The organism is Arthrobacter gandavensis (assembly GCF_015355785.1).
GTDB lineage: Bacteria > Actinomycetota > Actinomycetes > Actinomycetales > Micrococcaceae > Arthrobacter_B > Arthrobacter_B gandavensis_A.
This window is the reverse complement of sequence record NZ_JADKYW010000005.1, coordinates 813,986-870,436: the sequence shown is the minus strand read 5'-3', so window position 1 is coordinate 870,436 and position 56,451 is coordinate 813,986. Positions and strand designations below refer to the sequence as shown.

Genomic DNA, 56,451 nt, shown 5'->3' with positions numbered 1-56,451 from the left:
GCAGGTTCGTCCTCATTCAGGTACGCCGACTCCGAGTGGGCGGCCATGTCGATGCCGCGGACCTCGTGCTCTTCCGGGACCCGCAGCCCCATCGCCAGGTCCAGGACCTTCGCGATCGCCCAGGTGAGCACAAAGGAGTAAGCCAGGACCGCAACCGTGGCGACCGACTGGATGCCCAGCAGGGACCAGCCGCCGCGGTAGAACACACCGCTGACACCGTTCGGTGCAGCGGTGGTGGCGAAGAACCCGATCAGCAGGGTTCCGATCACGCCGCCCACGAGGTGCACGCCTACGACGTCGAGCGAATCGTCATAGCCGAGCCGAAACTTCAGCTCGATTGCCAGTGAGCAGACCAGGCCGGCGATTGCACCGATCGCCACGGCTCCCAGCGGGCTGACAGCTCCGCAGGCCGGGGTTATGGCGACCAGCCCGGAAATCAGCCCAGACGCTGCGCCCAGGGTGGAGGAACGGCCCAGCCGCAGCCGTTCCATCAGCGCCCAGCCCAGCAGCCCTGCCGCGGCGGCTACCGCGGTGTTCAGGAACACCACTGCGGCGGTGTGCCCGGCGCTCAGCGCGGAGCCGGCATTGAATCCGTACCATCCCACCCAGAGCAGGCTCGCGCCCAGGATCACCAGCGGCCGGTTGTGCGGCTGGGTGATGGCGTGCGGCCAGCCGCGGCTGCGGCCCAGGACCAGGGCCAGCGCCAGCGCCGCGACACCGGCATTCATGTGGACTGCCGTTCCGCCGGCAAAGTCGATCGCTCCCAGGCTGTTGGCAATCCACCCGCCGGTAACGCTGCCGTCCTCGCTGCTGAACGCAAACACCCAGTGCGCCACCGGGAAATAGACCAGAGAGGCCCACAGCCCGGCGAAGACCATCCAGGCCCCGAACTTCATCCGGCCCGCGGCCGCTCCGGCAACCAGCGCCGTCGTTACACAGGCAAACATCAACTGGAACGCGGCGAACAAGGCGGCCGGAAGCGCGGCGGCAGGATCTTCGGCCAGCAGGCTCTCAAGGCCAAAAAACTCCAGAGGGTTGCCGAGGAGGCCGAGCGGGGTCAGCGAGTTGCCGAAGGCTGCTGAATAGCCGTACAACACCCACAGCACGGCAACGAGGCTGGCGCTGCCGAAACACATCATCATCATGTTGAGGATCCTGCGGGACCCAACCATGCCGCCGTAGAAGAAGGCGATGCCGGGGATCATCATGCAGACCAGTGCGGCGCTGGCAAGCAGCCAGGCGGTGTTTCCAGAGTCCATGGGGCGGCTCCAATCCGGGTGCGTACCGGCCCGTGGCGGCCGGTGCGGGATCTGTACGTTAAGGAGGCCGAGACTGGGATGCGGCCGGGGCCGCACCGCTGTCCTTAGCGTAGGAGCCGGTGTGTTACAGCTGACAGCGCACCAAGGTTAGGGCCGTGTTAACAGCTGCTGGGAAGCCACTGGGTGCTGCCTGAAAGCGGCAGGCTGGAGCTGGAAATGCCGGTTAGGCGGTCCGGACACCGCCGCGTCCGAATGTGATCGCCCGGACCAGCTGCACTACGCCCAGGACCACCAGGAAGATCCCGCCAAAGATCACCAGGGCCGCCAGGGACTCAACCGGCAGGAACAGCACAACGACTCCGGCCACGATGCTGAGGATGCCAAAGACAATCGCGTACCAGCGGGACCCGCCCGATTCTGTTTCCGCCAGGGCCATGATGCCTTCGATGATCCAGGCGATACCCACCAGCATGCCAAGGACGGCCAGTGATGAAAGCGGGTTGCGGATCGCGACGATCCCGACGATGAAGAGCAGCAGCCCCACGATGATGCTGAGCACCCGGAGCCCCGGTGTCAGGGGTGCAGCGATTCCGCTGACCACCCGCAGCGCGCCGGAGATGAGGAAGTACAGGCCAAAGAAGAAGGCGATCACAGACAGCGTGGCTTCCGGCCAGAAGAGGACCAGCAGGCCAAGGACCAGGGACACCGCGCCGACAATGCCGAAACCAGTCCGCACGGCAGAGATGGTCCGGGAAGAAAGTTCGCTGGTATCCAGGCTGAGTCCTTCCCAGCCGAAGAAAGCACCATGGGTCATGGACATGTCGAGCCTCCCGAGCTCTTGAAAATGGTGTCCCCAAACCCTTCCGATTATCCTCCCGGCGCCCTCTACAGGCCAGCATGCCGGGGCGGTTCCGGCCCGGAGGCAGGCGAATGGTCAGGCGATGCCCAGCAGGGCCCGCACCTCATCCTCGCTGGTCTGGCCAAAGCGGAGGTAAGCGGCTCCAACGGCCGGCAGCCCACTGTCCGGCCACGGCAGGACGACGTCGTCAGCCACGGCCGTGAGCGCATCCGCACGGTCGCAGGACATCGGGGCCGCAGCCACCAGCCAGCCGGGATCCAGGCTGCGAACCGCTTCCAGGGCAGCGCGCATGGTGGCGCCGGTGGCAATGCCGTCATCGACCACAATCACCGTTCGCCCGCGGATGTCCTGCACGCTCCGGCCACCGCGGAACCGTTCGGCGCGGCGTTGAAGCTCCTTGCGCTCAGCGGCCAGCACCGTGTCCAGCTCAGCCTGCCCGCGGGCCCCCGCGAAGGACAGCCAAGCGTCCACGATCGTTTCATTCCAGGTTTCCGCCGACGTCCCGCCCGCTTCAGCCACCGCCCCGGCGGCGAGCTCCGGCTGGCGCGGATGGCCGATCTTGCGCACCAGCACCACATCCAGGTCTCCGCCCAGGGCGCCGGCTACTTCCGCGGCCACCGGAACGCCGCCGCGGGGCAGGCCCAGCACCAGCAGTCCGGGACGTCCGCGGTACTCCTCCAGCGCGCCTGCGAGCACCCGGCCGGCATCGGCGCGGTCTGCATAGGGGAACGGGTGGGTGGCCGGGACGGCCATGGCACTCCTGGCAGGGATCGGGGCCTGGTCCTCCCACGGTAAGTGTGTCCCGGCGCGGGAAGCAACGCCCAGCGCAAAGCGTGCGTTGCCAAACCCCCTGCGGACATAGCAGGCTGTCCCAATGACTGAAACGGCAGTAATCACAGGAGCCACCGCAGGGTTGGGGGCAGAGTTCGCCCGCGCCCTGGCGGAACGCGGCTACAACGTAGTTTTGACCGCACGGGACGAGGAGCGCCTCAAGGCCAAGGCCGAAGAGCTCTCCTCCCGCTACCACGTTGAGGCAACGGTGCTGCCCGCAGATCTGTCGACGAAGGACGGCGTGGAGAAGGTTGCCGCACGGGTGGGACGGCCGGACGTCGCCGTCCTCGTCAATAATGCCGGCTACGGGCTGAAGAACGATTTCCATGCCAACCCGGCGCAGGCGGAGGCCGACCACCTGGCCGTGCTGGTCCAGGCCCCGCTGCTGCTCAGCCATGCAGCGATCAACTCGATGCTGGAACGCGGCGGAGGCCGGATCATCAACGTTGCCTCCGTCGCAGGGTTCATTCCGCGCGGAACCTACAGCGCGGCGAAGTCCTGGGTCATCAACTTCAGCCGCTGGGCCAACATCCACTACGCCGGCCGCGGCATCTCCGTAACCGCCGTCTGCCCGGGATTCGTGCACACCGAGTTCCACCAGCGGATGCAGATGGATAAAACGCTCTACCCCAAATGGATGTGGCTGGATGCGGACCGCGTGGTCCGCGAAGGCCTCGCCGATGCCTTCGCGGGCAAGGGAGTTTCCATCCCGTCCAAGCGGTACAAGCTGCTCGCAGCGGTGGGAAGCCGGGGACCGCAGGGCCTCGTGGCCCGGATCGGCGGACGCGGGCGGTAAGGCTGTTTACCGGCGCGGAACCGAATCGCCGGACCGAATAATAGAGCGGACGCGGCGGTAACGGAACCCCCGTACCGCTCCCTTGCTGCAAAGACGATCGTCCGCATTGGATCAGCCGTAGGGTTGCCCCCATGACTGATCCAACGCGGCCAAGCACTGACTACCTGGACTACCTGGACAAGGAAACGCAGTTCCGTGCCCGGCACATCCAGCACGAGGAATCTCCGTTCTCCGGAGCTCCGGGAGCGCTCGCCGACGCAGTCCTGGCCCGGGTGGATGCGCTCGCCCCGGAACTGGCGGACCTGGCTGCGCAGCTGCACCAGGACCCGGAAACCGCCTACCAGGAACACCGCAGCGCCCGCCGCGTGGCGGACCTGCTGGAACGCCACGGGATCGCCGCCGAAGTGGGGGTCCACGGCCTGGACACCGCAGTCCGGGCGCGGGCCGGTTCCGGATCCCCGGTGCTTGCCGTCATGGGTGAATATGATGCGCTTCCGGGGATCGGCCATGCCTGCGGCCATAACGTCATCGCCGCCGCCGGTGCCGGCGCGTTCCTGGCCCTGGCGGAGACCCTCCGGGATGATCCGGACGCATTTCCAGGCACGGTGGTCTTTCTCGGAACTCCGGCAGAGGAAGGCTATTCCGGTAAGGAAGCGATGATCCAGCACGGTGCCGTGGACGGCGTGGACGCTGCGATGATGGTCCACCCGCTGGGGGCCGACGTCGTGGACCAGGTCTGGCTGGGCCGGCGGGTGCTCACGGTGAAGTTCACCGGCGTGGCCGCCCACGCATCCGCCCAGCCCTTCATGGGACGCAACGCGCTCGACGCCGCCACCCTCGCCTACCAGGGGGTGGGCCTGCTGCGGCAGCAGATGCCGCCGTCGGACCGGATCCACGCCATCATCACCGAAGGCGGCGAGCGGCCGAGCATCATCCCGGAATTCGCCGAAATGAAGTTCTACGCCCGGTCCAAGTACCCCGAGACGCTGCGGGAACTCAGCGGCCGCATCGAGGACATTGTCCGCGGAGCAGCGCTCATGACCGGCACCGGGGTGGAGATTGAGTGGGACGGGGAACCGCCGTCGCTCCCCGTGCGCTCCAGCCGCGCCCTAACCGGCCGCTGGCTCTCCGCCCAGCGCCGCCTCGGGCGCAACCCGCTGCCGGCCGGAGTGGTTTCGGAGACGCTGGCGGCATCAACGGACTTCGGCAACGTGAGCTACCGGGTGCCCGGGATCCATCCGCTGATCGCCATCTCCGCTCCGGACGTTGCCCTGCACACCCGCGAATTCGCTTCGGCGGCCGGATCCCCCGCGGCAGCCAAGGGAGCGGCAGACGGCGCCGCCGGCCTGGCGCTGACGGCCCTGGACTACTTCTGCGATCCGGAGCTGCAGCGGGCAGCCGCACAGGAATTCACCGACGCCGGCGGTCCCGTGGACGTCGCCGGTTACTTCGACTGACCGCGCCCTGACCGGCCCGGTGCCCACCGGCCGCCGGACGGGGAACCCCGCCTCAAGGAACCGCACTACCTAAAGGACGCTCCATGACCGCAGCACCCTCCGCTGTCCGTTCCTCCCGAACCGACCGGCTGCTGGCCGGTGTGGAACGGGCGGGAAACAAGCTGCCGGACCCGTTCATCCTTTTCCTGCTGCTCTTCGGCATAGTGGCTGTAGCCTCCACAGCCATGGCCTGGGGAAATGTCAGCGTCACCGTTCCCGGTAGTGATGAGGCCACCCGTATCCGCGGACTGTTCACCGCGGAGGGAATGACCTGGCTCACCACCACGCTGGGGGAGAACTACCTTGGTTTCCCGCCGCTGGCCACGGTGCTGCCGATCCTGCTCGCCGTGGGCGTAGCGGAAAAGTCCGGGCTGCTGGCCGCCATGATCCGCCGCGCCTTCGGCGCCGCCCCGCGCTGGGCCCTGCCCTACGCCGTCGGGCTGGTTGGCGTGGCCGGGTCCATCATGGCGGACGCGGCATTCGTGGTGATTCCGCCGCTGGCCGCGCTGGTCTTCAAGGCTGCGGGGAGGCACCCGGTGGCCGGGCTGCTGGGCGGTTTCGCGGCGGCCGGAGCTGGCTACTCCACGTCCATGCTCGTCACCTCGCTGGATGCCCTGTTCGCCGGAATTACGACGGCGGTGACCGGTTCACTGCCCAACCCCGGTTCGCCGGTCAACCCGGTCTCCAACTACTTCTTCAACGTGGCGTCCTCTGCGGTGCTGATCCTCGCCGCCGGCTTCCTGATTGACAAGGTCCTGGAACCGCGGCTGGTCAAGCAGTCAGTGCCCCGCAGCCGGGATGCCGATGAAGAGGGAACCGCGGCCGGGGAAGTGCTGGACCCGAACCTGACAAAGGTGGAACGGCGGGGCCTGCGCTGGTCCCTGGTGATCGGGGCGCTGGTTGCCGGGATTATTGCCGCTGCGGCGCTGGTGCCGGACTCGCCGTGGCGCAACGAGGACGGCGGGTTCCTGCCCGCGTCCCCGCTGCTCTCTTCGATCGTCTTCATTGTCTTTGTCATGTTCGTGATCCCGGGCATGGTGTACGGCCGAATCACCGGGAGCATGCCCCACGCCCGGGACATTCCCCGCGTGATGGGCCAGTCCATCAAGGAGATGAGCGGGTTCCTGGTCCTGGCTTTCGTGCTGGGCCAGTTCATTGCGCTCTTCAACTGGTCCGGGATCGGCAACTGGATCGCCGTCGCTGGAGCGTCCGGGCTGGAATCAATCGGGCTGACCGGCTATCCGGCCATCCTCGCCTTCATAGTCCTGGCTTCTCTGCTGAACCTGTTCATCATTTCCGGCTCGGCCATGTGGACCCTGATGGCCGCGGTCTTCGTGCCAATGTTTGCGCTCCTGGGCTATGAGCCGGCCTTCGTGCAGGCTGCGTTCCGGGTGGGCGACTCCGCCACCCAGGTGCTCACGCCGCTGAACCCGTACATGATTGTGCTGCTGACGATGCTGCGGCGCTATGAGCCTTCTGCCGGGCTGGGCACGGTCATCTCCCGGATGCTGCCGTTCACCGTGGTGTTCTGGCTGGCCTGGGTGGCCGTGCTGACGGTCTTTTATATCTTTGAGCTGCCCCTCGGTCCGGGTAACGGCATCTTCATCCAGTAGGCTTCCCATTCCGCTCCAACGCTGTTGAAAGGTCTTCCCCCATGGCACTGCCCGTCTACGCCCTGCACGAGAATCCCGAATGGTTCCCTCCCTTCGCCAAGGCCTTCGAAGCCGAGGGGGTCGAAGTGCATGAATGGCTGCTGACGGACGGGGTCCTGGACCTGGATGCAGCGCCGCCGGAAGGAATCTTCTGGTCCCGTATCAGTGCCTCATCCCACACCCGCGGTCACAACCTCTCAAAGGACTATGCCCGGGCAGTGCTGGCCTGGCTGGAGGCGCATGGCCGGCGCACGGTCAACGGCCGGCGGGTGCTGGAACTCGAAATGAGCAAGGTGGACCAGCTCACCGCGCTGCGCGCGGCAGGCATCGAGACGCCCCGCACGGTGGCTGCGGTTGGCCGGAACCAGATCCTGGCCGCTGCCAAGGAATTCCCGGTGCCGTTCATCCTGAAGCACAACCAGGGCGGCAAGGGCCTGGGAGTGCGCAAGTTCGAATCCCACGGCGAGCTGGCCGACTACGCTGCCTCCGAAGAATTCGAGGAACCCCAGGACGGCATTACCCTGGTCCAGGAATTCATCCAGGCGGCTGAACCGTCCATTAGCAGGGTGGAACTGGTAGGCGGGAAGTTCGTCTACGCCATCCAGGCGGACACCGCCCGCGGCGGCTTCCAGCTTTGCCCCGCGGATGCCTGTGCCATCGATCCGGCCACTGGTACGCCCATCATGCCCCCCGGAGCATCCATTGCGCCGGATCCCGATACCCAGCTGTTCAGCCTGCGGGAAGGGTTCGACCACCCGGTCATTAGCCGGTACGAGGAGTTTGCCCGGCGAATGAACCTTGAAGTCTGCGGCATTGAGTTCATCGAGGCGGCGGACGGCCGGGTGCTGACCTATGACGTGAATACCAACACCAATTACAACGCAGTGGTCGACGCCGCAGCCCCGGTGTCCGCCCCGCGTCAGCTGGCGCGGTACCTGGGAGGGCTCGCGGCCGAATAGTCCGGAGTCCCCGGTGCTTTCACCGCCCATGCGGTGACTGGAATATAGTCGGAAAGTACCGAACCTAAGGAGCTCCGTCCATGACCGCTGCCCAGGAACCGCTGTGGGTAAAGCACTACCAGCCCGGCGTGCCGGCAGAAATCGAACTGCCCACCGAATCCCTGACCTCCATGGTCGAAGATGCGGTGGCTCGATTCGGGCCCAAGGTCGCACTGGAGTTCTTCGGTGCCGAAACCACCTACACGCAGCTGGGCGACCAAATCAGCCGTGCCGCTGAGGGGCTGCGCAGGCTGGGCGTGAAGAAGGGGCATCGGGTTGCCATCATCCTGCCCAACTGCCCGCAGTACCTCATCGCGTTCTACGCGGTGCTGCGCCTGGGCGGCGTCGTAGTGGGCCACAACCCCCTGTACACCGAGCGCGAGCTGCGCCACCAGTTCGAGAACCATGGCGCGCAGGTTGCCATTGTCTGGGACAAGGCAGTGGAGAAGGTCCAGGACTTCCCGGATGACCTGGCAGTGCCCAGCATTATCTCCGTGGACATCACCAAGGCCATGCCGCGGCTGAAGCGGATTGGCCTTCGCCTGCCGATCCCGTCGATCCGGCGCACCCGCGCCGGGCTCACCGTGAAGACCGAGAACACCATTCCCTGGGAAAAGCTGCTGGCCAACGATCCGGTCGACCCGCTGCACCCCAAGCCGTCGGTAAAGGACCTCGCCGCGCTCCAGTACACCTCCGGCACCACCGGAGTCCCCAAGGGCGTCATGCTCACGCATTACAACCTTCGCTCGAACGCGCTGCAGGGACAGGCCTGGATGCACGGCGCGAAGGAAGGCGAAGAAGTCATCTACGGCGTCCTGCCGATGTTCCATGCGTTCGGCCTGACCCTCTACCTGACGTTCGCCATGCTTACCGGCTCCCGCCTGGTGCTGTTCCCGAAGTTCGACGTTGACCTGGTCCTGGATGCTGCCAGGAAATCCAAGCCCACCGTCTTCTGCGCCGTGCCGCCGATCTACGAGAAGGTGGCAATCGAATCCAAGAAGCGCGGAATCGACATCTCCACCATCCGGTTCGCCATTTCCGGTGCCATGACCCTGTCCGCAAGGACCGTTGAGATCTGGGAAGAGGTCTCCGGCGGCCTGCTGGTTGAAGGCTACGGACTCACCGAATCCTCCCCGGTGGCCCTGGGCAACCCCTTCGCCCAGACCCGCCGCAACGGAACCATTGGCCTGCCCTTCCCCAGCACCCTCATGCGGGTTGCGGATCCGGAAGACCTGGGCCGTGACGTTCCGCAGGGCGAGCCCGGCGAGCTGCTGATCAGCGGCCCGCAGGTGTTCTCCGGTTACTGGAACAACCAGGCGGAAACCGCGGAGATCCTGACGGAAGACGGCTGGCTTCGCACCGGGGACATTGTCACGGTGGACGAGGACGGGTTTGTAAAGGTGGTGGACCGGCGCAAGGAACTCATCATCACGGGCGGTTTCAACGTCTCCCCGTCCGAGGTGGAAGAGGTGCTCCGCAGCAACCAGGGCGTCGCCGACGCTGCTGTGGTGGGTCTGCCCGGCGGTGCCGGCGGCGAAAAGGTAGTTGCCGCCGTCGTGATGCAGCCGGACACCGAGCTTGACGAGCAGGCGCTGCGCGCCTTCTGCCGGGAACGGCTCACCCCCTACAAGGTTCCGCGCCGCATCGTGGCAATCGAGGAACTGCCCAAGTCGATGCTGGGCAAAGTCCTGCGCAAGCAGGTCCGCGAGTCCCTGCAGGATTCGCTCTAGCCTCCACTTTGCACGCGTTCACCGTTTTCCATGCCGGAGGCCTGTCTAGCTTCCGTGCGGCTCCTCCGCACAGCTTTCCGGCTCAGGCCGGTTTCCTATTGACGCGCCTGAAAGCAGGCAGTGGAATAATAAGCAGGCTTGGCAATTCAGGCCCGGTCGAAGAATGGCCAGAGGAACCGGAACCGGTGCGGCCGCAGGCGGGTATCCGTCCGGCACGGTGATCGGGGAGCTGCAGGCGGAAGCTGCCTCGATGGAAAGCCGGCTCGGGAATCGTGATCGCTGTGCCGGACCCGGTGCAGATTCGCTGCCGAAGGAGAAAACGATGATCAGCAACGAGCAAGTCGAAGGACTCATGGCCGCTTCGGGAAACGTTCTTGGTCCCAACGGCGACAAGATCGGATCAGTAGGAACGTTCTACCTCGATGACCAGACCAACGAACCGGCCTGGGTCACGGTAAACACCGGCCTGTTCGGGACGAGCGAGACCTTCATTCCGCTCAGTGAGGCCAGCGTCGAAGGCATTGATGTGCTCGTGCCCTACTCCAAGGATGAGGTGAAGAACGCCCCGCAGATCCACAGTGACGGCTCCATCAGCGCCGAGGAGGAAGTCACGCTCTACCGCTATTACGGCTTCACCTACGACGACGGCACCTCCGACGGGGACATGCGCAACGCGGAGTCCGGCACTGACACCCTCACCGAGACCGCGACCGAGACTGAGGCTGTTGCCGGCACGGACCGGGAACGGAGCGGCCTGGGTGGCGACTCCCGGTCCGGTTCCGGCATGGACTCCGGAACCGATACCGGGCACTCGGGTACCGCCGGACTTTCGGATTCCTCCAGCTCCGGGATCGACGACGCCATGACACGTTCGGAAGAGCAGCTGGACGTGGGGACCGAACGCCGTGAAACCGGCAAGGCCCGGCTGCGCAAATACACCGTGACGGAAACCGTAAGCACCGAGGTGCCGGTCAGTCATGAGGAAGTGGTGATCGAGCGGGAGCCAATTACGGATGCCAACCGTGATGCCGCCATGCGTGGCCCCGAAATGCGTGAGGACGAATACGAAGTCACGCTGCATGCCGAGGAGCCGGTGGTCCACAAGCACACCGAACCGGTAGAGCGCGTACGGCTGGACACCGAAACGGTCACCGGAGAAGAAAACGTGTCCGAGGAAGTCCGCAGGGAGAGGATCGAGAGCGAGGTGGAGGATGCCTCCGGCCGCTCCAGGTCCGCGGGAACCGAAGGCCATACCGGTCCCGGCCACCATTCCTCAGGTTCCGGCCACGAATCCGGCCACGACGATTCGGGCTCCGGCGCCGGCGGCCCGGGGAGCTCGCGCTGACCCTCCCGGGAACAGCTCAAGGCATGACCAGCACGACCAGCACGATCAGAACTTCCAACGGAACCCCGCCGCCCGCCCGGGCCGGCGGGGTTCCGTTATGTGGTCGGGGGAGCCGCTTGCCGCCTCTTTGCCGCAGGTGGGCTATTATCCCTTCGGTTGCCTAAATGCTAAGCAGCCTTCACTTATCTTCCACAGGGGGAACTCGAACATGTCACAGCACTCTGCACCCAATCCGTATGCTCCGGCCCAGCCCGGCGCGGCGGACCTGTCCCAGCCGCTCTACGGTGCCGGCATCGGTGATGCCGTCAAGCGGTTCTTCAAGAAGTACGCCACGTTCTCCGGCCGCGCGAGCCGCAGCGAATACTGGTGGTGGACGCTGGTGAACGCGATCGTTCTCACTGTGCTGGGCATTTGGACCATTACTGCCGCTGTTGGCAGCGTGAACACGGTGACCGGAGAGCTCGAAGGAACGAGTTTCATGTTCCCCTATGCGCTGATCGGACTCTGGGGTCTGGCCACCCTGGTGCCGGGCATCGCCCTGACCGTGCGGCGCCTGCATGACGGCGGCTTTACCGGCTGGCTGTTCCTCCTGGCCCTGGTGCCGGGCCTGGGCGTACTGGCCCTCCTGGTTCTGGCGCTGATGCCGAGCAAGCCGGAAGGCGCCCGCTACGACGCCGGCGCTCCGCAGTACGGAGCGTACCCGCAGGCCTAGTTTCTGGCGCGCAGCGGAACATAACCGCAGGTGAAACGGGTAGCCCCTTCCCGTGAGGAGGAAAGACTCCAATACTGGGAGGATGACCCACACCACATCGCCACACCCCGGCAATGATGCCCGTTACGGCTCCGAGCCAGAATCTGCCCACCTCGCAGAAGAATCGATCCAGCTGGTCCGGACCTGGCTCGCAGAGGCGTCCACTCTCGAAGTGGACGCCTCTGCCGCGCAGCTGGCCGGAATCCTCAAAGACCCCGGCGGCCTTGCCTTCACCGTCGGCTTCGTTGACGGGGTGATCCGCCCCGAAGACCTGCAGGTCGCGGCCCGCAACCTCGCCAAGCTCGCTCCCCAGGTTCCGGACTTCCTGCCGTGGTACCTGAAAACCGCCGTACGTACCGGCGGAGTGCTGGGCCCGGCCGTTCCCTCGCTGGTGGTGCCCGCAGCCCGCCGGGCGCTGCGCAGGATGGTCGGCCACCTGATCATCGACGCTTCCGAGGACCGCCTAGGCCAGTCCATTGCCCGCCTGCGCCGTGACGGCGTGCGGCTGAACATGAACCTGCTCGGCGAAGCAGTGCTGGGACGGCGGGAAGCTGAACGCCGGCTGGAAGGTACCCGCCGGCTGCTGGAACGCCGCGACGTGGACTACGTCAGCATCAAGGTCTCCTCCACCGTGGCGCCGCACGCTCCCTGGGCCTTTGATGAGGCCGTGGCGGACGTCGCGGAAACCCTCGCCCCGCTGTACCGGCTCGCAGCCGAATCGCCCCGCACCAAGTTCATCAACCTGGACATGGAGGAGTACAAGGACCTTGAGCTGACCATGGCGGTCTTCATGGAACTGCTCTCCCGTCCGGAGTTCCACAACCTCGAAGCCGGCCTGGTCCTGCAGGCCTACCTGCCGGACGCGCTGGCAGCCATGCAGCAGCTCCAGGACTTCGCCGCCGCCCGCCGCGCCGCCGGCGGTGCCCCCGTCAAGGTCCGGCTGGTCAAGGGTGCCAACCTCCCCATGGAACAGGTGGAGGCTTCCCTGCACGGATGGCCGCTGGCCACCTGGGGGTCGAAGCTCGAAACGGACACCAACTACAAGCGCGTTTTGGAATACTCCCTGCACCCGGAGCGAATCCGCAACGTCCGCATCGGCGTCGCCGGCCACAACCTCTTCGACATCGCGTACGCCTGGCTGCTCGCCGGCGCCCGCGGAGTCCGGGACGGCATCGACGTCGAAATGCTGCTCGGCATGGCAGCCGCACAGGCAGAAGTGGTCCGGAAGGAAGTCGGTTCACTGCTGCTCTACACCCCGGTGGTGCACCCGCAGGAGTTCGACGTCGCCATCGCCTACCTGGTGCGGCGGCTGGAAGAAGGCGCCAGCGGTGAAAACTTCATGTCCGCCGTCTTTGATCTGGCGAGCGAAGAATCGCTATTCGAACGCGAAAAGCAGCGCTTCCTCGACTCGCTGGCTGCCGTGGACAGCAGCGTTCCGGCTCCCCGCCGCCAGCAGGACCGAACCCGGGTTCCCGAGCCCGGGCCGGACGACTTCGCGAACTCCCCTGACACGGATCCTTCCCTGCCTGCCAACCGCGGGTGGGGACGGGACATCCTGTCACGGGTACCCGGATCGGACTCTGGCCGTAAGCTCGTCGCTGAGTCGCGGGTGGAGACCGAAGATCAACTCGACGAACTCCTGAACGGTGCGGTGACCGCCCAGGAAAACTGGGCAGCCCTCGGCGGAACCGGACGGGCAGAGATCCTGCACCGGGCCGGGGACATCCTGGAAGCCAGGCGCGCCCGGCTGCTGGAAGTCATGGCAGCCGAAGCGGGCAAGACCCTGGACCAGGGTGATCCCGAGGTGTCCGAGGCTATCGACTTCGCCCGCTACTACGCTGAGCGGGCCCGTGAACTGGACACCGTCGACGGCGCGCGGTTCCATCCAGCCCGCCTCACGCTCGTCACGCCGCCGTGGAACTTCCCGGTGGCAATTCCGGCCGGTTCCACGCTGGCGGCTTTGGCGGCCGGGTCATCCGTGGTCCTCAAGCCGGCCGGCCCGGCAGCACGGTGCGGGGCGGTACTGGCGGAAGCGCTGTGGGAAGCCGGCGTACCCAGGGACGTGCTGCGCTTCGTGCAGCTGGGCGAGTCCGAGCTGGGCCGTGAACTCATTTCCCATCCGGCAGTGGACCGGGTCATCCTGACGGGCGCCTACGAAACGGCAGAACTGTTCCGCTCCTTCCGCCCCGACCTTGAGCTGCTGGCCGAGACGTCGGGCAAGAACGCCATTGTGGTGACCCCCAGCGCGGACTTCGACCTCGCCGCCCGGGACGTGGCGGCGTCGGCGTTCGGTCACGCCGGGCAGAAGTGTTCGGCAGCCTCACTGGTGATCCTGGTGGGATCCGTGGCAGAGTCCCGCCGCTTCCACCACCAGCTGCTGGACGCGGTGCAGTCCTTGGTTGTGGGACAGCCGGAGGACCCCCGGACACAAATGGGACCCGTCATTGAACCAGCCGCCGGCAAACTGCTGCGCGGACTCACCGAGCTGGGCCCGGGGGAGACCTGGGTCCTCCAGCCCCAAAAGCTCGACGCCGATGGCCGGCTTTGGTCCCCGGGGATCCGTGCCGGAGTGCAGCCGGGCTCGGAGTTCCACCTCACCGAGTACTTCGGCCCGGTACTGGGCGTTCTGCGGGCAGACACGCTTCAGGATGCCGTTCGGCTCCAGAACCAGGTGGACTACGGCCTCACCGCCGGGCTGCACTCGCTGGACCCGGAGGAGATCCGCTGGTGGACCGGCGCCGTTGAAGCGGGCAACCTCTACGTGAACCGGGGAATCACAGGCGCAATTGTCCGCAGGCAGCCCTTCGGCGGATGGAAGAAGTCATCAGTGGGAGCCGGAACCAAGGCCGGCGGCCCCAACTACCTGCTGGGGCTGGGCAGCTGGAGCGCCGCGCCCTCCACGGCTGACGCGGAGCCGGGGGACAAGGTCCGCGCCCTGCTGGACCAGGCCGACGGCGCATCGGTGCTCTCCAGCGCGGACCTCGCGTTCCTGCACCGGGCAGCGGCTTCCGACGCCGCAGTCTGGGCGGCCGAATTCGGCCAGGTTCGAGACGTCTCCGGGCTGAGCGCGGAACGGAACCTCTTCCGCTACCTCCCGGTCTCCGTCCACGTCCGGCTGGCAGAATCCGAACCGCTGCCGTCCGTGCTGCGCGTCCTCTCTGCGGCGCTGCTGGCCGAAGCCGCTGTGACGGTATCGGTCCCGGAAGCGCTGGCTCCTGGCATCACGGCTGTCCTGGCGGCTTTCTCCTGTTCCGTCACCGTTGAAAACGACGCCGAATGGCTGTCCCGGATGGCGGCAGCGGACACCCGGCCGTCCCGGATCCGCCTGCTGGGCGGAGACCGCAGCGCGCTGGCGGGGGCTTTGGGAGGACGGCCGGACTGTGCTGTTTACGCGCAGCCGGTCACTGAGTCGGGGAGGATTGAACTGTTGCCGTTCCTGCACGAACAGGCAATCAGCATTACGGCCCACCGCTTCGGTACCCCGAGCCCCATCGCCGACACCGAACCCGGAAGGCCGTGATGGTGGACAACCCCCTCCCGCTCGCGGGGCGGACCGCCGTCGTCACCGGGGTGAGCCGCCGCCAGGGCATTGGCTATGCCGTGGCGTCGCGGCTCGCCCGCATGGGAGCGAGCCTCTTCACCGCCCACTACCAACCGCATGACCTGGACCAGCCGTGGGGCGGGGACTCCCTCGACGCAGTTGCCGAGGGGCTGCGCAGGCAGCTTGCCCCGGATGCCGTCCTGGTGCACCGAAGCATCGACCTGGCCGAACCTGAGGGGGCTTCGGAGCTGATCGGCGCGGCAGCCGCGGGACTGGGTCACCTGGACATCCTGGTCTGCAACCACGCGCGCAGCGGCGGGGACGGGCCGCTGGCGGAGATTACTCCGGAAAAGCTCGACGCCCACTGGCAGGTCAATGCCCGCTCCACGCTGCTCGCCACCCGCGGGTTCGCGGCGCAGCATGACGGCCGGCCTGGAGGCAGGGTCATCTGGATGACTTCCGGGCAGATCGGCCGCGGGGTCATGGATTCGGAAATTGCCTATGCGACATCCAAGGCAGCTCTGGCGGGCATCACTCCGTCCGTGGCGGCGGACCTGGCCCGCCGGGGAATCCTCCTAAACACCGTGAACCCCGGCCCGGTCAATACGGGGTACCTCACTGCGGAGACGGCTGACCGTCCGCCGGAGGTCCTCGCTGACGTGCTGAACCATTTCCCGGCGGGCAGGTTCGGCGAACCGGATGATCCGGCACGGCTCATCGCCTGGCTTGCCAGCGACGAGGGCCGGTGGATGGTGGGCCAGGTCCTGAGCAGCGACGGCGGATTCAGGTAATTCCCGCAGTTTTTGGCCTCTCCCTTTGCAACGCCCCCCGGGCTTGTTAGGGTCCTGCCATGGACATGCTCATTTTCGAGTAGCGGACTGCGCCCGCCGGGAACTGCCGGCCTCTTCTAAGCGGCGCGAACCGCTCAACGCAGACCCACACAAAAACCGCTGGCCTCGGCTTGGCGCGTCCTTCCGTCTGCAGCTCGAAATCCCGCCGGTGGCGTTGAGCCCCCGCGTGCCCGGAAGGGCTCACCCTGGCCCAGCCAAGCCAGAGATGAAATGGAGCGACCCATGACCGAACCGACATCCAACCCGTCACAGAACCGGCTCGAAGCAGCCAGTCTGCTCAACGAGCCCTCGGCTGGAGCCGAGACGCAGCTGCAGGTCAACATTGCCCCCGCAGCTGCCCGACGTCTCAGCGAGGAGAACCTGCAGCGGCTTGCGGCAGCCCGGGAGCAGGAAGCCAACCTGCCCGGCTGGCAAAGCCTGGGCAAGGGCGGCAAGCCCAGCCACGCCCATGGCCGCCAAGGCCGCCGCGAACGCAAGGTCCGCTGGTAGGAGAGCGGCACATCCAACAATCCACAGCTGCGCCGGCCGCGGGCAAGATCGCCTGCAGCCGGCGCAGCTGGCTTGGGCTGGGATGGATGGGAAAAACTTGGGATGCTAGCGGGCATGAATTCCTCGCCTGCTTCCGCACCGGTCGGAACCTCCCCGCATGCCACCGACGAACTCCAGGCCTGGACCTCCGGGACCCTGGGAACCATCCGGCTAAACCGCCCGCGGACGCTGAACGCCATGACCCTGGACATGGTCCGGGCGATGGACCGGGTCCTGCAGGACTGGGAAACGGACAGCGCAGTGCAGGCAGTGGTGCTTTACGGTGCCGGTGAACGGGGGCTGTGCGCGGGCGGGGATATTCGGGCCATCGCCTCGGGAACCGATGCTGAGGCCATGGAGTTCTGGACGGCCGAATACGCCCTCAACGCACGAGTGGCAGCCTTCCCCAAGCCGTATGTGGCCGTAATGGACGGTGTTGTCATGGGCGGAGGCGTCGGAGTCTCCGGACACGCCGGCATCCGGATCGCCACGGAGCGGACTACAGCCGCAATGCCGGAGGTGCGCATCGGCTTCAGCCCGGACTGCGCCGGGTCCCTGCTGCTGTCCGGGGCGCCCGGCGAACTCGGCACCCACCTTGCGCTGACGGCCGGTTCCATGACCGGTGCCGACGCCGTGCTCTGCGGCTTTGCGGACTTCTATGTCCCCTCCGGCTCGCTTGCCGATCTGCTGGCCGTGCTTGAAACCGCGGGCAGCGGTGCCCGGGACGCGGTGGCCGCGTTCGCCGTCGAGCCTCCGGCCGCACCGCTGGCTTCGGAGCGGAACTGGATCGACGAGTGCTACGCAGGAGTGGATGTTCCTGCCATCCTCCGGAACCTGCAGCGGCACCCGGCGCCGGCCGCGCAGGAGGCAGTCCGGGCCATCCGCGCGATGGCGCCTTTTTCGCTGTGCGTTGCCCTTGCCGCGCTCCGTGCAGCCGCGCGTGAACCAGACCTCGCCCTGACCCTGCAGCGGGACCTGGTGATGGCAGAGCGGATGATCGGACGCCCCGACTTCCGCGAGGGTGTCCGCGCCCGCCTGCTGGAGAGGAATGAGCCAAAGTGGAATCCTGCCCGGCTTGACGCCGTCGATCCCCGGGACGTGGCCTGGACTCTGGCCCTCTGATCCGTCCGGTGCCAGAATGAGGCGCACTGCGTCCCCCATTCCCTTCAGGCAAGGACACCGGCATGCTCCTCAACGGCAGGAATGCGGTCATCTACGGCGGCGGCGGATCGATCGGCGGTGCCGCTGCACGGGCATTTGCCCGCGAGGGTGCACGGGTATTCCTGGCAGGCAGGAACGCGGCACCCCTGCAGGAGGTCGCCGCGGAAATTCGGACGGCGGGAGGTCTGGCGGAAATCGCCGTGCTGGACGCACTGAACCAGGAAGCGGTTAATGCCCACGCTGATGATGTCGCTTCGACGGCGGGGAGCCTGGACATCTCACTGAACGTGATCCAGCACGGCGATGTGCAGGGCACTCCCATGGCAGCCATGTATGTGGAGGACTACCTGCGGCCGGTTTCCACCGCGGTGCAGGCTACGTTCATCACGGCGCAGGCGGCTGCCCGGCACATGATGGAACAGGGGTCGGGAGTGATCCTGGCCTTCGGGGGCTCGGGAACCGAGGATCCGGGACAGTACCTTGGCGGCCTGGTCGCGGCCTTGGAAGCCATCGAATCGATGCGCCGCCAGCTGGCCATTGAGCTGGGCCCGTTTGGTATTCGGGTGGTGACGCTGCGGTCCGGCGGTGTCCCGGAATCGCTCCCCGCCGCTATGGAGGGGCGGGAAGAGATTGCCGGAATCATTGCCCAGGCCACGCTCCTGAACCGTGCGGCCACGCTCGAGGATGTTGGGAACGCAGCGGTTTTCGCTGCCTCGGACATGGCGGCGAGCATCACCGGGGCCACCATCAATATCAGCGCCGGAGCGATGCTTGACTGAGCTCGATATCCGGCTAAGCCGGGCCGCCCGGCAAGCGGAGGTGCTTAGCGCCGGGTGCGCCAAATGGTGAAGTCCTCGGTGCTCACGGCCGTGTGCATCCCGGTTTCCTCGTCATTGAGCCACAGGGTTGCGAGTCCGGGCGCTGTGTCACGGACCTCGCCGCGGTAGTAGACCTCGTCGCCGCTGCGGGCTTCGACGTAGTCTCCGCGGTGGACCGAACTGACGTTGCGGACGCGGCGGGCAGGGGCATTGGAACGGGATGGGGACGCGCAGGCTGAGGGCAAACTTAACTCCTGGATAGTTGGCAAGGGTCTCTATGAGGGGGCCTAGTTATGTCAATCAATCAACTGCGCGGAAATATTCCCGGAACGCCCGCGGACCCCTGACGCAGAGGATGCCCGGCGCGTAAAGTCTGGGCATGGACATCGTGGATTTCCTGCTGACGCGCTTTCACGAAGACGCCGCGGAGTCACGCAAGCTGCTGGGCGGCTCCGGGATTTCGCTCTCTGACCGCTGGTATGAAGAGCGCCTGCTGCGCGAATGCGAGGCCAAGCTGATGCTGATTGACATCATTGGCGGCGCCCGGCGCAACGCGCTTTCCCGCATGCTGCAGGATGCGGAGGCGGACAGCCGCAGCTACGCGGACGAACTGGAATGGACCACGCTGGCGCTTGCGGCGCTGGCTGCTCCCTATGCGGAACACGTGGACTACCAGGACGTCTGGCGGCTCGTCGAAAAGCGGCCCTGACGTCCAGCGCCGCGGTGCTTTGGCGGCACAGACCGTCCCTCCGCTGTCTTTGGGCTGCCTTTGCGCCTAGATTGGCACGCATGACTGTGGAGACCCCATGACGGAATACGACGACGGCGCCGCACCAGCAAGGGAGCTGCTGGAGCAGCTGGCAGAGGCGAAGAGCGTTGCAACAACGTTCACCGGCTGGGACGGCGGGGTCCAGCAGGTCTCGGACGCTTCCCTGATCAGCGTCCTGGCCGCTCGGGGGGCGCCCGCAGGAACCCGGGAGCAGGCTGAGTTATCCCTGGAGGAAGCGGCACTGGCGCCCTGGCGGCGTACGCTGCCGCCCGCGGTGGTCGTGCGCCGGCAGCAGCCGCTGCCGATTACCGTCCACCTGCCCCGCGGTGCCGAGGCTCAGGCCTGGATCACAACGGAGGACGGCAGCTCCGTACCGCTGCATTCCCTGCCAGCGGCGGGGCAGGCCGTCGAAACGGCGATCGTTGACGGCGTCGAGCTGGAAGCCAGGCAGCTGCAGCTTCCCCCTGGCCTGCCGCTGGGATGGCATGCGCTGCATGTTTCCTTCCCGGGGCGGGAAGCACAGTCCGTCCTGGCCGTCACCCCTGACCGGCTGCCTGCTCCGAAAACGGGAGGCCGGGCGTGGGGCATGATGGCCCAGCTGTACTCCGTGCGGTCCGAACGGTCCTGGGGAATCGGGGACCTTTCCGACCTCGCCGACCTGTCCGCCGTGTCCGGCACTGCCGGTGCTGCCTTCATGCTCATCAACCCGCTCCACGCTGCCGAACCGATGCCTCCGGTGGAGGACTCTCCCTACCTTCCGGCCACTCGCCGTTTCTTCCACCCGCTCTACATCCGGGTGGAAGCCATCGAGGAGTATGCCTATCTTCCCGGTGTGGAGCGCGCCGGGATCGAGGCTCTGGCGGCGGCCCAGCAGGCAGTGGCCCGCGATGCCCGGCTGCTGGACCGCAACTCGTCTTACGCCGCCAAGCTGCAGGCCCTTCGGCGGATTTACCAGGTGCCGCGGAGTCCCGCGCGGGTGCAGCAGTTCGAGGCCTTCGTCCGCGAGGCAGGCCAGGGCCTGGACAGCTTTGCCCTGTGGTGTGCCCTGGCGTCCTATCCACCGGAAGCACCCGAATGGCAGGAAGGGCCGCACGGCGCCGTGGCGGCCGGCAAAGCGGCGGAGCTCGCGGACGAAACCATGTTCTACAAATGGCTGCAGTGGATCTGCGACGAGCAGCTCGAGTCTGCCCAGCGGGCCGCCCTCAGTGCGGGCATGGACATCGGAATCGTGCACGACCTCGCTGTGGGAGTCCATCCCGGCGGTGCCGATGCGTGGACACTGCGGGATGTGATGGCGCCGGAAGTCTCAGTGGGCGCACCTCCGGACATGTTCAACCAGATTGGCCAGGACTGGAGCCAGCCGCCCTGGGATCCGGACCGGCTCGCGGCAAGCGGGTACGGGGCGTACCGTGACATGCTGCGCACCATCCTGCGCCATGCCGGGGGTGTGCGGGTGGACCACATCCTGGGCCTGTTCCGCCTCTGGTGGATTCCTCGGGGCGAGGAGCCCGGCAAGGGCGCCTATGTTTACTACGACCATGAGGCGCTGGTGGGAATCCTCGTCCTCGAAGCGCACCGGGCCGGCGCCGTCGTTATTGGCGAGGACCTGGGGGTCTTCGAACCCTGGGTCCAGGGCTACCTGGCGGAACGGGGCGTGCTGGGCACGTCGATCCTGTGGTTCGAGCAGACCGGGAAAGGGCCGCGGGACCCTGCGGAGTACCGGCCGGGAGCGCTGGCAACGATTGGCACGCACGACCTGCCGCCAGCAGCCGGATACCTGGCCGGTGAACACGTTACGCTGAGGGATTCGCTGGGGCTGCTGAACCGGCCGGTGGAGGAAGAACGGGAACTGGACGCTGCTGCGACCCGGAGCATCCTCGACCTGGCACGCAGGCACGGACTGCTGGGACCGAACCCCACCGAGCAGGAGACGGTGGAGGCGCTGCACCGGCTCATCGCGTTGAGCCCCTCCGCCCTGGTGGGGGTGGGACTGGTGGACGCCGTAGGTGAGCGCCGGACGCAAAACCAGCCGGGCACCGCACGTGAATACCCGAACTGGTGCGTTCCGCTGGCCGGCCCGGACGGCCGCCCGGTGCTGGTTGAAGACCTGGCTGCCAACCCGCGGTTTGTTTCCCTCACGCGCGTGATGAACGGCGCGCTGGGAAAGGGCTAGGCCTGGTCCGCGAAAGCTACCCGGCGCAGCAGGTCACGCAGCTGGTTCCGCTCGGCGGGGGAGAGCGCTCCAAGTGAGGCATCCCCCGCCCCCTGGACCACGGCGGCCGCCTGGGCATACAGGCGCTTGCCCGCCGCCGTCGGGGCGATGATGTTGGACCGGCGGTCCCGGGGATCGGCCTTCCGCTTCACGGCCCCGCGCTTCTCAAGCTGATCCACCAGCGCAACGATCTGGCTGGGATCCAGGAACAGGAACTCCGCCAGCTCCCGCTGGGAGGGGTTCAGTCCGCTGCAGGCCAGGGACAGGACCGAATAGGAGCGGACCTTCAGATCCAGCGCCGCCAGGTCCTCGTTGGCGCGCCGTGACCCCACCGAGCGTGCACGTGCGGCAAGGAATTCCGTCTCGTTGGCCAGTTCGGATGCATACAGGCGCTCGATTCCGGCTTCGGCCGACGGGGGTGCTGCAGTGTGCGCAGTTTGATTGGCCGTCTCAGTCATGAGTCAAGAGTACGCCTCGTTTCAACTGTTGACTTTCTCAACTATTTCGGTTGTCATGGTGTGAGGCAGGACACAATCAAGAGGAGTTCGAATGTCCCTTCAGGGCAAAGTTGCGATCGTTACCGGCAGTGGACGGGGGCTGGGCCTGGCCTACGCCCGCGAGCTGGCACGCCAGGGTGCGGCAGTGGTGGTCAACGACGTCGACGCCGCCGTCGCTGAGGAAGCCGCCGCCACCATTACAGCCGACGGCGGCCGCGCCGTGGCCGTAGTTGCCCCGGTAGGTTCCACCGAAACCGCCAAGGCGCTGGTGAACGCTGCCGTGGAAAACTTCGGCGGCCTGGACATCCTGGTCACCAACGCCGGCGTGCTGCGGGATAAGTCCCTGCTGAAGATGACGGATGAGGACTTTGACCTGGTGATCAACGTGCACCTGCGCGGAACGTTCACCTGCGTGCGGGAAGCCTACGCCTACTTCAAGGAAAACAACGTCCAGGGCCGGATCATCGCCATTGGATCCCCCACCGGCCAGCGCGGCAACTTCGGGCAGACCAACTACGCAGCCGCCAAGGCCGGAATTGTTGGCATGGTGCGGACCTGGGCCATGGAAATGAAGAAGGCCGGCGTCACCGCCAACGCCGTCATTCCCGTGGCGGCAACCGCCATGACCAAGACCGTCCCGTACTTCGCCGCCGCCGTCGAAGCGGACGAGCGGGGCGAGGCCATGCCTGACTTCTTCCGCAAGACGCTCGGCTTCGGCACCGCTGAAGACGTGGCCGGCCTGATCGCGTTCCTGGCCTCCGAAGAGGCAGCCGGCATCACCGGCCAGGCAATCGGTGTGGGCGGTGACCGCCTGCAGCTCTGGTCCCACCCGGAAGCAGTTGAAACCGAATACCGCGACGGCGGCTGGAGCTACGAGGAACTCGCCGGAGGTTTCCCCTTCGCCGAACGGCAGCAGAGCGTGGGCGAGAAGTTCCCGCCGCTGCCCGCCGAGCTCCAGCCCGAGACCGCCACCAACTAGACGCTAGGAAAAACACATGAGTGCCACTGTTGTCACCTTCGAAGAACTGCCCTCCCTGGTGGGCAAGGACCTCGGCTATACCGACTACATCGAGATCACGCAGAACCAGATCAATACCTTTGCCGACGCCACTGATGACCACCAGTGGATCCACACCGATCCGGAGAAGGCGAAGGACGGTCCCTTCGGCGCACCGATTGCCCACGGCTTCCTGACCCTGTCACTGATCATTCCGCTGTGGAGTTCGCTCTTTGACGTCGAAGGCGTGAAGACCAAGGTCAACTACGGACTGGACCGGGTCCGGTTCACCAATCCCGTGAAGGTGGGTTCCAAGGTCCGCCTCCACTCGGTAATCTCCGAGGTCACCGAGGTTAAGGGCGGCGTGCAGATCAAAACGTCCAACACCATCGAGATCGACGGCGAAGACCGTCCCGCCGTCGTCGCAGAGTTCCTGGCACGGTTCTACGCCTGACCTGCCAGCCGCACTCCCGGCCCCGTCCGCGGTTCGGGCAGCACCAACGCACCACCAGCACCACCTCCAGCAGTATCACCCCACCAGCAGTTCTCCCCTCAAGGAAGAGGAAAGTCATGAGGCACTTCATAACCCGGCGGGCTGCCAAGGCCCTTGCGCTCGGCGCAGTCGCCACCCTGGCACTGGCGGGCTGCGGCGGCGGCAGTCTGTCAGGCAGCGATTCAAGCTCCTCCCCGTCCGCGTCCGGCTCCGCTGCGGCGGGCGGCGAGCTTGAAAAGATCGTCGTTGGCGTCATCGGCATCGCGCCGTCGGCCGCCATGCAGTACGGCGTGGACCAAGGAATCTTCGAAGAGCACGGACTGGACGTTGAACTCCAGACCGGCCAGGGCGGCGCGGCCATGCTTCCCGCGGTCTCCACTGGAGACATGAACTTCGCCGTCGGCAACCCGCTGACCGTCATGGTGGCCAAGGACAAGGGCCTGGACATGAAGATTGTCACCGGGTACTCCAACTCCTATGCCGAAGGCGAAGACATCAACGGTGTTGTGGCCCGGGCCGACTCCGGCATCACCAGCTTCGCCGATCTGGAGGGCAAGACCGCCAGCGTCAACGCGGTGAACACCCAGGGCGACCTGACCATCATGGAAGCGGCATCCCTTGCCGGTGCTGATCCCACGCAGATCAAGTTCTCCGAGATGCCCTTCCCGGACATGGAAGCCCAGCTGGACCTCGGCAACACGGACGCCATCTGGATTCCGGAGCCGTTCCTCAGCAAAGCACTGTCCAACCCGGACAACGTCCTGGTGGGCTACTCCAACCAGGAAGCCGTCCCGGGCATGCCCACCATGGTGACCTTCACGTCCGGCAACTATGCCTCCTCCAGCCCCGAAACGGTGGAGAAGTTCAAGACCGCCATGGAAGACCTCCTGGAACAGGCAGAAGCCAACATTGACGACGTCAAGGCGGTCCTCCCGGCCTTCATGAACATGCCTGCCGAGGTCGCAGCCAACCTCAAGATGGAGCAGTACGACGCCGAGCTGCGCACCGAACAGCTCAATGACATGGGCGAACTGATGCTCAAGTACAAGTTCGTCGAGAACGCCCCGGACCTGGAAGCAATGACCATCCAGTAACGAGCCGTGCCGGGGTCCGCCTGCACCTCCTCAGGCGGACTCCGGCACACCCGCTCGCCAACACCACCCGGCACGGATGAAGGACGTTTGAGCAATGCAGAACCAGGGCCTTGGGTCATGGATCCACCGCCAGCGGATCAAATCAGGTTCCAGGACCGCACTGGTCTTCCGTGACCAGGCAACGAGTTACGCGGAGCTGGACGAGAGGATCAACCGCCTGGCCGCAGCACTGCGTGCCGCCGGGGTCGAACACGGAACCCGCGTGGCGTTCCTGGGCGACAACCACCCGTCGTTTCTTGAGACGTTCTTTGCTGCCGGTTCACTTGGCGCGGTTTTCGTTCCGCTGAACACCCGGCTGGCTCCGCCCGAGATCCAGTTTGCGCTCCAGGACTCCGGCAGCACCGTACTCGTGAACACCCTGGCCCTGGACGAACTGGCGGTCCGCGGTTCCCGGGGCACCGGCGTCGGGCTCCGTCTCCTGGTGGACGACGGCACCGGTGCCGTCCGCGCCGATGACGCCGACGGCCGGGTCCAGCCTTACGAGGCAGCCTTCGCGGCGCCGTCCGGGTTCGCCGATGCTCCGGTCTCGCTCGAGGACGCCGCGATCATCCTGTACACCTCCGGTACCACCGGCCAGCCCAAGGGCGCACTGCTCAGCCACGAAAACCTCGCCTGGAACTGCTTCAACGTCCTGGTCGACTACGACGTGGCGGAGAACGACATTGCGCTCATGATTTCCCCGTTGTTCCACGTCGCCTCCCTGGACATGGGGGTGCTGCCGAACCTGCTCAAAGGCGCCACCGTAATACTGGAAACCAGGTTCGAGCCGGGACGGACCCTGGAACTGATCGAGAAGTACCGGGCCACCTACATCAGCGGTGTCCCCACGACCTATCAGCTGCTGTGCGAGCACCCTGACTGGGACAAGCGGGACATCAGCTCGCTCCGCAAGCTCACCTGCGGCGGGTCAGCCGTGCCGCTGCGCGTAATCGACGCGTATGAGGAGCGCGGCCTCAGCTTCTCCGGCGGCTACGGCATGACCGAAACGGCACCCGGCGCCACCGCCCTGCCACCGGCGTTCTCGCGGGAGAAAGCCGGCTCCGCCGGCGCTCCGCACTTCTTCACCTCCGTCCGTGTGGCCCGGCTGGACGGCAGCGACGCCGACCCCGGCGAAGTGGGCGAGGTGCAGATCAGCGGACCGAATGTCATCAAGTCCTACTGGAACCGGCCGGACGCCACTGAAGCTGCCTTTGTGGACGGGCACTGGTTCCGCTCCGGGGACATGGGCTATTTCGACGCCGACGGTTTCCTCTTCATCTCCGACCGGCTCAAGGACATGATCATTTCCGGCGGCGAAAACATTTACCCCGCCGAAGTGGAACAAATCATCAGCGAACTGGATGCAGTGAGCGGCGTCGCCGTCATTGGCGTGGCGGACGAGAAATGGGGCGAGGTGCCGAAGGCGCTGATAACGCTGCGGGACGGGTTCACCCTTGAGCCTGCCGAGGTTGCCGCTCATCTGGACGGGCGCCTGGCACGCTACAAGATCCCCAAGACCGTTGAGATTGTGGCTGACTTCCCGCGTACTGCCAGCGGCAAGATCCGCAAGGCTGACCTGAAGCGGCAGTACGCCGGCTAGGAACTTTCGCGTGCCGGTGTGAAACACTCGGGCGCATGGCGGACAGGTACGGGGCATGACCCAGTTCCCAGGTGAGCCGGACCGCGAGGCGCGCTTCAGGGCGCTCTATGCCGCCGTGTACCCGGACCTGCTGAGGTTCGTGCAGCGGCGCACGGGCTCCGGCCATGCCGAAGACCTCGTAGCTGAAACCTTCCTGGTGGTGTGGCGCAGGATCGAGGACCTACCGGCGGAGGACGCAGACCGGCGTGCCTGGATCTTCGGCATTGGCCGAAACATCATGCTCAACGGCCGACGCGGAGAGCAGCGCCGAGACGCGCTTGGCATCCGACTCAGCGAAACTGCTTCAGTCCCGGTGTCGTCGGCTGAGATTGATCTCGTGGAACAGCAGATGGATGTTGCCCGCGCCTGGCGGCAGCTTACCGAGGTCCACCAGGAAGCCCTGGGGCTGGCTGTCTTCGAGGACCTTCCAGGACCGCAGGCGGCAGCAGTCCTGGGCATTTCCCCGGTCGCCTACCGGATCCGGCTCACACGCGCCCGCCGGGCGCTGCGGCTGCTGCTGGACCACCTTCCCGTTGCCGCCGCGGTGCGGGTACCTGCTGGCGAGAGGAAACCGTAATGCTGCGGGATGAAGAAACAGATGTGCTGCTGAAGTCACTGGATGCGGCTGCGCCGCGTGGTGCAGTCTCGGAGCGAAGCGACCGGGACCTTGAACGGATACTGGCTGACGACGCCGGTGTGGAGCTACATCCCATACCGAGCCGGACGCGCTGGAACCGCCGTCTTGTATTGGCCGGTGCCGCGGCGGCGGCTGCCGTAGCGATCCTTGCTGTTCCGGTACTTGGCGGCGGTGATCCGGCCTATGCAAGCTGGACACGGACAGCATCGAAGCTGAGCCCGGTGGCCAGCGAAAAGGCCGGGAATGCCTGCCGCGGGTGGGACCGGCGGGGCGAGTCCTTAGGAGCAAGTGTGGCAATTGCCGAGCGCCGGGGCGAGTGGACCACAGTGGTGCTTTCCGGCCCTGGCGGCTTCTCCTCCATGTGCGTCACGGAGGGGTCCCTCTTCGGCAGTTCCCTCGGGTACTCAGGCAAGACTCCCGGCGGAGCTGAGCCGGCTGCGCGTGGGTTGTTGCCTACCGCCATGGGTATGGGATCCACTTCAGCAGGTGAGCTGTCCATGGTGGTGGGTGCCGCGGGATCCGAGGTCAGTGCTGTCTCCTATGCCAGCGAAACCCAGGGCGACGTGAGCGGCAGTGTTGCCAACGGGTACTTTGTGCTGTGGTTTCCCGGTGATGAGCTCAAGGACTATCCCGAGACAGGTGTCCTTCTGCAGGTCAGCTATGCCGACGGAACCCGGGGCCAGGTCCGGGTTTCCCTGGATTGGGCCAATCAGTAGGTTGAGCCGCCATATCTTTGGGATGGGGATGAGGTGTGTCGCGATCGCTGTGCCAGTAATTCGCTGTACCAGTGCCCAGTTCGGTGCCAGCATCCAAAAGTCGAGTAAATAGCCCGTAATTGGCGGTCCTGAAAAGGGCTGATTTTGGTCCCGGAATGTCAGTGGCAGCTGAAAGTCTAGGGGTATGAACCGTTCCTCGGACGTCCCCTTTTCCCGGTCAGCTGACCGGGAACAACCGGGTGCGTCCGGTGGTGTTCCCGGCGGTGGCGCGGGTGCGTCCGGCGGTGTTCCCGGCGGTGGCGCGGGTACGGAGTCCCATCTCCGGCAGGGACCCCGGCCAGGTTCACGACAGACAGAGCAGGGCAGGGCGCCACGGCGCGGCAAGGAACATGCACCGGGCGCCGGGCAGGGCAGCCAGTCCGGTCAGTCCGGGAGCTCCGACTCTCAGTCCCCGCCCCGTCCCGGTACCGGAGTCCCGGCTTCGTCCGGAGCCGTGTTCCACGCTGATCCAGCACAGGCTGAGACTACCGTTCCCGGGTCCCTGCCTGAAGGATTCACCGGGCAGCTATCCCTCCGCGGCCCGGAGACCCTCGGGTATGACGAAACCGTGTCCGCCCTGCAGCGCGTGGGCATGCTCATCTCCTGGGCCCAGGCTCAGCAGGCCCGTGTCGCTGCCCGGCTGGAAGTGCTCTTCGTCAGGGACATTGCCGAGGCCTCCGGCGGGCGGGAAGAACCCGCCCTGGCCATGAGCCTGGCTGCTGCTGAAGCCTCCACCGCGCTGAACATTCCGCACATGAGCGCGATGCAGCTCATCAGCGAATCCACCCGCCTATGCTCTGAGTCGCCGGAGACTCTCACCCGGTTGTCCGAGGGCAGGATCGCTCTGCAGCACGCGCGCATCATTCTGGACGAAACCCATAACCTGCCCGCCGATCTCCTCGAGGAACCAGTCCCCGGTGATGGTTCCGGCGGCACAGGTCCAGAGCGCACCGGCCCACCGGCTGATGGGGACTCAGGCCAGCTGGACCTCGGCCTGAACACCCCGGATGCGCAGGACAGCGCAAACGGGCCCGGCACGCAGGACCCACCCGGTGCGCCGGACGGAACCGAACCCGCAGACGAACCCGGAACCGAACCCGGAAGTGACGCGTCCGGTGCCGATCGCGGGTCCGGTGCCGTGCTCACCGTGCGGGGCGCGTTCGAACGCGACCTGCTTGCTGCGGCGGAGGACAGGACCGCTGCCGGGTTCGGACGCCGTGCCCGCAGGCTGCGTGAAACCCGTTTTCCTGACCTGATTCCTGTCCGGCACCGGCAGGCCAAGGACAAACGACGTGTGAGCTTCCAGCCCCTGCCCGATGGCATGTCCTGCCTCAGCGCCATCATCGCCGCCGAGAAAGGACAAGCCATGTTCGCTGCCCTGACCGGTGCAGCGAAAGCCGGCAAACGCGCCGGGGATCCCCGCACCATGGACCAGCTCCGCGCGGACACCCTCACCGACCTGCTCCTCGAAGCTCCACCGGAAGCCCAGGCCGCGACTCCCGATGACAGAGCCTCCGCCTCTCCTTCCGCCACCGAAGGCAGGGAAGCCGGCGAAGACGCCCAAGACAGCGAAGCCACCCAGGGTCCAAGGGACGTTCCCGGCCACGGATCCGGAGTGGCCCAGGCGGGTGCTGGAACCGGTGGGAATTCGGCAGGTCCAGTTGGGCAGCCCCGCCGTGCCGAGCGGCACCGGAACCAAAATCAGAACCGGAACCGGAACCAGAACCGCTCCGGGGTGCGTACCGAGGTCATGGTCCTGATCAACGCGGACACCCTGGCCGGACTAAACGAAAACCCGGCAGAACTCAACGGCTACGGACCCATCAGCGCCGACACCGCACGCACCATGATCCTCAACGCCCTGCACTGGACACCCCTGCACTGGACACCCCTGCTCCAGAACCCCGCCACCGGTGAAATCCTCACCGTCGGACGAACACGACGTATCCCGGCCGGACTCAAACGCTGGCTCCAGGCACGGGACGGAACCTGCCGGTTCCCCGGCTGCTCCGTGAATGTCACGCATGCGGAGATCGACCACACCACCCCGTACTCACGCGGGGGTCCCACGGACCACGCGAACCTGGAACACCTCTGTCCCAAACACCGGTTCAAAACCCTGGGCCACTGGAAGGCACGCCAGCCAGAACCTGGAACCATCGAATGGAACTCGCCCACCGGCCGCACCTACACAACCGACCCGGCAGTGGACTGCGTCCCGGGCGACCTCACCTCGAATTCGCTGCGAGACAACAACAAACAGCCCGACATTGAGCGCAGGAGGTATCCGTATCCGCCCAAGGGTGATGCCCGCTTCGGAGACTTCGCGCCAGCATCCAGCACCCGCCGAACGGGCAGCCGGAGCGACAACCGAGGAATGAATGGAATCGAAGATGATCCACCGCCGTTCTAGCGCAGGGTCCAGCGGAGCATGAAGCCCGGCTCCAGCTTTGAGACATGAAGCAAACTTCACGGGCCCGATACCCTAGGTTCCGGGTTCCGGAAGGCGCCCTGCCGGGAATACCGAAAGGGGAACGGGAATGACAACCAGGGCGCTGCTGATCGCAGACACCCATGTGCCAAAGCGGGCCAAGGCCCTGCCGGCACAGATATGGGATGAAGTGGAAGCCGCAGACCTGGTCATTCATGCCGGTGACTGGGTGAGCGAGGACCTCCTGGATGAGCTGCAGGAACGCTCACACACACTGCTGGCCTGCTGGGGGAACAATGACGGGCCCGGACTCCGCGCCAGGCTGCCGGAGGTAGGCACCGCAGTCGTCGGCGGGGTGCGGATCGCCGTCGTGCATGAAACCGACGCGGCAAAAGGTCGAGAAGCACGTATGCAGGATGCTTACCAAGACAAGGATCTCCTCGTCTTCGGACACAGCCACATTCCCTGGGACACCATAACGCCAAGCGGACTGCGGCTGCTGAACCCGGGATCGCCCACAGACCGGCGCCGCCAGCCGTACTGCACGTACATGGTGGCCCGCATCGACAACGGAACGGTCGACGTCGAACTCCACCAGCTGCCGCTGCGCACGTCCCGCACCCGATAGCTCCCCACGGAGCCGGCGGAAACCTCCGCGCCGGCGTTTACTCCGCGGCAGCCCGGTACGGCTCAAGCCAGGTGAAGGCTTCCGCGCTGGAGCTGAGGTATTCGAGGCTGATTAATCCCCGGTAGCCTGCGGCAAGAGCAGACGCCGTCCACCGTTCCAGAGGCAGGCTGCCGGTTCCGGGGGCACCGCGTCCCGGAGCGTCGGCCAGCTGGATGTGCCCGAACGACGCCGCGTGCCCGGCGATGAGGGCCGGTACGTCCTCGCCGTTGACGGCCAGGTGGTAGAAATCCGCCAGCAGGGCAATGTTCTGCTGTCCGGCGGCGTGCACCCGTTCGAGGACGGCGAAGCAGTCGGCTGCGGTCCGGAGGGGGTAGCCGGAGAGCCCGCTGAGCGGTTCAAGCAGGACCGTCCCGCCCAGGGATGCGACGGCGTCGGCGGCCGCCGCCAGGTTCTCCACCGCGCACTCCGCCTGGACCGCCGGCGCGGTGTCAGCCTCCGGCAACCCATACAACGCGTTGAACCCGCGGCACCCCGTCCGCTCGGCGATGCCGGCGGCGGTCTCCAGGCTGGAACGGAACGCCGCACTGCGGGACGAAGAGGACAGTACTCCGCGCTCCCCGGCGGACATGTTCCCGGCGTAGAAGTTAAGCCCCGTGAGCCGGACGCCGGCATCGGAGATTGACGTCAGGAAGGCATCCACCTCCCGGTCCCCGGGAACCGGCGACTCGAAGGGCCACCAGAATTCGACGGCGTCGAACCCCGCCGCTGCCGCTGCCGCCGGGCGCTCCAGCAGAGGAAGATCCGCGAGCATCATTGAACAGTTCACGGTCAGGTCCCCGAAGGGTTCAGCCATGGCAGTACCTCCTCCGCGACTTTCGTACAACGGATAATATTGTTTGCGATACGGAATGAGAATCCAGCGCTGCACTGTTCGCCTCGGTGAACCGTACCGGAAGGAGCTGCCGATATGGCTGAGCGAACCAGTGGCTCGGGAGTGCAGTCGGTGGAGCGGGTCTTCGAGCTGCTGGAACTCATCACGGACGCCGGCGGTTCAGCGGCGCTCAGCGAGCTCGCGGCAACCGCGGATCTGCCGCTGCCCACCATCCACCGACTCCTGCGCACTCTGGTGGGCCTGGGCTACGTCCGGCAGCTGCCGAACCGGCGCTACGCCCTGGGGCCCCGGCTCATCCGGCTCGGTGAAGGGGCCACCGCGCAGCTGGGCGCCCTAGCCCAGCCGGTGCTCAAGAAGCTCGTCGACCAGCTGGGTGAAACAGCCAATATGGCGGTCCTGGATTCGGACCAGGTGCTGTACATCGCCCAGGCGCCGTCCAGGCACTCCATGCGCACGTTCACCGAGGTGGGCAGGCGCGCCCATACCCATGCCACCGGCGTCGGAAAGGCGGTCCTGGCGCATCTCCCGATTGATCAGGTGCGCCGCATCGTGGCCCGCACCGGCCTGCCGGCAGCCACGGAAGCCAGCATCACCGGCATAGATGAGCTGCTGGCAGACCTCGAACAGATTCGTCAGCGCGGCTGGTCTGTAGATGAGCAGGAGCAGGAGCTGGGTGTGCGCTGCTTCGCCGTCGCCGTGCCCGGTGCGCCCAGCCCCACCGCCATCTCGGTTTCCGGGCCGGTCTCCCGGGTGGATGAAGCCTTTGGGCAGCGGGCAGTTCCGTTCCTCCAGGCCGCTGCACGGGAAATCGCGGAAGACCTCCGGCACCACTGAGCAGGACCCGAAAACAGAAGGGCCGGAAACCGTTCGCGGTTTCCGGCCCTTCTGTGCAAGCGGGGGACTGCTAGGCGTCGCCGCCCGCGTTGCCGCTGGTGCCTGCGTTCACGTTGTGCAGGTCGTACTTCTCCATCGCCAAGCGCGGAGCGTCCTTGTCAACGTCGCCGCGGGCAGCGAGAAGCTGCAGGGCCTTGACCACCATGGAGTGGCTGTCGATCTTGAAGTAGCGCCGGGCCGCCGCACGGGTGTCGGCGAAGCCGAAGTCGTCTGCACCCAGGGACGCGAACTCGTTCGGCACGAACTGGCGGATCTGGTCCGGAACGGCCTTCATGTAATCGGTGGAGGCCACAATCGGTCCTTCGGCGCCGGCCAGCTGCCTGGTGACGAACGGCACGCGCGGTTCGGAGCCGGGGTTGAGGAAGGCCTCTTCCTCCGCTGCCAGGCCGTCGCGGCGCAGTTCGTTCCAGGACGTTACCGACCAGACATCGGCGGAGACGCCCCAGTCGCTGGCGAGCAGCTTCTGGGCCTCCAGTGCCCACGGAACTGCCACACCGGAAGCGAGCAGCTGCGCCTTGGGGCCTTCGGCATCGGAGGCCGAGACCTTGTAGATGCCCTTGATGACACCTTCAACGTCCAGGTCTTCCGGTGCCTTCGGCTGAAGGATCGGTTCGTTGTAAACCATGATGTTGTAGATCAGGTTCCGGTCTTCGGAATCCTCTCCGTACATCTCCTCGAGGCCGCGGCGCATGATGTGGCCGATCTCGTAGCCGTACGCCGGATCGTAGGTCTTCACCGCGGGGTTGGTGGAGGCCAGGATCGGGGAGTGCCCGTCAGCGTGCTGAAGCCCTTCACCGGTCAGGGTGGTGCGGCCGGCGGTGGCGGAGATCAGGAAACCGCGTGCCATCTGGTCAGCAGCTGCCCAGATGTAGTCGGCGGTGCGCTGGAAGCCGAACATCGAGTAGAACACGTAGACGGGGATCAGCGGTTCGCCGTGGGTGGCGTAGGCGCTGCCGGCAGCGGTGAACGCTGCGATGGAACCGGCTTCGTTGATGCCCACGTGCACAATCTGGCCCTGCGGGGACTCCTTGTAGGCCAGGACGAGGTCCCGGTCCACGGAAAGGTAGTTCTGGCCCTTGGGGTTGTAGATCTTCGCCGTCGGGAAGAACGAGTCCATGCCGAAGGTACGGGCCTCGTCGGGAATGATCGGCACAATGCGCTTGCCGAATTCCTTGTCCCGCATGAGGTCCTTGAGCAGGCGGACGAAGGCCATGGTGGTGGCCGCCAGCTGCTTGCCGGAGCCGCGGTTGGCTACCTCGTAGGCAGCGGCCTCCGGCAGCTTCACCGGGGCGTGCTTCTCACGGCGCTCAGGCACGTTGCCGCCCAGTTCACGGCGGCGTTCCAGCAGGTACTTGATCTCCGGGGAGTCAGCTCCCGGGTGGTAGTACGGCGGCTGGTACGGATCGGCTTCCAGCTGCTCATCCGTGATGGGAATGCGCAGGTGGTCGCGGAAGGCCTTCAGGTCCTCCAGCGTCAGCTTCTTCATCTGGTGCGTGGCGTTGCGCGCTTCGAAGTGCGTGCCCAGGCCGTAGCCCTTGACCGTGTGCGCCAGGATGACGGTCGGCTTGCCCTTGAACTCGGTGGCAGCCTTGTATGCGGCGTAGACCTTGCGGTAGTCGTGGCCGCCGCGCTTGAGGTTCCAGATGTCCTGGTCGCTCAGGTCCGCAACCATGTCCTTGGTCTGCGGGGTCTTGCCGAAGAAGTGTTCACGGACGAATCCGCCGGATTCGGCCTTATAGGTCTGGTAGTCGCCGTCGAGCGTGGAGTTCATGATGTCCACCAGCGCGCCGTCGTTGTCCTTTTCGAGCAGCGAGTCCCACTCACGGCCCCAGACAACCTTGATGACGTTCCAGCCGGCGCCGCGGAAGAATGCTTCCAGCTCCTGCATGATCTTGCCGTTGCCGCGGACGGGTCCGTCCAGGCGCTGCAGGTTGCAGTTGACCACGAAGGTCAGGTTGTCCAGCTTGTCATTGGCGGCGAGCTGGAGCAGGCCGCGCGATTCGGGCTCGTCCATTTCGCCGTCGCCCAGGAACGCCCAGACGTGCTGGTCCGAGGTGTCCTTGAGTCCGCGGTTGTGCAGGTAGCGGTTGGACTGCGCCTGGTAGATGGCGTTCATGGGGCCGATGCCCATTGAAACGGTGGGAAACTCCCAGAAATCGGGCATGTTCCGCGGGTGCGGGTAGGAGGACAGTGCATGTCCCTCGCGGGACTTCTCCTGGCGGAAGCCGTCGAGGTCTTCCTCGCTCAGGCGGCCTTCGAGGTAGGCACGGGCATAGACGCCGGGGGAGGCATGGCCCTGGAAGAAGACCTGGTCGCCGCCGCCGGGGTGGTCCTTGCCGCGGAAGAAGTGGTTCATACCCACTTCGTACAGGGTGGCGGCTCCGGCATAGGTGGAGATGTGGCCGCCGACGCCGATGCCCGGGCGCTGCGCGCGGTGCACCATGACCGCCGCGTTCCAGCGCAGCCAGGCGCGGAAGCGGCGTTCGGTTTCCTCGTCGCCGGGGAACTCAGGTTCCTGGTCCACCGGGATGGTGTTGACGTAGTCGGTGGTGGTCACCATGGGAACACCAACAGAGCGGGATCCTGCCCGCTGGAGCAGCGAGCGCATGATGAACTGCGCACGCTCCGTGCCCTGCGAGCGGATCAGCTCGTCAAGGGATTCAATCCATTCCGCGGTTTCTTCCGGGTCACGATCCGGCAGCTGGCTGGTCAGCCCGCTGAGGATGTCCGTTCTGTCTTCACTGACGCTCATATGCAGCCTCTCGGTTGAGGGCGGGGTCCCCTCAAAGTAATTCGGTGACTCACCGACCATTCCGTTATGCGGAATGCTCAGTTCAATCTATACGAATGCGCGGCTTCATGCCTGCTCGGGCAGGTGGCCGCCGCGCCTTCGTAAGACGTATCACAGAACTGTTTAGGAGACGTCAATGGTGACGACGGCGGGACCGGCCCGGAGCCCGGAAGTTCCGGACGCTGCGGCAGGATCTGTGACGGCACGCGAGACGCAGCAGCACATTTTCTCCCGCGCCCGCTGCTGGCGTTCGCTGTAGAAGACGTCCCGGTGGTCGACGGCGCCTTCCAGTTCCAGGATCCGCACTTCGCACAGCCCGCATTCGCCCTTGCGGCAGTCAAACATCATGTCCGCCCCGGCGTCTTCGAGGGCTTCGAGCATGGACCGGCCCGGCCCCACCCGGGTTTCAAGTCCCAGCCGCGGCACCCGGACAATGAACTCCTCCGGGCGGTACCAGCCCGAGTTGCCGAACGTCTCGTACCGCAGGTTGGCCGGGTCCAGGCCGTGGTCCCGCCAGGACCGGTGTACCGCGTCCATCAGGCGAATCGGCCCGCACATGTACAGCTCCGTTCCATCCTGCAGCCCTTCGACCAATTCCGTAATGGACAGGGCGCTGCCCTCGGCGTCCACATGAATCTCCAGGGCGTCGCCGTGCTCCGCCTGCAGGTCGGCCAGGTAGGCCATGGCGCTGCGGTTCCGTCCGGCGTAGACCAGCCGGTAGTTGGCCTTCACCTTCTTCAGGACCCGGGCCATGTTCAGGATGGCGGTGATGCCCACGCCCCCTGCCAGCAGGACATAGCGCGGCGCACCTACACGCAGGGGAAAGTTCTGCAGCGGCTGGGTAATCTCCAGCTCATCCCCTGGTGCCAGGGTATGCATGAAGATCGACCCGCCGCGGGACGCCGCGGTGCGGAAGACGCTGATCGCCAGTTCCCGGCCGCCGTCGTGCGCTTCAACGATCGAGTAGGAGCGGCGTTGCTTCTCGCCGTCAATGGTGACCATGACGTCCACGTGGCTTCCCGCCGCGGCCGGCACCGGTTCTCCGGGGACCAGCACAATGCGGCGGATGCCCTCCGCTACGTCCCGGGTTTCCCGGACGACGGCGCGCTGCCAGGCTTCAACGTTTGTTGCAGCCATCGCCTAGCCCAGTGCCGCGCTCTGCCGGACACCGGACGGGAGCCTGCTTCCGTCCGGACGGCGGCCCTCAGCCTCGAGCCGGCGTTCGATCAGCCGCCGCACCCACATGCCGCCGGCGTCGATGTTCAGATTGTAGAACTCGTAGTCCGGGTTCGCGTCGATCGCCGCCTGCTGCGCGGCGAGCATTTCCTCATCCTCGCCGAAGACGCCGTGGACGCCGTTGCGCAGCTGGGTGGTGATGAGCTGGCTGTCCAGCCGGTAGTTGCGCATGAAGGCCCAGAAGTAGTGGCAGGTTTTCGCTGTCTCCGGGGTGATGGTGTTCATGACGAATCCGTTCACGCCCTGGCTGCGGTCACCCTGCGGTGCGCCGGTTCCCGCCTTCGCCACGCCTACGTCGATGTTGATGGTCGACGGCGCGCGGTAGGTGATGATCTGCCACCGGTCCACCTTGCCTTCAAAGCCGGGGAACTTGTCCCGCATGTTCTTGAGCCAGAAGGGCGGCGGGTCGATGCCCAGCATCCAGCGGGTCACCGTGACGGTGTCGTCGTCGTGGGTGACGATAAATTCGGATTCGCTCAGCTCGTCCTGGCCGATGGAGGAGGAGTGGACGAACTCTTCATGGGTGAGGTCCATCAGGTTGTCCAGGACCAGCTGGTAGTTGCATGGCGCGAAGATGGTCTCGCCGTCGCCGGCCCATTCGTCGGAGGACATCTGGTGCATGTCCGGCACGGCATCCGGATCGGCCAGCGTGGGATCGCCGAGCCACACCCAGACGTAGCGGTGGCGTTCGATCACGGGGAAGGACGGCACCGTGGCGCTGGGGTTGATGGTTTCCTGGGCCGGCATGGAGATGCAGCGGCCGGCGGAGTTGTAGATGATCCCGTGGTACGGGCACTGGATCCCGTCCCGGCCGGTGGTCTTGCCCATGGAAAGCGGGGCCAGGCGGTGCCAGCAGGCGTCGGCCAGGGCTACGGCCTTGCCGTCCTCGGTCCGGTAGAGCGCCAGCGGGCGGTCGGCGATCCGGCGGGACATGGGCTTACGGGTCACCTCGTGGTCCCAGGCAGCCACGTACCAGGCGTTCAGCGGGTAGCCCAGCACCTTGGACGCGGTGGAGCTTTGGGCCTGGTTGTTGATTCCAGTATCGGTCGAGACGGCAGTCATTGCGTTCCTTCCAGGAGCATCCGCACTGATGCGGCGGTACAACTAACTATCAGCATAGATAGTTAGTGATATGCGCCACAGTATCTATGTCTATAGTGGTTAGGCAAGGGATTTCTTTTGGGAAAGAGGCCGTGATGAGCCTTCGGTACGCTCTGCTGGCGCTGCTGAACGTGGAGCCCATGACCGGCTATGACCTGTACAAGCAGTTCGAATCGTCCGTTGGGTACGTCTGGCATGCTCCGGACTCGCAGATCTATCCTGAGCTGCGCCGCATGGAGCGCGACGGGCTCCTGGAGGGCGAGGAAGTCGCCTGGGGCACCAAGGGGCGCAAGCGGCAATACCACGTGACGGACGCCGGCCGTGAAGCCTTCCGGATCTGGGTGAACACGCAGCTGGACTATCCGCGCGAACGCGATCCGATGCACCTCAAGGCTGCCTACCTGGAGTGGGCGGATCCGGACGCGGCCCGCAGCCAGCTCCTTGCCCACGCCGAGCACTACGGCGCGCGCCTTCTCCAGTGGCAGCAGAAGATCCAGGAGATCGACGGCGGCACCTCGGACATGCTCAACCGGCGCCTGGCCACCGTTCCGGCAGCTGACCATTCACGGGTGGCCGCCTTCAAAAGGTTTACGTATGAAGGGCTCACTGCGCGGGCTGAATCGGAAATCGCGTGGGCCGAGCGCGGGCTGGCGCTGCTGGACGAGCTCTACCCCCACGCCGAACCGCCCTCAGCCCTCTAGGCGGGCTTGGCTCCCACTGCCATACGGGTGATGAGGCGGTAGCGTTCGGCAAGCTCCTCCGGGGTCAGTTCACCGTCCAGCCGGTACCACTGTGCGACGCCGGTGCACATGGTGATGACGGCGGTGCCCGCTTCGCGCGGGTGCGGTGTGGAGAAGATGCCTGCCGCCTTTCCTTTCTCGAGGATCGTGTCCATGAGGTGCTGCTGCCGGTCCCGGGCGGCGATGTGGGCCGCCCGGGCGTCCGGCTCCAAGCTGCGGATCTCGCTGAAGGCGATGAAGGCCTGACCGCGCCGGCGCGCGTGAAAGAGCACCAGGCACTCGACCAGCAGGTCGAACTGGCGGGAGGGGTCGCCGCCGGCCTCGGCGATTGCCTGTTGGCTGCGGATCCACAGGTCATTCATGGCATGGGAGGCGATGGCCACCAGGAGTGCCTGCTTGGAGGGGTAGTAGTGATAGAGGCCGGGAACCGACAGGCCTGTCCGTGCGGCCAGCTGCCGGATGGTGGTGCCGTGGTAGCCGTGCTCCATGAAGCACTCCAGGGCTCCGTCGAGCAAGGGCGGCAGGTCATCCACGCCGTAATCCCGCCAGTCGGGGGTGCTGGCGGGCAGGGGGGTGGGGCCGGGGGCCGGATCCTGTGCGGGAGCTTTTGTCATCGGACCTCTTCGCGTTCGGAAAAGCATGAGGGTGCCAGAGGGGGGTTGACACTGGCCTATGACGTTCTTCACACTACGTCTACCGAGCGATCGCTCGCAAGGTCCGTGTGCTGGAAAAGAACAAGGTGCCGTCACTAAGGACTGCCGCGTGCGAACGCCTCCGGTCCGTGCCGTGATCGGTGACCTGCCCAAGACGCCGACCGGCAAGATCCGCCGCCGGGAACTGCGCGAGACACCACAGGAAGGATGATCCGTGGCAACTGAACGTGGGCTCCAAGGAAAACTCCAAGGAAAAACTGCAATCGTCACCGGCGCCAGCCGCGGGATCGGGCTCGCGATTGCCCGGGACCTCGTCTCCCAGGGCGCCCGGGTCTGCCTGACGGCACGGCGCAGCGACGCGCTGAAGGAAGCTGCCGCACAGTTCCCGGACGGCAGCGCCATCGCCGTCGCCGGGGCGTCCGATGATGCGGTGCACCGGGCCGACGTGCTGGACACCGTGGCGAAGGAGTTCGGCGGGCTGGATATCCTGGTCAACAACGCCGGTATCAACCCGGTCTTCGGCCCGCTGGTGGAGATGGACCTCGAAGCCGCCCGGAAGATCTTCGAGGTCAACGTCCTGGGCACCCTCGCCTGGGTGCAGGACACCGTGGCGCACCCCGGGCTGGGATTCCGCGAACGCGGCGGAACGGTGGTCAACCTGTCCTCAGTCTCCGGGGACACTCCGTCGCCCGGAATCGGGCTCTACGGCATCAGCAAAGCCGCAGTCTCGCACCTGACCCGGTCCCTCGCCGTCGAACTTGGCCCGGAGATCCGCGTCAATGCCGTTTCGCCGGCGGTAGTGAAGACCCGCTTCTCGCGGGCCCTCTACGAAGGCAGGGAGGACGCCGTCACGAGTGCCTATCCGCTGGGCCGGCTGGGCACTCCCGAAGACGTCGCTTCCGCCGTGACCTACCTGGTCTCCCCGGACGCTTCCTGGGTCACCGGGCAGGTCCTGACGCTCGACGGCGGCCTGCTGGCCGCGGGAGGTACCGCCTGATGAGCGCCCCCGCCCACACTGCCCCCGGCCGCGAAACCGTAAAGGACCTGCGCCGGCGTACACGTGCGTTTATCCGGGACGTGGTGGTCCCGGCCGAGCCCATCCCGGGGGAGGCCCTGACTGAGTCCGAGCGCGCCAGGCTGCAGCAGGAAGCGAAGAACGCCGGCGTCTTCGCCCCGCACGTGCCGGTGGAGTACGGCGGCCAGGGACTGCCGCTGCAGGACTGGCCGGAAATCTTCGAGGAAGCCGGCTACTCACCGATCGGCCCCACTGCCCTGAACTGCATGGCACCGGATGAGGGCAACATGCACATGCTCGGGCTCATCGGCACACCGGAACAAAAGCAGCAGTACCTGGCCCCGCTGGCGGCCGGGGACGTCCGGTCCTGCTTCGGCATGACCGAACCGCACCCGGGCGCCGGTTCGGACCCGGACGCTCTGCAGACCACGGCCCGCCGGAACGGGGACGGGTGGCTGATCAACGGCCATAAGCGGTTCACCTCCGGTGCGATTGGCGCCGGGTTCTGCATTGTCATGGCCCGGACGGAGGCCGACGGCGATGCCCCCGCGGGCGCCACCATGTTCCTGGTGGACATGGACAACCCGGGCATCCGCGTGGGGGAGCACATCCACACGATCGACCGCACCATCGGCGGCGGCCACCCGCACGTGTACCTGGAGGACTGCGCGGTGCCGGACTCGGCGGTCCTCGGCGAAGTGGGGCTGGGCTTCAAATATGCCCAGGTCCGGCTCGGTCCGGCCCGGCTGACGCACTGCATGCGCTGGCTGGGACTGGCCCGGCGCTCGCTGGACATTGCGCTGGACCGCACCGGACGGCGGGAAATCTTCGGTTCACGGATCAGCGAACTGGGACTGGCGCAGGAGCTCATTGCGCAGAGCGTGATCGACATTGAGACCTCGGCCGCGATCATCACCCGCACGGCGGAGCTGCTGGCAGCGGATCCGAAGGCCGGCTCTGCCCTGTCTTCGGTGGCCAAGGTGCACTGCTCCGAAGCCGTGTACCGGGTGATTGACCGCTGCGTGCAGCTGTGCGGCGGGGACGGGGTTTCCGACGGGCTGCCGCTGGCCCAGTACCTCAACGAAGTGCGGCCGTTCCGGATCTACGACGGTTCGAACGAGACCCATAAGTGGGCCATTGCGCGGCGGGCTTCGGCCCGGCGGCGCCGGGAAGTGGAAGCCGGGGCTCCCTACCAGGGCGACGCCGTCGTCCGCAGGGAGCAGGAGCGGTGAGCGGGCTGCAGACGACTGCGGACGGGACTGAAGTTGTCTCCACCGGTTCCGAGGCTGCCGCACTCGAACGGCCGCCGCTGCTGGTGCTGGACGCCGTCACCGGTTTCCTGGACGCGCACGGACTCGGCAGCGGGGACCTCGCCTGGGAGCGCATCGGCGACGGGCAGTCCAACATCACCTACCGAATCACCCGCGGCGGCGAATCGTTCGTGCTGCGCCGGGGCCCGCGTCCGCCGCTTCCCCGGTCCACGCATGACATGGTCCGCGAAGCTCGGGTGCAGCAGCTGCTGGAGGCCAAAGGGATCCCGGTGCCGCAGATCCTGGCCGTCTGCAGCGACGAAACCCTGCTCGGAGTGCCGTTCTACGTCATGTCTTACCTGGACGGGCACGTGATTACCGAATCGGCCCCGGAGCACCTGGATACTCCGGAGCAGCGCGGAAACATCAGCCGCGCCGTCGTCGAAACCCTGGCCCGGCTGCACAGCGTGGACGTGGCCGGTCCGGAGCTTTCCGGGCTGGGCCGGGCCGAGGGATACCTGGAACGGCAGATCAGGCGGTTCGCCGGGCTCTGGGAGGCGAACACCCTGCGCGATGTCCCGCTCGTGGAGCAGGTTCGCCGGGACTTGGGAACGAGCATCCCGGTGTCCCAGCGCCCTTCGGTGGTGCACGGCGACTACCGGCTGGGCAACCTGATGTTCGGGCGGCAGCAGCCGGCAACGGTGACGGGAATCCTGGACTGGGAGATGGCAACCCTGGGGGATCCGCTGGCGGACCTGGGGTACCTTGCCGCGACCTATGCCGAACCCGGCGCCGAGTCCACCGTGATGGATCTGACCGCGGTGACCAAGCAGCCCGGCTACTGGAGCAGGGACCAGCTGGTGGCCGGATACGCGGACCTAACCGGACTCGATGTCAGCGCCCTGCCCTGGTACCGGGCACTGGCGCTGTGGAAATCCGCCATCTTCTGCGAAGCGATCTACACGCGGTACCTCAAGGGTGAACGCCCCGGTGACACCTTCGGACCCACCCTCGAAGAAGGTGTCCCGCTGCTGCTTGAATCAGCCTCCGAAACCCTGCGGGGGAGCTAACCCCGTCCCCCGCCCACCCATCGAAAGGCCAGTTACGGCTCGTATGAGCGCTCGAACCAGCCGTAACTGGCCTCTCGATGATGGGGGTGGCGGGGCAGGGAGAGGTTACTGCTCCAGCTTCATGGCCTTGCGCAGGGTCAGTGCGCCGCCGCCCTGCATCACGGCACGGCGGTAGATCTTCTCGCCGAACCGCAGCAGCGCGTAGGCCGCAGCCAGCGCGATGGCCAGGGACAGGAAGGTTTGCCACAGTGGAATCTCGCCGCTGAGCATCCGCACCGGCATGGCCACCGTGGAGATGACCGGGACGAAGGACGCCGCCACCAGCAGCTGCCCCTTGGCGAACAGGCCGGCGAACAGCGCAACGATGATCACGGTGAGCACCGGACCGGAGCTGTTGTTTAGGTCCTCGGAACGGGAAGCCATTGAACCGATCATGGCCCACAGCGACGCCAGGATGAGGAAGCCCACCAGGAAGAAGACCAGGAACCAGCCCGACGCCGGAATGATCGTGCTGACCGAGTCCGCCGTACCGGTGAACGTCAGCGCCAGCAGGGCGGCGCCGGCGTACAGCGCCAGCTGGATCATGGCCAGGATCGTGTTGCCGGCAACCTTGCCGTAGAGCAGCTGGCGGATTGGAATGGCGGTGGCGAGGATTTCCACCACTCGGTTCTGCTTTTCCTCCAGGACGGAGGTGGCAATTGCCATACCGAACACGATCGCGGCCATGTAGAACAGGAAACCGAACACGAACCCGGTGAACTGGGCGACGAACTGGTTCTCGGCATCACCGTTCAGCAGTGCGGTCTTAAACTCGCTGCCCTCCAGCAGGGCTTCGGACGTGGTGCCGGCGTTGGCGGCGTTAATTTCCAGGACCTCCGCCCGCAGGGCTTCGGCGATACCCTGCTGCAGGCCGTTGGGAAGTTCCTCATTGCCGGTCAGGGTCCAGCCATCGAAGGCCACCAGAAGGGCGGCGTCCGCTTCCCCGGAACGGACCAGTTCCTCGGCGGCCTCCCGGCTGGAAGCCTCAACCGGCTCGAAACTGGTGTTGCCGCCGTCTGCCTGGCCGGTCTCATGCGCCGTCTCCACGACGGAAACGGCGTCAGGTCCGGTCACCGCAACGGTGTACTCGTCCGCCTTGCTGCTCATGTAGGCGTTGAAGACTACGACGCCGACGATCAGTACCAGCGTGACAAGCGTAGAAATGAGGTAGCTCCGGTCGCGGGCCTTGACCATGACCTCGCGGAGGGTGACGATCGCCCACGCTGGGGTGGGCCGGGATACGGTGCTCATGCTGCGGTGACCTCACGGTAGATTTCGCTCAGGGACGGACGGATCGGGGCGAATTCCTCAACGGAACCCCGGGTCAGGGCAGTGGCCAGCAGGCGCTGGCGCGCGTCGTCGTCGTCGAACTGGAGGATGGCGGTGGGGCCGGCGACGTCCAGGACCCGCACGCCCGGTTCATCACGTACCCAGCCGGCGTCCGGGGAGATGGTGAGCCGGTGCCGGTTGACGGCCTTGGCACGCAGGTCATCCCCGGTGCCGGAGGCGATCACCTTGCCCTGCTGCAGCACCACCATGTTGTCGCAGAGCCGGTCCACGAGGTCCAGCTGGTGGCTGGAGAAGAGCACCGGAACGCCGGCGGAGGTGCGTTCGCGCAGCAGCTCCACCATTGAATCCACGGCCACCGGGTCCAGGCCGGAGAACGGTTCGTCCAGGATCAGCACGGACGGCTTGTGCAGCAGGGATGCGGCGATCTGCACCCGCTGCTGGTTGCCCAGCGAGAGGGACTCCAGTTTGTCCCTGGTGCGTCCGCCCAGCCCAAAGCGCTCCAACAGCTCAACGGCACCCTTCCGGGCAGCAGCCGAGCTCATCCGGTGCAGCTGGCCCAGGTACACCAGCTGGTCCAGGATCGGCTGCTTGGGGTAGAGGCCGCGCTCCTCGGGCATGTAGCCGAAGCTGGAGCGCGCCTCGGCGTCCAGGGGAGCGCCGTCGAGCAGGATCTCGCCGGACGTGGTGCTGAGCACGCCCATGATCATGCGCATGGTGGTGGTCTTGCCGGCACCGTTGGCGCCGACGAAGCCGGTCATTTGGCCCGAAGGAATGTCAAAGGTCACCGAGTCGACGGCGGTTTTCTCACCGAACCTTCGGGTGAGTTTGCGGACCTGCAGCATGGGGGTACTGCTCCTTTTCCCGGCGAGCCGGACAGTTGATCGGAAGTAACTGCCTCAAGCCTAGGGATGGGAGCACGACGGCGGATCGGCCGTTCGGCGGAAGCCGCGGCCTAGGCCTCGCGCCCGGACTCACCCGGAAGAATGAGTCCGGATTCGTAGGCGAAAACTACCGCCTGCACCCGGTCCCGCACCTGGACCTTGCCCAGCAGGTTGGAAACGTGCGTCTTGACGGTGGCCTCCGCCACGAACATGCGGGAGGCGATTTCGGCGTTGCTGAGTCCGGCCGCCACCAGCTCCAGCACCTGGCGCTCCCGTGCGGTAAGGGACGTGAGGAGCCGCTGCTGGGCCGGGTCGGGCTGGGGCTCGACGGCGGCGGGACCGGCCGGCGCTGAGGCGGTGTTCTGCTCGGCCTCCAGCTGGCGGGCGAAACGCTCAATGACCCGCACGGTCACCTCCGGGGCGAGCAGGGCGTGGCCGCAGGCAACCGAATGGACGGCTCCCACCAGGTCATCCGGATCGGCGTTCTTGAGCAGGAACCCGCTGGCTCCGGCCTGGATGGCGTCAAAGAGGTAGTCGTCGCGTTCGAAGGTGGTGAGGATGATGACCTTGGCGCGGTCCGCCGCCACGATCCGTTCGGTGGCCCGGATGCCGTCCAGCACCGGCATCTGCACGTCCATCAGGATGATGTCCACGTCATTGGCCGCGGCATAGTCCACCGCTTCCTGGCCGTTGGCGACTTCGCCCACTACGTCAATCTCATCCTCGACGGAGAGCATCATGGCGAAGCCGGCACGCACCAGGGCCTGGTCGTCAGCGAGCAGAACACGGATCGGTTCCATAAGTCCTCAAAAATCCCGGCCGGCCCGGTGCCGCCCCCGGGTTTACCATAGCGGTTTGGCCGCGGGGCGGGGCAAGCCGCTATGTCAGCGCAGCGTAAAGCGGACCCGTACCCGCCAGCCGCCGCCGTCGCGCGGGCCGATGTCCGTGATGCCGCCATGCAGGGCCGCCCGTTCTCGGATGCCGCGCAGCCCGTAGCCGGTGCCGCCGGTCCCGTGCCGGGGCCGGCCGTCGTCAACCGTTTCAACCTCGACCCAGCGCTGGGCGGGTGAGTCCGGACCCGCCGGGGTTGTGCCGCTTCGCAAGGCGACGACGGCGCTTCCGGCCGTGGAGTGGCGCCGGATGTTCGCCAGGGACTCCTGGATGGTCCGGTAGACCGAGAGCGCGAGCGGCGCGGAAAGGTTTTCCAGCACTCCGGGTTCGTGCCCGGCCCGGTGGAACTTCACGGCCAGGCCGTTGCTGCGGAAGTCCTCCAGGAGCTGCGGAATCTCCTCCAGCCCGGGTTCCGGCTGGCGCCGCGCCGGGCCGTCCGTTTCTGCGTCCGAAGAACGCAGGACGCCGAGCAGGGACCGCATTTCCGCTACGGCATCGCGGCTGGAGGATTCGATTGTCTGCAGGGCGCCGGCGGCGGCGTCGGGCTTCTTTTCCAGGACCCGGCGGGCCGCGCCGGCCTGGATGCCGATCACCGAGATGTGGTGCGCAACGACGTCGTGCAGTTCCCGGGCGATGCGCAGGCGTTCCTCGATGACGGCCTTGCGTGCCAGGTCCGCGCTTTGGGCTTCGAGCTGGACGGCCTGGCCGGCGAGCTGCTCGCGCTGGTGGGCGCTGCGCCAGGAGTTCCAGCCGAACATAATGGCGCCGCCGAAGTAGGCCGCGTTGAGCATGAAAGTGTAGAGGGAGTAGGAGGTCAGCGGGGGGAAGAGGCCCTGCGCTTCGCCTTCGTCGGCCCAGAAGTTGCGAATGAGTTCGTCCAGCCCGCTGGAGACGGTCAGTCCGAGGATGATCCACAGGAACATGGCCGCGATCACCACCGTGACGCCCAGCCAGAGCACGCGCCGGTTCCGCGCCCACGCGACTGCGCTGTAGAGGGAAGCGAAGTACGCTGCCTGGAAACCCAGCGTCTGGCTGACGACCGTCACCGTGACACCCACCGCCACGAAGATCACTGAGCTGGCCAGCATGACCGCGATGGGGAAGCGGCGGCGGAACACCAGGGGAAGGAAGATCGCGGCCTGGGCCAGATGCTGCAGCCAGGCGGTCCCGTAGTCACCGTCACCGAAGGCGAAGCCGCGCATGAATTCAAGCATCATGGCGCTCAGGAGCAGTGCAATGAGCACGCCTATCGCGTCGCGGCGGTATCCCTCGGGCCCGGGGTCGGGGCGCTCCCAGTCATCCTCCGAGTTCCAGGGCAGGCTCAGGCGGAACCGGCGCACCCGGCCGGCGAGACCCTTCAGGGTGTTCGCGGCCGTCGTTTCGTGCTTCCGCGGTGGCGGAGCGGCCGTATCAGCGCCGGGCGGCTGGGTTTCGATCATGGCCATCAGTCTAGGGGCGGGGCACCTGCAGCGGATCAGCCGCACGGGGGAACCCGGCAGGTATGAAATGGCCTCCGCGCAGCAGTTCCGGGCCCTATGACAAGTGTGTTTGTCCGTCCGGGGTGGTTTACTTCCACGCAGGGCCGAAGTTCTTTCGGCCGCTGTGCTGGACCAACCGTGAGGACGAGGATGTTTGCTGCTGAGGGCCAGGACCTCCTGCCGGAATTGGTGTCCCTGCGCAGGGATATTCACCGCGAACCCGAGGTGGGTCTGCACCTGCCGCGGACCCAGCAGAAGATTCTGGACGCGCTGGACGGGCTGGGACTGGAGATCACCACCGGCCGGGCGCTCAGCTCAGTGACCGCGGTGCTGCGCGGCGGTGAAGACGGGCCCTCCGTGCTGCTACGCGGCGACATGGATGCACTGCCGGTCGAGGAGCTCACGGACCTGGAGTACGCCTCAACCAACGGTGCCATGCATGCCTGCGGCCATGACCTCCACGTTGCCGGCCTGGTCGGCGCTGCCCGCCTGCTGGCGGCACAGCAGCGGGACATCTCCGGGAATGTGATCTTCATGTTCCAGCCTGGAGAAGAGGGCGACGGCGGTGCCGGCCTGATGATCGAGGAAGGCGTCCTGGAGGCGGCCGGCGAGAAGCCGGTTGCAGCCTACGGCGTGCACGTCCGGCCGGGGCCGCTTGGGGTGTTCCGGACCAGGCCGGGAACCCTTATGGCCGGAGCCAACGAGCTGAGGATTACCGTTCACGGTTCCGGCGGACACGGCTCCCAGCCGCACAATGCCCTGGATCCGGTGCCGGCCCTGGTCGAAATCGCCGGGGCGCTCCAGGTGATGGCTACCCGCAAGTTCTCCGTCTTCGATCCGATCGTCCTGACCATCACCCAGCTGGAGGCCGGCCGCGCCATCAACGTCATTCCGGACAGCGCCCGCCTCGGCGCCAGCGTCCGCACGCTGTCCGCGGAGTCGATGGACCGGCTGATCGTGGAAACCAAGGCGCTCGCGGACGGCATAGCGGCAGCCCACGGTTGTACTGCGGAAGTCAGCTTCGAAATCCTGTATCCCATGACGGAGAACGATCCCTCACGGACCTTCCAGGCGATGCGCGAACTGCGCGAAATGTTCGGGGAGGAACGCGTGCTCCAGTCCCGCGACCCGCTCATGGGTTCCGAGGACTTTTCCCTGGTGCTGCAAAAGATTCCCGGCGCGTTCCTGTTCCTCGGAGCGACTCCACCGGACGTGGATCCGGAGACCGCTGCGTGGAACCACTCGCCGCGGGTGCTCTTCGACGATTCGGTGCTTGCGGACCAGGCTGCGGCGCTGGCCCAGCTGGCCTTCAACCGGCTGACGTAGTTCCGGGCCCGCCGGCGCTGCCAGACGGGTACAAGCTGCTGGGGCAGGGAGGCAGCAGGCGATAGCCTCATGGACATGTCTCCCGTTGCTCCCGCCCTTTCGTTTCTGGCCACCGTCTCCGTTGAAGTGGGCCAACCTGTTGAGATTGGCCAAACCGCAGCCGGACTGCGGCGCATCATCCCCATCCTCGGAGGAAAGGTGGAGGGCCCTGAGCTGAGGGGCACTGTCCTGCCTGCCGGCGCGGACTTCCAGCTGCTCCGCACGTCCAAGCTGACGGAGCTGGAAGCCAAGTACGCCATCGAAACTGACGACGGCGAACGGCTCTACGTGAACAACTTCGGGCTGCGCTCTGGAAGCGAAGAGGATATTGCCGCCCTGCTCCGCGGCGAGCCGGTGGACCCGGAAAGGATTTACTTCCGCTGCACCCCGAAAATCGAAGCGCCCGACGGCGGCACCTGGGCCTGGCTCTCAAACCGGATCCTGATCGGCACCGGGGTTCGGCTACCCCAGGAGGTGCGGCTGGAAATCTACACGGTGGAATAGCTGTGTCCGCACGCCGCTACTCTGAATAGTGCGTTACCCCCGGACCTCCCATCCGGACGACACATTAGGCGTGGACGGGCCATCCCAGTAACGTGAGTGGGCAATTTACTTAAGTGCCCACTCGGCACAGCTCTACAGAAAGGGGGTGTCGGCGTGTCCGCAACAGAAACCGGAACCGAACCCTCACTCAAAAAGGTCCTGGGCCGCATCGACGTGCTGGCGCTGGGGTTCGGTGCCATGATCGGTTTCGGCTGGGTTGTGCTGACGGGAGACTGGCTTTCAAGTGCCGGCACCGGCGGCGCGATCCTCGCAATGCTGACCGGCGGCGTCATCATGGCGATCGTGGGCCTGACCTACGCCGAACTGTGCGCCGCAATGCCCAAGGCCGGCGGCGAGCACAACTACATCCTGCGGGCCATGGGTCCGCGCACGTCCTTCGTCGGCTCCTGGGCAATCATCGGAGGCTACGTCACCATCGTGGCGTTCGAGGCCGTTGCCCTGCCCCGGACCGTGCAGTACATCTTCCCGGACCTCAGCCAGATTCCGCTTTGGACCGTAGCCGGATTCGAAGTGCACCTGACCTGGGCGCTGGTAGGCGCCATTGCCGCCGTCGTCATCACCTGGATCAACATCCGCGGCGTGAAGGAAGCCGGAATCGTGCAGACCTTCGTGGTGCTGTTCCTGCTGGCCATTGGGCTCATCATGATCTTCGGGTCCTTCTCCGGCGGCAGCGCCGCCAACATGGACCCCTGGTTCACCGGGGGCATGAACGGGTTCTTCGCAGTCCTGGTTGTGGTGCCCTTCCTCTTCATCGGCTTCGACGTCATTCCGCAGTCCGCGGAAGAAGTGAACATTCCTGCCCGGCAGATCGGCCGGCTGGTGGTGGTCTCGGTCATCCTGGCGACCATCTGGTACGTGATGGTCATCCTCACCACCTCCTCCGCCATGCCGGCGTCGGACCTGGCCGGTGCGGACATTGCCACCGCGGATGCGGTGGGCGCGATGTTCGGGTCCGACTTCATGGCCAAGGTCCTGATTGCCGGCGGCATCGCAGGCATCCTGACCTCCTGGAACTCGCTGCTGATGGGAGCTTCGCGCCTGATGTACTCCCTGGCCCGCTCCGGGATGCTTCCGGCATGGTTTGGGCGGCTCCACCCGAAGTACCACACCCCGCACAACGCGCTGCTGTTCATCGGCGGACTCAGCGTGCTGGCTCCGTTCGGCGGCGCGGAGATGCTCGGCTGGCTCGTTGACTCCGGGGCACCCAGCATCGTCCTGGCCTACACCCTCGTAGCCATTTCCTTCCTGATCCTGCGCCGCCGCGAACCGGACATGGACCGCCCGCTCCGCGTGGGCGGCAAGGGCAAGGGTGGCATCGCGATCGGTATTGCGGCAGCAATCCTGGGCACGGCCCTGTTCAGCCTCTACATGCCGGGCATGCCGGCTGCGCTGGGGATTCAGCCGTGGCTGCTGTTCGGCGCGTGGTGGGTCATTGGCCTGGCCTTCTTCTTCCGGGTTCCGGGCGGCATCAAGCCTGGTCCGGACGCGGAGGACCAGGTGCTGGCCAAGCTGCGCTCAAGGGCAGCTGCACGCTCCTGACCTACCGCACCACAATGACGACGGCGGCAGCCTCCCAGGCGGGGACGCCGCCGTCGTGCGTTTGGCCGCCTGCTTAGCCCAGCCTGCGAAGGGCCTCGGCCCGGTGGACAGCATGCAGGGCTGTGGCGTCACTGCGCACCTTGTACTGCGGGTCGTCTTCCGAACAAAGGCGCCGGCGTCCCATGAACTCGAAGTCGGCCGTGTGGACTTCGGTAACTTCCCCGGTAACGGCCCCCGTGCGCGAGTTCCACCGCACCCGGTCGCCCACCTTGAATTCCTCACTCATGCGCAGAGTTCTTACACCGCGGCGGCCCCGGTGTAACGAGTAATTGCAGGGATTGGCGCGCCAGTCTGCAGAAAATGCTGCCGCGCCTTGGTGTACCCCGATGTTACTCGTGGGTAATATAGCGGAATGCACCTGATCTTCCGCACCCTGCTGCTGCTCCTGACCGCGCGCCGGCGCCGGCCCAGGCTGGACCTTTTCGAGACATCCTCGCTGCCCATGCGCGTCCTGCCCACGGACCTGGACTTCGCGAACCACGTGAACAACGGCATGTACCTCTCGCTGATGGACCTGGGCCGGTTCGATCTCATGATCCGCAGCGGGTTCTGGAAGCTGATGCGCCGCAAGGGCTGGGGCCCGGTGATCAGCAACGAAACCATCAGCTTCCGCAAATCGCTAGAACCGTGGCAGCGCTACAGCATCGAAACCAAGATCCTCGGCTTCGACGAGCGTGCCATCTACTTTGAACAGCGGATGGTGGTGGACGGCGAGATCTACGCCAGCGCGTTCATCGCCACCCGGATGCTGTCCAGGAACGGTCCCGTCAGCAACGAGGAGATCTTTGAAGCCGTGGGCCGGCGCCCGCCCGAAGACCTGGTGCTGCCGGAATGGATCGCCGAGTGGCGGGCCAACGTGGCGCTGCCCGGCACACGCCGTCCGGCACCGCACGCCTGGACTGCCTGACCTACTCTTGACTGCCGTCCGCCGCTGACCGAGCCTGAGGGTAACCACGCGTCGAGGGGACAAGCGTGATGGATATCCGGAGGTGCCCGGCATGCGGCTGACCGTGAACACATTCCTCAGCATGGACGGCGTAATGCAGGGGCCCGGCGGGCTCGATGAAGATCCCTCCAACGGATTCGACCGCGGCGGGTGGCTGGTTCCGCTCGCGGACGAGGAGATGGACCAGCTGGTCTCGGGTTGGTTCCGCCAGGCGGACGCGCTGCTGCTCGGCCGGTCCACCTACGAGATGATGCAGCCCTACTGGGAACTGGTGACGGACCCGTCAGACACGGTTGCGGACTCACTGAACCATTTGCCGAAGTATCTGGTTTCCAGCACGGTTACGGAGCCGACCTGGCACAACACCACCCTGATCGCCGGAGACGCAGTACGGGCCGTGGCGGAGATCAAGGACCGAGGGCACGGGGAGATTCAGGTGCACGGCAGCTACCAGCTTGCCCGGTCACTGCACGACGCGAACCTGGTGGACGAATACCGGCTGTTGTTTTTCCCCGTGGTGGTGGGCAGGGGGAAGCGGCTGTTCGAGGAGGGGGCGGCGCCGTCGTCCTTCATGGTCACTGGAACGCACATCACCAGCTCCGGGGTGGTTGCCCTGTCCCTGCTTCCCCGGCCCTTTGTTGTGGCAGAAATGCCGCGGAACGCCGAGGGGTACCCAGACGCCTAGGCCCCGCGCCGCGCCAGGAGCACGTTGTCATGGACAACGGCTTCCTGGCCTTCAGGGCCCAAGGCTGTCCGCGGGATGGCTTCGGCGGTCTCGATGATCCAGCCCCCGGACACCAGTCCCAGTTCCTCCGCCAGTTCCTCGGCCGTGGGCAGCGCGGGATCCGGCGCCGGGTGGCGGCCCCACGGCGGAAAGTCCTGGTGCCCGACGACGAGGAGGCGTCCGCGCGGTGCCACGGACGAGACAGCACGCAGCAGGATCGCGTTGCGTGGAAGTTCGGTGGGAGAGTGCAGGTACTGTGCGCAGACCAGATCGTAGCCGGGCTCGGTTCCGGGATCCGTGGCCGACCACTTTGCCAGGTCCGTCTCAAGGAGCGTGACCAGGTTCTCCACCCCGGCGTCCCGCGCATGCGCGGCTGCCCGTTCGAGGGCCACCCCTGAGATGTCCATGCCTGTCACGTCCCAGCCCTGCTTTGCCAGCCAGACGGCGTCGGCGCCTTCCCCGCAGCCAAGTTCAAGTGCGGTGCCCGGGTTCAGTCCTGCGGTTTCACGGACCAGCAGGGCGTTGGGGTTCCCGCTCCACACCTGGGTGCGTTCGCTGTAGAACCCGTCCCAGAATTCGTGGGGCGGAGCCGGTGGCTCAGGTTCCTGCGGATTATGCCGGTGTGTGGGGTTTTCCTGCATGGGTGAACTCTAGTTCCACGTTCCGGCGCCTCCAAGACAGCTCCTCCGCCCTGCAGCCGGCGAGTAGAAAGGCCGGACACTTCCCCGCAGGGCGTGTCCGGCCTTTCCTTCGTCGGTGGTGCGCTTATCCGCGCGTCGCTCTAGTGCTGTGAGCGGCGGCTGCGGGCAGAGACCAGCAGGGCCAGCGGGATGAGCAGCAGAGCCACCGGGATCAGGACCGCCAGGATGGCGGGAGAGGTGAGGATCTCACCCGGCGTCATGGCCGAGGTGCGTTCCATCATGGTTCCGGCGCCGGCGGAGATTTCACCGTTGCCGTCGGCGAGCGTGACGGTGCCGTCGGCGAGCTTCCCGTTGCCTTCAGCCAGGTCCGCCGCGCCGGTCTTCAGCGTGGTGGTGCCGTCCTTGAGCGTCTTGGCGCCGTCGTCGAGTTTGACCATGCCTTCATTGAGGGAATCCGAACCGGAGAGCAGGCGGCCGGAGCCGTCGGCCAGCTTGGCATTGCCTTCGGAGAGGGAGTATGCGCCGGCTTCCAGGGTGCCGAGGCCGCTGGTCAGCGTTCCGGCGCCGTTGGCGAGCTTGGCGTTGCCTTCGGAGAGGGTGTAGGCGCCGCTTTCGAGGGTGACGAGTCCCTGGTTCAGGTTCTGGGCACCTGTGGACAGCGTTCCGGCTCCTGTGTGTGCAGAAGCAATGCCTGCTGACACCTGATCAACGCCGGCAACGAATGCGGGGAGTTGTCCCTGTAGGTTGCCAAGTCCCTGCGAAACGGCCCCGGCGCCGTATGAAAGACCGGGGGGAGGGGTGTTGCCCGTGCCTTTCAGCCCGTCGTCCACCGAAAGAACCGTCAGGCCCAAACCTTCGAGCTTATTGGCGGCTTCGGCGACTCTCGGTGCATACGGGGCGTACGAGGGATTAGCGGCAAGCGCGGAAGCAAGCTGGCGGAGGTCAGCTGCACCCTGAGAGCGACCCTTGCCGTCGGCGAAGTCCTTCCGCACCTGAGCTGCCACACTCGATTCAGGATCGCCGGCTGTCTGGGGCGAGTTCAAACCAGCAAACATTTTCTGGATCCCGGCATTGACGGCGTCGCTGCCGGCTGCCAGGTCGCCAACGCCAGTTTGAATGTCGACAGACTTTTGTTGGAGCGTCGCTCCACCGGCGACCAGCGGCTCCATCTTGGTGTAAAGCTCGTTGGCTCCGGCAGCCAGCTGATCAGAACCTTCACGGGCAGAGGTCGCACCGGTGGCGAGCTTGTTGGCGCCCTCGGACGCGGAGTAAGCACCGTTGGCCAGCGTCGAAGCGCCGGTGTACGCATTCGTGGCACCGGTGGCGAGTTTGTTGGCTCCCTCGGACGCGGCAGCAGCGCCGTCGTTCAGGGTGGCAGCGCCGTCATTCAGCGACGTCGCGCCGGTCTTCGCCGTGCCGATGCCCTGGGCGAGGGTCTGGGCCCCGGAGTCCACCTTCTCACTGCCGGCGGCCACCTTGTCTGCGCCCTCCTTCGCGGCGGCAGCGCCTTCCTTCAGGTCTCCGGCACCGGAGGACGCCCGCTCGGCCCCCTCGGAAAGCTGGGTGGCGCCGTTGGCTACCTGGTTGGTGAAAAGCACAAAGAAAGCCAGCAGCAAGACCAGGAACACGGCCAGAAGGCCGGTCAGAATGGTGTGCGGCCGGTTAGTGGACCGGCCGGACGTGGAACTCGTCATTGAATATCCCTTTTCTGATTCAACTTCGGTCTTGAGACCGCTTGAGCGGCGGGAGTACGCCTGTGGGCTCCGCCTTTGTGGTGCGCCGGCGGGGTTTACCGCGCGTCATGGAGTGTCATGAACTCGGGCTACCGGCCAGTAGGAATGTGATGTCGGTTACATCTAACTTACTGATTGGTAACAAAGCAAGGGTTTTTCCCAATTAGTTACCCGACGGTAGGTTGCGGATGGTTGGTCCATGTGATGCAGCGCATTACGGCGTGTCGATGCGGTGCGGACTCGATGATCGGCAAGGCTGGGGCGCACAGGCCGGTGCTGCCCTGGCGGCACCGGCCGGCCAATGACTGTGCTGGGTGAGATTGGGAGAACAGATGAGCTGGCTGGACCGTGACCGCACTATTGCCCCGCCGGGATTCAACCGGTGGCTCATCCCTCCGGCGGCCCTCGCCGTCCATCTCTGCATCGGACAGGCGTACGCAACGAGCGTCTACAAGACCGCCCTCGTGGAGTACTTCGACGCGAGCCTTACCCAGATTGGCGTGATCTTCTCCATCGCCATCGTGATGCTCGGACTCTCGGCGGCTGTCATGGGCACCTGGGTGGACCGCAACGGTCCGCGGAAGGCAATGTTCGTCTCGGCGCTTTTCTGGGCCGGCGGATTCATGGTCGGCGCACTGGGCATCTTCACCGGACAACTGTGGCTGCTTTACGCAGGCTACGGATTCCTGGGCGGCATTGGGCTGGGCATCGGCTACATCTCTCCGGTGTCCACCCTGATCAAATGGTTCCCTGACCGTCCAGGTTTGGCCACCGGCATGGCCATCATGGGGTTCGGCGGCGGTGCACTCATTGCCAGCCCGCTCTCCTCGGCCCTCCTGGCCCTATACGATCCGGACTCCGGCAGCCCCGGCTGGGTGGCCAGCGGAGACGCCGTCGGCAAGCTCTTCCTGACCCTCGGCGTCGTCTACCTGGTCTATATGCTTTACGGCGCATGGACCATCCGGGTGCCCGCGGACGACTGGAAGCCCAAGGGATTCGACCCGGCGACCGTCGCCAGGAAACCGCTGGTCACCAACGCCAACGTGTCGGCGTCGAACGCCGTCAGGACCCGCCAGTTCTGGCTGGTCTGGATTGTCCTCTTCTGCAACGTGACCGCAGGAATCGGCATCCTGGAACAGGCCGCACCGATGATCCAGGACTTCTTCCGGGAGCCCGACGGCGCCTCCCTGGTCACAGCGGCGGTCGCCGGCGGGTTCGTGGGACTGCTCTCGATCGGCAACATGGGCGGCCGGTTTGTCTGGTCCGCCACCTCGGACCTGATCGGCCGCAAACGCATCTACATGGTCTACCTGGGTGCAGGTGCCGCGTGCTACGTACTGCTGGCCCTGTTCGGCTCCACGTCCACCATCCTGTACGTGCTGCTGGCCTTCATCATCCTTTCCTTCTATGGCGGCGGATTCGCCACTGTCCCGGCCTATCTGCGTGACCTTTTCGGCACGTTCCAGGTCGGTGCCATCCACGGCCGTCTCCTCACCGCCTGGTCTGCCGCGGGGATCGCCGGTCCGTTGATCGTCAACTCTTTCCTGGATGCGCAGGGCACTCCCGGCGAACTCACCGCCGAGGCATACCAGCCGGCGCTGCTGACCATGGTGGGCCTGCTGATCGTGGGATTCATAGCCAATCTGCTGATCAAGCCGGTTGCCACGAAGTACCACGAGCCGGCCAGGGAACAGGTTTCCGTGGCGGCGGATGAACACCAGGCCTATGGCCCCGATGCAAGCGAACCCCTTGAGGAAGGCACGCGATGAGCACCCTGAAACTGACCTTTAGCTGGCTGCTGGTCGGCATCCCGCTGGCTTACGGAGTTTTCCAGACCTTGACCAAAGCGGC

The 56,451-nt window shown here is 66.1% G+C and carries 51 protein-coding genes (2 of these 51 only partly in view); 34 read left to right on the top strand and 17 right to left on the bottom strand.

Going from position 1 to position 56,451, the window contains the following annotated elements; all coding sequences use genetic code 11:
- The 3 genes from ITX31_RS09170 to ITX31_RS09160 form a co-directional block, all read right to left on the bottom strand.
- On the bottom strand, positions 1 to 1,259 hold the 5' portion of the coding sequence (locus ITX31_RS09170) for an ammonium transporter (protein WP_194783086.1). The gene continues 28 nt to the left of window position 1, outside the view; the window shows 1,259 of its 1,287 coding nt (coding positions 1-1,259); the start codon lies at positions 1,257 to 1,259; its stop codon lies off the left edge, out of view.
- Positions 1,260 to 1,482: 223 nt separating this feature from the next.
- The gene (locus tag ITX31_RS09165; RefSeq protein ID WP_194783085.1) at positions 1,483 to 2,079 is read right to left on the bottom strand and encodes an HdeD family acid-resistance protein; all 597 of its coding nucleotides are present in this window, start codon (positions 2,077 to 2,079) and stop codon (positions 1,483 to 1,485) included.
- Between the two features lie 114 nt (positions 2,080 to 2,193).
- On the bottom strand, positions 2,194 to 2,871 hold the full coding sequence (locus tag ITX31_RS09160; RefSeq protein ID WP_194783084.1) for a phosphoribosyltransferase: 678 nt from the start codon (positions 2,869 to 2,871) through the stop codon (positions 2,194 to 2,196).
- 121 nt (positions 2,872 to 2,992) lie between these two features.
- On the opposite strand from ITX31_RS09160, the gene ITX31_RS09155 reads away from it, so the two are divergent.
- From ITX31_RS09155 to ITX31_RS09100, 12 genes are all read left to right on the top strand, one after another.
- On the top strand, positions 2,993 to 3,745 hold the full coding sequence (locus ITX31_RS09155; RefSeq protein WP_194783083.1) for an SDR family NAD(P)-dependent oxidoreductase: 753 nt from the start codon (positions 2,993 to 2,995) through the stop codon (positions 3,743 to 3,745).
- Between the two features lie 131 nt (positions 3,746 to 3,876).
- A complete protein-coding gene (locus ITX31_RS09150; protein ID WP_194783082.1) occupies positions 3,877 to 5,202 on the top strand; it encodes a M20 family metallopeptidase in 1,326 nt (441 codons plus the stop codon).
- Positions 5,203 to 5,285: 83 nt separating this feature from the next.
- Positions 5,286 to 6,854, top strand: coding sequence for an AbgT family transporter (locus ITX31_RS09145; RefSeq protein ID WP_194783081.1), 1,569 nt, complete (start codon positions 5,286 to 5,288; stop codon positions 6,852 to 6,854).
- Between the two features lie 41 nt (positions 6,855 to 6,895).
- Positions 6,896 to 7,852, top strand: coding sequence for an ATP-grasp domain-containing protein (locus tag ITX31_RS09140; protein WP_194783080.1), 957 nt, complete (start codon positions 6,896 to 6,898; stop codon positions 7,850 to 7,852).
- A gap of 80 nt (positions 7,853 to 7,932) precedes the next feature.
- Positions 7,933 to 9,621 (top strand): long-chain-fatty-acid--CoA ligase, encoded by a 1,689-nt coding sequence (locus tag ITX31_RS09135; protein ID WP_194783079.1) that lies wholly within the window; start codon positions 7,933 to 7,935, stop codon positions 9,619 to 9,621.
- Between the two features lie 322 nt (positions 9,622 to 9,943).
- Complete coding sequence (locus tag ITX31_RS09130) at positions 9,944 to 10,966, top strand: PRC and DUF2382 domain-containing protein (RefSeq protein ID WP_194783078.1); 1,023 nt, start codon at positions 9,944 to 9,946, stop codon at positions 10,964 to 10,966.
- Between the two features lie 208 nt (positions 10,967 to 11,174).
- Positions 11,175 to 11,678: a DUF805 domain-containing protein gene (locus tag ITX31_RS09125; RefSeq protein ID WP_194783077.1), complete on the top strand. Its 504-nt coding sequence runs from the start codon at positions 11,175 to 11,177 to the stop codon at positions 11,676 to 11,678.
- Between the two features lie 82 nt (positions 11,679 to 11,760).
- Positions 11,761 to 15,237 (top strand): bifunctional proline dehydrogenase/L-glutamate gamma-semialdehyde dehydrogenase, encoded by a 3,477-nt coding sequence (locus tag ITX31_RS09120; protein ID WP_194783076.1) that lies wholly within the window; start codon positions 11,761 to 11,763, stop codon positions 15,235 to 15,237.
- A 2-nt stretch (positions 15,238 to 15,239) separates the two neighbouring features.
- Positions 15,240 to 16,049 carry an SDR family oxidoreductase gene (locus ITX31_RS09115; RefSeq protein WP_323745627.1) on the top strand — a complete coding sequence of 270 codons (810 nt, stop codon included), beginning with the start codon at positions 15,240 to 15,242 and terminating at the stop codon, positions 16,047 to 16,049.
- 282 nt (positions 16,050 to 16,331) lie between these two features.
- Positions 16,332 to 16,598: a hypothetical protein gene (locus ITX31_RS09110; protein ID WP_194783074.1), complete on the top strand. Its 267-nt coding sequence runs from the start codon at positions 16,332 to 16,334 to the stop codon at positions 16,596 to 16,598.
- Between the two features lie 114 nt (positions 16,599 to 16,712).
- Positions 16,713 to 17,759: an enoyl-CoA hydratase/isomerase family protein gene (locus ITX31_RS09105; RefSeq protein ID WP_194783073.1), complete on the top strand. Its 1,047-nt coding sequence runs from the start codon at positions 16,713 to 16,715 to the stop codon at positions 17,757 to 17,759.
- A gap of 62 nt (positions 17,760 to 17,821) precedes the next feature.
- Positions 17,822 to 18,577 (top strand): SDR family NAD(P)-dependent oxidoreductase, encoded by a 756-nt coding sequence (locus tag ITX31_RS09100; RefSeq protein ID WP_194783072.1) that lies wholly within the window; start codon positions 17,822 to 17,824, stop codon positions 18,575 to 18,577.
- Between the two features lie 44 nt (positions 18,578 to 18,621).
- Here ITX31_RS09100 and ITX31_RS09095 read toward each other — a convergent pair whose 3' ends face one another.
- Positions 18,622 to 18,861: a hypothetical protein gene (locus tag ITX31_RS09095; RefSeq protein ID WP_194783071.1), complete on the bottom strand. Its 240-nt coding sequence runs from the start codon at positions 18,859 to 18,861 to the stop codon at positions 18,622 to 18,624.
- Positions 18,862 to 18,995: 134 nt separating this feature from the next.
- On the opposite strand from ITX31_RS09095, the gene ITX31_RS09090 reads away from it, so the two are divergent.
- Entirely contained in the window at positions 18,996 to 19,325 is a 330-nt protein-coding gene (locus ITX31_RS09090; protein WP_194783070.1) for a DUF6221 family protein, read from the top strand.
- 97 nt (positions 19,326 to 19,422) lie between these two features.
- Positions 19,423 to 21,558 carry a 4-alpha-glucanotransferase gene (gene malQ, locus ITX31_RS09085; RefSeq protein WP_194783069.1) on the top strand — a complete coding sequence of 712 codons (2,136 nt, stop codon included), beginning with the start codon at positions 19,423 to 19,425 and terminating at the stop codon, positions 21,556 to 21,558.
- Here malQ and ITX31_RS09080 read toward each other — a convergent pair.
- Positions 21,555 to 22,055, bottom strand: a complete 501-nt coding sequence (locus ITX31_RS09080) for a MarR family winged helix-turn-helix transcriptional regulator (protein ID WP_194783068.1) — start codon at positions 22,053 to 22,055, stop codon at positions 21,555 to 21,557. The genes malQ and ITX31_RS09080 overlap by 4 nt on opposite strands.
- Positions 22,056 to 22,146: 91 nt before the next feature.
- Between ITX31_RS09080 and ITX31_RS09075 the strand changes: the two genes are divergently transcribed.
- The 8 genes from ITX31_RS09075 (at position 22,147) to ITX31_RS09040 (ending at position 30,807) form a co-directional block, all read left to right on the top strand.
- On the top strand, positions 22,147 to 23,073 hold the full coding sequence (locus tag ITX31_RS09075; RefSeq protein ID WP_194783067.1) for an SDR family oxidoreductase: 927 nt from the start codon (positions 22,147 to 22,149) through the stop codon (positions 23,071 to 23,073).
- Positions 23,074 to 23,089: 16 nt separating this feature from the next.
- On the top strand, positions 23,090 to 23,545 hold the full coding sequence (locus ITX31_RS09070) for a MaoC family dehydratase (protein ID WP_194783066.1): 456 nt from the start codon (positions 23,090 to 23,092) through the stop codon (positions 23,543 to 23,545).
- A gap of 116 nt (positions 23,546 to 23,661) precedes the next feature.
- Complete coding sequence (locus ITX31_RS09065) at positions 23,662 to 24,678, top strand: ABC transporter substrate-binding protein (RefSeq protein ID WP_194783065.1); 1,017 nt, start codon at positions 23,662 to 23,664, stop codon at positions 24,676 to 24,678.
- A gap of 94 nt (positions 24,679 to 24,772) precedes the next feature.
- Positions 24,773 to 26,317 carry an acyl-CoA synthetase gene (locus tag ITX31_RS09060; protein WP_194783064.1) on the top strand — a complete coding sequence of 515 codons (1,545 nt, stop codon included), beginning with the start codon at positions 24,773 to 24,775 and terminating at the stop codon, positions 26,315 to 26,317.
- A 55-nt stretch (positions 26,318 to 26,372) separates the two neighbouring features.
- Positions 26,373 to 26,933 carry an RNA polymerase sigma factor gene (locus ITX31_RS09055; RefSeq protein ID WP_194783063.1) on the top strand — a complete coding sequence of 187 codons (561 nt, stop codon included), beginning with the start codon at positions 26,373 to 26,375 and terminating at the stop codon, positions 26,931 to 26,933.
- Positions 26,933 to 27,709 (top strand): hypothetical protein, encoded by a 777-nt coding sequence (locus tag ITX31_RS09050; RefSeq protein ID WP_194783062.1) that lies wholly within the window; start codon positions 26,933 to 26,935, stop codon positions 27,707 to 27,709. The genes ITX31_RS09055 and ITX31_RS09050 overlap by 1 nt, the downstream gene beginning before the upstream one ends.
- A 493-nt stretch (positions 27,710 to 28,202) precedes the next feature.
- Entirely contained in the window at positions 28,203 to 30,161 is a 1,959-nt protein-coding gene (locus tag ITX31_RS09045; protein ID WP_194783061.1) for an HNH endonuclease, read from the top strand.
- Positions 30,162 to 30,288: 127 nt separating this feature from the next.
- Positions 30,289 to 30,807: a metallophosphoesterase family protein gene (locus ITX31_RS09040; protein ID WP_194783060.1), complete on the top strand. Its 519-nt coding sequence runs from the start codon at positions 30,289 to 30,291 to the stop codon at positions 30,805 to 30,807.
- Between the two features lie 37 nt (positions 30,808 to 30,844).
- Here the strand turns inward: ITX31_RS09040 and ITX31_RS09035 are convergent, their stop codons facing one another.
- Positions 30,845 to 31,660: a TIM barrel protein gene (locus ITX31_RS09035; protein ID WP_194783059.1), complete on the bottom strand. Its 816-nt coding sequence runs from the start codon at positions 31,658 to 31,660 to the stop codon at positions 30,845 to 30,847.
- 114 nt (positions 31,661 to 31,774) lie between these two features.
- Between ITX31_RS09035 and ITX31_RS09030 the strand changes: the two genes are divergently transcribed.
- Positions 31,775 to 32,533, top strand: a complete 759-nt coding sequence (locus tag ITX31_RS09030; protein ID WP_194783058.1) for an IclR family transcriptional regulator — start codon at positions 31,775 to 31,777, stop codon at positions 32,531 to 32,533.
- A gap of 70 nt (positions 32,534 to 32,603) precedes the next feature.
- Here ITX31_RS09030 and aceE read toward each other — a convergent pair whose 3' ends face one another.
- From aceE to ITX31_RS09015, 3 genes are all read right to left on the bottom strand, one after another.
- Complete coding sequence (gene aceE, locus ITX31_RS09025) at positions 32,604 to 35,345, bottom strand: pyruvate dehydrogenase (acetyl-transferring), homodimeric type (RefSeq protein ID WP_194783057.1); 2,742 nt, start codon at positions 35,343 to 35,345, stop codon at positions 32,604 to 32,606.
- A 162-nt stretch (positions 35,346 to 35,507) separates the two neighbouring features.
- Positions 35,508 to 36,521 (bottom strand): PDR/VanB family oxidoreductase, encoded by a 1,014-nt coding sequence (locus tag ITX31_RS09020; RefSeq protein ID WP_194783056.1) that lies wholly within the window; start codon positions 36,519 to 36,521, stop codon positions 35,508 to 35,510.
- Between the two features lie 3 nt (positions 36,522 to 36,524).
- The gene (locus ITX31_RS09015) at positions 36,525 to 37,682 is read right to left on the bottom strand and encodes an aromatic ring-hydroxylating dioxygenase subunit alpha (RefSeq protein WP_194783055.1); all 1,158 of its coding nucleotides are present in this window, start codon (positions 37,680 to 37,682) and stop codon (positions 36,525 to 36,527) included.
- 134 nt (positions 37,683 to 37,816) lie between these two features.
- On the opposite strand from ITX31_RS09015, the gene ITX31_RS09010 reads away from it, so the two are divergent.
- Entirely contained in the window at positions 37,817 to 38,422 is a 606-nt protein-coding gene (locus ITX31_RS09010) for a PadR family transcriptional regulator (RefSeq protein ID WP_194783054.1), read from the top strand.
- On the opposite strand, the gene ITX31_RS09005 is transcribed toward ITX31_RS09010, so the two are convergent.
- A complete protein-coding gene (locus ITX31_RS09005; protein ID WP_194783053.1) occupies positions 38,419 to 39,075 on the bottom strand; it encodes a TetR/AcrR family transcriptional regulator in 657 nt (218 codons plus the stop codon). The genes ITX31_RS09010 and ITX31_RS09005 overlap by 4 nt on opposite strands.
- 253 nt (positions 39,076 to 39,328) lie before the next feature.
- On the opposite strand from ITX31_RS09005, the gene ITX31_RS09000 reads away from it, so the two are divergent.
- Genes ITX31_RS09000 through ITX31_RS08990 form a run of 3 tightly spaced genes read left to right on the top strand, consistent with a single transcriptional unit; the run spans position 39,329 to position 42,449 of the window.
- Entirely contained in the window at positions 39,329 to 40,111 is a 783-nt protein-coding gene (locus ITX31_RS09000; RefSeq protein ID WP_194783052.1) for an SDR family oxidoreductase, read from the top strand.
- On the top strand, positions 40,111 to 41,361 hold the full coding sequence (locus tag ITX31_RS08995) for an acyl-CoA dehydrogenase family protein (protein WP_194783051.1): 1,251 nt from the start codon (positions 40,111 to 40,113) through the stop codon (positions 41,359 to 41,361). The genes ITX31_RS09000 and ITX31_RS08995 overlap by 1 nt, the downstream gene beginning before the upstream one ends.
- Complete coding sequence (locus tag ITX31_RS08990; protein WP_323745626.1) at positions 41,358 to 42,449, top strand: phosphotransferase family protein; 1,092 nt, start codon at positions 41,358 to 41,360, stop codon at positions 42,447 to 42,449. Before ITX31_RS08995 ends, ITX31_RS08990 begins: the two co-directional genes overlap by 4 nt.
- Positions 42,450 to 42,554: 105 nt before the next feature.
- Here ITX31_RS08990 and ITX31_RS08985 read toward each other — a convergent pair whose 3' ends face one another.
- From ITX31_RS08985 to ITX31_RS08970, 4 genes are all read right to left on the bottom strand, one after another.
- On the bottom strand, positions 42,555 to 43,739 hold the full coding sequence (locus ITX31_RS08985) for an ABC transporter permease (RefSeq protein WP_194783050.1): 1,185 nt from the start codon (positions 43,737 to 43,739) through the stop codon (positions 42,555 to 42,557).
- On the bottom strand, positions 43,736 to 44,620 hold the full coding sequence (locus ITX31_RS08980; RefSeq protein ID WP_194783049.1) for an ABC transporter ATP-binding protein: 885 nt from the start codon (positions 44,618 to 44,620) through the stop codon (positions 43,736 to 43,738). The genes ITX31_RS08985 and ITX31_RS08980 overlap by 4 nt, the downstream gene beginning before the upstream one ends.
- Positions 44,621 to 44,730: 110 nt before the next feature.
- A complete protein-coding gene (locus ITX31_RS08975) occupies positions 44,731 to 45,459 on the bottom strand; it encodes a response regulator (protein WP_194783048.1) in 729 nt (242 codons plus the stop codon).
- An 84-nt stretch (positions 45,460 to 45,543) separates the two neighbouring features.
- Positions 45,544 to 46,989 (bottom strand): sensor histidine kinase, encoded by a 1,446-nt coding sequence (locus ITX31_RS08970; protein ID WP_194783047.1) that lies wholly within the window; start codon positions 46,987 to 46,989, stop codon positions 45,544 to 45,546.
- 189 nt (positions 46,990 to 47,178) lie between these two features.
- Between ITX31_RS08970 and ITX31_RS08965 the strand changes: the two genes are divergently transcribed.
- The 3 genes from ITX31_RS08965 to ITX31_RS08955 all read left to right on the top strand — a co-directional run bounded on the left by ITX31_RS08965 (position 47,179) and on the right by ITX31_RS08955 (position 50,496).
- Positions 47,179 to 48,354, top strand: coding sequence for a M20 metallopeptidase family protein (locus ITX31_RS08965; RefSeq protein WP_194783046.1), 1,176 nt, complete (start codon positions 47,179 to 47,181; stop codon positions 48,352 to 48,354).
- 75 nt (positions 48,355 to 48,429) lie between these two features.
- A complete protein-coding gene (locus ITX31_RS08960; protein WP_228529116.1) occupies positions 48,430 to 48,897 on the top strand; it encodes a DUF3237 domain-containing protein in 468 nt (155 codons plus the stop codon).
- A 153-nt stretch (positions 48,898 to 49,050) separates the two neighbouring features.
- Positions 49,051 to 50,496, top strand: coding sequence for an APC family permease (locus tag ITX31_RS08955; protein ID WP_323745625.1), 1,446 nt, complete (start codon positions 49,051 to 49,053; stop codon positions 50,494 to 50,496).
- A 73-nt stretch (positions 50,497 to 50,569) separates the two neighbouring features.
- Here ITX31_RS08955 and ITX31_RS08950 read toward each other — a convergent pair whose 3' ends face one another.
- A complete protein-coding gene (locus ITX31_RS08950; protein WP_194783044.1) occupies positions 50,570 to 50,782 on the bottom strand; it encodes a DUF2945 domain-containing protein in 213 nt (70 codons plus the stop codon).
- A gap of 126 nt (positions 50,783 to 50,908) precedes the next feature.
- Here ITX31_RS08950 and ITX31_RS08945 point away from each other — a divergent pair, with 126 nt between their 5' ends.
- Positions 50,909 to 51,463, top strand: a complete 555-nt coding sequence (locus ITX31_RS08945; RefSeq protein WP_194783043.1) for a thioesterase family protein — start codon at positions 50,909 to 50,911, stop codon at positions 51,461 to 51,463.
- A 91-nt stretch (positions 51,464 to 51,554) separates the two neighbouring features.
- On the top strand, positions 51,555 to 52,187 hold the full coding sequence (locus ITX31_RS08940) for a dihydrofolate reductase family protein (RefSeq protein WP_194783042.1): 633 nt from the start codon (positions 51,555 to 51,557) through the stop codon (positions 52,185 to 52,187).
- Here the strand turns inward: ITX31_RS08940 and ITX31_RS08935 are convergent.
- Both ITX31_RS08935 and ITX31_RS08930 read right to left on the bottom strand, forming a co-directional pair.
- Positions 52,184 to 52,867, bottom strand: a complete 684-nt coding sequence (locus tag ITX31_RS08935; protein WP_194783041.1) for a class I SAM-dependent methyltransferase — start codon at positions 52,865 to 52,867, stop codon at positions 52,184 to 52,186. The genes ITX31_RS08940 and ITX31_RS08935 overlap by 4 nt on opposite strands.
- Positions 52,868 to 53,007: 140 nt before the next feature.
- Positions 53,008 to 54,561, bottom strand: coding sequence for a hypothetical protein (locus ITX31_RS08930; protein WP_194783040.1), 1,554 nt, complete (start codon positions 54,559 to 54,561; stop codon positions 53,008 to 53,010).
- A 371-nt stretch (positions 54,562 to 54,932) separates the two neighbouring features.
- Between ITX31_RS08930 and ITX31_RS08925 the strand changes: the two genes are divergently transcribed.
- Together ITX31_RS08925 and ITX31_RS16165 are read left to right on the top strand one after the other, a co-directional pair.
- Positions 54,933 to 56,369, top strand: a complete 1,437-nt coding sequence (locus ITX31_RS08925) for an OFA family MFS transporter (RefSeq protein ID WP_194783039.1) — start codon at positions 54,933 to 54,935, stop codon at positions 56,367 to 56,369.
- On the top strand, positions 56,366 to 56,451 hold the 5' portion of the coding sequence (locus tag ITX31_RS16165; protein WP_194783038.1) for an MFS transporter small subunit. Its footprint extends 16 nt past the window's final position; the window shows 86 of its 102 coding nt (coding positions 1-86); it begins with the start codon at positions 56,366 to 56,368; the stop codon falls past the right edge of the window. The genes ITX31_RS08925 and ITX31_RS16165 overlap by 4 nt, the downstream gene beginning before the upstream one ends.

Excerpts from the sequence above, each read along its gene's own strand:
- ITX31_RS08960 (WP_228529116.1), top strand. The coding sequence starts at position 48,430 with ATGTCTCCCGTTGCTCCCGCCCTTTCGTTTCTGGCCACCGTCTCCGTT.
- ITX31_RS09140 (WP_194783080.1), top strand. The coding sequence starts at position 6,896 with ATGGCACTGCCCGTCTACGCCCTGCACGAGAATCCCGAATGGTTCCCT.
- ITX31_RS09120 (WP_194783076.1), top strand. The coding sequence starts at position 11,761 with ATGACCCACACCACATCGCCACACCCCGGCAATGATGCCCGTTACGGC.
- ITX31_RS09035 (WP_194783059.1), bottom strand. The coding sequence starts at position 31,660 with ATGGCTGAACCCTTCGGGGACCTGACCGTGAACTGTTCAATGATGCTC.
- ITX31_RS08930 (WP_194783040.1), bottom strand. The coding sequence starts at position 54,561 with ATGACGAGTTCCACGTCCGGCCGGTCCACTAACCGGCCGCACACCATT.
- ITX31_RS08985 (WP_194783050.1), bottom strand. The coding sequence starts at position 43,739 with ATGAGCACCGTATCCCGGCCCACCCCAGCGTGGGCGATCGTCACCCTC.
- ITX31_RS09005 (WP_194783053.1), bottom strand. The coding sequence starts at position 39,075 with ATGACAAAAGCTCCCGCACAGGATCCGGCCCCCGGCCCCACCCCCCTG.
- ITX31_RS09100 (WP_194783072.1), top strand. The coding sequence starts at position 17,822 with ATGCTCCTCAACGGCAGGAATGCGGTCATCTACGGCGGCGGCGGATCG.
- ITX31_RS08925 (WP_194783039.1), top strand. The coding sequence starts at position 54,933 with ATGAGCTGGCTGGACCGTGACCGCACTATTGCCCCGCCGGGATTCAAC.
- ITX31_RS09015 (WP_194783055.1), bottom strand. The coding sequence starts at position 37,682 with ATGACTGCCGTCTCGACCGATACTGGAATCAACAACCAGGCCCAAAGC.
- ITX31_RS09030 (WP_194783058.1), top strand. The coding sequence starts at position 31,775 with ATGGCTGAGCGAACCAGTGGCTCGGGAGTGCAGTCGGTGGAGCGGGTC.
- ITX31_RS09040 (WP_194783060.1), top strand. The coding sequence starts at position 30,289 with ATGACAACCAGGGCGCTGCTGATCGCAGACACCCATGTGCCAAAGCGG.
- ITX31_RS09125 (WP_194783077.1), top strand. The coding sequence starts at position 11,175 with ATGTCACAGCACTCTGCACCCAATCCGTATGCTCCGGCCCAGCCCGGC.
- ITX31_RS09110 (WP_194783074.1), top strand. The coding sequence starts at position 16,332 with ATGACCGAACCGACATCCAACCCGTCACAGAACCGGCTCGAAGCAGCC.
- malQ (WP_194783069.1), top strand. The coding sequence starts at position 19,423 with ATGACGGAATACGACGACGGCGCCGCACCAGCAAGGGAGCTGCTGGAG.
- ITX31_RS09020 (WP_194783056.1), bottom strand. The coding sequence starts at position 36,521 with ATGGCTGCAACAAACGTTGAAGCCTGGCAGCGCGCCGTCGTCCGGGAA.
- ITX31_RS09165 (WP_194783085.1), bottom strand. The coding sequence starts at position 2,079 with ATGTCCATGACCCATGGTGCTTTCTTCGGCTGGGAAGGACTCAGCCTG.
- ITX31_RS09145 (WP_194783081.1), top strand. The coding sequence starts at position 5,286 with ATGACCGCAGCACCCTCCGCTGTCCGTTCCTCCCGAACCGACCGGCTG.
- ITX31_RS08975 (WP_194783048.1), bottom strand. The coding sequence starts at position 45,459 with ATGGAACCGATCCGTGTTCTGCTCGCTGACGACCAGGCCCTGGTGCGT.
- ITX31_RS09150 (WP_194783082.1), top strand. The coding sequence starts at position 3,877 with ATGACTGATCCAACGCGGCCAAGCACTGACTACCTGGACTACCTGGAC.
- ITX31_RS08965 (WP_194783046.1), top strand. The coding sequence starts at position 47,179 with ATGTTTGCTGCTGAGGGCCAGGACCTCCTGCCGGAATTGGTGTCCCTG.
- ITX31_RS09065 (WP_194783065.1), top strand. The coding sequence starts at position 23,662 with ATGAGGCACTTCATAACCCGGCGGGCTGCCAAGGCCCTTGCGCTCGGC.
- ITX31_RS08980 (WP_194783049.1), bottom strand. The coding sequence starts at position 44,620 with ATGCTGCAGGTCCGCAAACTCACCCGAAGGTTCGGTGAGAAAACCGCC.
- ITX31_RS09155 (WP_194783083.1), top strand. The coding sequence starts at position 2,993 with ATGACTGAAACGGCAGTAATCACAGGAGCCACCGCAGGGTTGGGGGCA.
- ITX31_RS09070 (WP_194783066.1), top strand. The coding sequence starts at position 23,090 with ATGAGTGCCACTGTTGTCACCTTCGAAGAACTGCCCTCCCTGGTGGGC.
- ITX31_RS09080 (WP_194783068.1), bottom strand. The coding sequence starts at position 22,055 with ATGACTGAGACGGCCAATCAAACTGCGCACACTGCAGCACCCCCGTCG.
- ITX31_RS09055 (WP_194783063.1), top strand. The coding sequence starts at position 26,373 with ATGACCCAGTTCCCAGGTGAGCCGGACCGCGAGGCGCGCTTCAGGGCG.
- ITX31_RS08940 (WP_194783042.1), top strand. The coding sequence starts at position 51,555 with ATGCGGCTGACCGTGAACACATTCCTCAGCATGGACGGCGTAATGCAG.
- ITX31_RS08935 (WP_194783041.1), bottom strand. The coding sequence starts at position 52,867 with ATGCAGGAAAACCCCACACACCGGCATAATCCGCAGGAACCTGAGCCA.
- ITX31_RS09050 (WP_194783062.1), top strand. The coding sequence starts at position 26,933 with ATGCTGCGGGATGAAGAAACAGATGTGCTGCTGAAGTCACTGGATGCG.
- ITX31_RS09075 (WP_194783067.1), top strand. The coding sequence starts at position 22,147 with ATGTCCCTTCAGGGCAAAGTTGCGATCGTTACCGGCAGTGGACGGGGG.
- ITX31_RS09010 (WP_194783054.1), top strand. The coding sequence starts at position 37,817 with ATGAGCCTTCGGTACGCTCTGCTGGCGCTGCTGAACGTGGAGCCCATG.
- ITX31_RS09130 (WP_194783078.1), top strand. The coding sequence starts at position 9,944 with ATGATCAGCAACGAGCAAGTCGAAGGACTCATGGCCGCTTCGGGAAAC.
- ITX31_RS09135 (WP_194783079.1), top strand. The coding sequence starts at position 7,933 with ATGACCGCTGCCCAGGAACCGCTGTGGGTAAAGCACTACCAGCCCGGC.
- ITX31_RS08950 (WP_194783044.1), bottom strand. The coding sequence starts at position 50,782 with ATGAGTGAGGAATTCAAGGTGGGCGACCGGGTGCGGTGGAACTCGCGC.
- aceE (WP_194783057.1), bottom strand. The coding sequence starts at position 35,345 with ATGAGCGTCAGTGAAGACAGAACGGACATCCTCAGCGGGCTGACCAGC.
- ITX31_RS09160 (WP_194783084.1), bottom strand. The coding sequence starts at position 2,871 with ATGGCCGTCCCGGCCACCCACCCGTTCCCCTATGCAGACCGCGCCGAT.
- ITX31_RS09090 (WP_194783070.1), top strand. The coding sequence starts at position 18,996 with ATGGACATCGTGGATTTCCTGCTGACGCGCTTTCACGAAGACGCCGCG.
- ITX31_RS09105 (WP_194783073.1), top strand. The coding sequence starts at position 16,713 with ATGAATTCCTCGCCTGCTTCCGCACCGGTCGGAACCTCCCCGCATGCC.
- ITX31_RS08995 (WP_194783051.1), top strand. The coding sequence starts at position 40,111 with ATGAGCGCCCCCGCCCACACTGCCCCCGGCCGCGAAACCGTAAAGGAC.
- ITX31_RS08945 (WP_194783043.1), top strand. The coding sequence starts at position 50,909 with ATGCACCTGATCTTCCGCACCCTGCTGCTGCTCCTGACCGCGCGCCGG.
- ITX31_RS08970 (WP_194783047.1), bottom strand. The coding sequence starts at position 46,989 with ATGATCGAAACCCAGCCGCCCGGCGCTGATACGGCCGCTCCGCCACCG.
- ITX31_RS09060 (WP_194783064.1), top strand. The coding sequence starts at position 24,773 with ATGCAGAACCAGGGCCTTGGGTCATGGATCCACCGCCAGCGGATCAAA.